Annotated in this window: 55 protein-coding genes and 1 tRNA gene (1 of these 56 running past the window's edge); 38 read left to right on the plus strand and 18 right to left on the minus strand. The window is 61.2% G+C overall.

Translation table 11 applies throughout. The features are described 5' to 3' along the window. On the minus strand, window positions 1-734 hold the 5' portion of the coding sequence (locus Q1A53_RS13510) for an amidase (protein WP_299967600.1). It extends 874 nt beyond the left edge of the window; the window shows 734 of its 1,608 coding nt (coding positions 1-734); it begins with the start codon at window positions 732-734; its stop codon lies beyond the left edge, outside the window. A gap of 350 nt (window positions 735-1,084) precedes the next feature. Here Q1A53_RS13510 and nthA point away from each other — a divergent pair, with 350 nt between their 5' ends. Genes nthA through Q1A53_RS13530 form a run of 4 tightly spaced genes read left to right on the plus strand, consistent with a single transcriptional unit; the run spans window position 1,085 to window position 2,771 of the window. Further along, window positions 1,085-1,693, plus strand: a complete 609-nt coding sequence (gene nthA / locus Q1A53_RS13515; protein ID WP_299967602.1) for a nitrile hydratase subunit alpha — start codon at window positions 1,085-1,087, stop codon at window positions 1,691-1,693. Between the two features lie 30 nt (window positions 1,694-1,723). Next, window positions 1,724-2,035: a nitrile hydratase accessory protein gene (locus Q1A53_RS13520; protein ID WP_299967605.1), complete on the plus strand. Its 312-nt coding sequence runs from the start codon at window positions 1,724-1,726 to the stop codon at window positions 2,033-2,035. Then, complete coding sequence (locus tag Q1A53_RS13525; protein ID WP_299967608.1) at window positions 2,035-2,388, plus strand: SH3-like domain-containing protein; 354 nt, start codon at window positions 2,035-2,037, stop codon at window positions 2,386-2,388. Before Q1A53_RS13520 ends, Q1A53_RS13525 begins: the two co-directional genes overlap by 1 nt. Beyond that, window positions 2,385-2,771, plus strand: coding sequence for a nitrile hydratase accessory protein (locus Q1A53_RS13530; protein WP_299967611.1), 387 nt, complete (start codon window positions 2,385-2,387; stop codon window positions 2,769-2,771). Before Q1A53_RS13525 ends, Q1A53_RS13530 begins: the two co-directional genes overlap by 4 nt. A gap of 85 nt (window positions 2,772-2,856) precedes the next feature. On the opposite strand, the gene Q1A53_RS13535 is transcribed toward Q1A53_RS13530, so the two are convergent. Next, window positions 2,857-3,174, minus strand: coding sequence for a MarR family transcriptional regulator (locus Q1A53_RS13535; RefSeq protein WP_299967615.1), 318 nt, complete (start codon window positions 3,172-3,174; stop codon window positions 2,857-2,859). Between the two features lie 59 nt (window positions 3,175-3,233). On the opposite strand from Q1A53_RS13535, the gene Q1A53_RS13540 reads away from it, so the two are divergent. Beyond that, window positions 3,234-4,514, plus strand: a complete 1,281-nt coding sequence (locus tag Q1A53_RS13540; RefSeq protein WP_299967617.1) for a substrate-binding domain-containing protein — start codon at window positions 3,234-3,236, stop codon at window positions 4,512-4,514. A gap of 206 nt (window positions 4,515-4,720) precedes the next feature. On the opposite strand, the gene Q1A53_RS13545 is transcribed toward Q1A53_RS13540, so the two are convergent. Beyond that, complete coding sequence (locus Q1A53_RS13545; RefSeq protein ID WP_299967619.1) at window positions 4,721-6,352, minus strand: GMC family oxidoreductase N-terminal domain-containing protein; 1,632 nt, start codon at window positions 6,350-6,352, stop codon at window positions 4,721-4,723. Window positions 6,353-6,602: 250 nt separating this feature from the next. Between Q1A53_RS13545 and Q1A53_RS13550 the strand changes: the two genes are divergently transcribed. The 4 genes from Q1A53_RS13550 (at window position 6,603) to ugpC (ending at window position 10,810) form a co-directional block, all read left to right on the plus strand. After that, window positions 6,603-7,856: an ABC transporter substrate-binding protein gene (locus Q1A53_RS13550; RefSeq protein ID WP_299967621.1), complete on the plus strand. Its 1,254-nt coding sequence runs from the start codon at window positions 6,603-6,605 to the stop codon at window positions 7,854-7,856. A 69-nt stretch (window positions 7,857-7,925) separates the two neighbouring features. Further along, window positions 7,926-8,822, plus strand: coding sequence for a sugar ABC transporter permease (locus Q1A53_RS13555; protein ID WP_299967623.1), 897 nt, complete (start codon window positions 7,926-7,928; stop codon window positions 8,820-8,822). Continuing rightward, window positions 8,819-9,700: a carbohydrate ABC transporter permease gene (locus Q1A53_RS13560; RefSeq protein WP_299967626.1), complete on the plus strand. Its 882-nt coding sequence runs from the start codon at window positions 8,819-8,821 to the stop codon at window positions 9,698-9,700. The genes Q1A53_RS13555 and Q1A53_RS13560 overlap by 4 nt, the downstream gene beginning before the upstream one ends. A gap of 3 nt (window positions 9,701-9,703) precedes the next feature. Further along, a complete protein-coding gene (ugpC, locus tag Q1A53_RS13565; RefSeq protein WP_299967629.1) occupies window positions 9,704-10,810 on the plus strand; it encodes a sn-glycerol-3-phosphate ABC transporter ATP-binding protein UgpC in 1,107 nt (368 codons plus the stop codon). A gap of 406 nt (window positions 10,811-11,216) precedes the next feature. Here ugpC and Q1A53_RS13570 read toward each other — a convergent pair whose 3' ends face one another. Beyond that, on the minus strand, window positions 11,217-12,020 hold the full coding sequence (locus Q1A53_RS13570; RefSeq protein ID WP_299967632.1) for a TetR/AcrR family transcriptional regulator: 804 nt from the start codon (window positions 12,018-12,020) through the stop codon (window positions 11,217-11,219). Window positions 12,021-12,115: 95 nt separating this feature from the next. On the opposite strand from Q1A53_RS13570, the gene Q1A53_RS13575 reads away from it, so the two are divergent. From Q1A53_RS13575 to Q1A53_RS13610, 8 genes are all read left to right on the plus strand, one after another. Continuing rightward, window positions 12,116-13,225, plus strand: coding sequence for a sugar ABC transporter substrate-binding protein (locus tag Q1A53_RS13575; protein ID WP_299967635.1), 1,110 nt, complete (start codon window positions 12,116-12,118; stop codon window positions 13,223-13,225). A gap of 148 nt (window positions 13,226-13,373) precedes the next feature. After that, window positions 13,374-14,336, plus strand: a complete 963-nt coding sequence (locus tag Q1A53_RS13580) for an ABC transporter permease (RefSeq protein ID WP_299967637.1) — start codon at window positions 13,374-13,376, stop codon at window positions 14,334-14,336. A 27-nt stretch (window positions 14,337-14,363) separates the two neighbouring features. Further along, complete coding sequence (locus Q1A53_RS13585; protein ID WP_299967640.1) at window positions 14,364-15,851, plus strand: sugar ABC transporter ATP-binding protein; 1,488 nt, start codon at window positions 14,364-14,366, stop codon at window positions 15,849-15,851. Window positions 15,852-15,861: 10 nt separating this feature from the next. Continuing rightward, entirely contained in the window at window positions 15,862-16,803 is a 942-nt protein-coding gene (locus Q1A53_RS13590) for an ABC transporter permease (RefSeq protein ID WP_299967645.1), read from the plus strand. Continuing rightward, window positions 16,803-17,825 carry an alcohol dehydrogenase catalytic domain-containing protein gene (locus Q1A53_RS13595; RefSeq protein WP_299967648.1) on the plus strand — a complete coding sequence of 341 codons (1,023 nt, stop codon included), beginning with the start codon at window positions 16,803-16,805 and terminating at the stop codon, window positions 17,823-17,825. The genes Q1A53_RS13590 and Q1A53_RS13595 overlap by 1 nt, the downstream gene beginning before the upstream one ends. A gap of 12 nt (window positions 17,826-17,837) precedes the next feature. Further along, complete coding sequence (locus tag Q1A53_RS13600; protein WP_299967651.1) at window positions 17,838-18,407, plus strand: hypothetical protein; 570 nt, start codon at window positions 17,838-17,840, stop codon at window positions 18,405-18,407. A gap of 94 nt (window positions 18,408-18,501) precedes the next feature. Beyond that, window positions 18,502-20,007 (plus strand): aldehyde dehydrogenase family protein, encoded by a 1,506-nt coding sequence (locus Q1A53_RS13605; RefSeq protein WP_299967654.1) that lies wholly within the window; start codon window positions 18,502-18,504, stop codon window positions 20,005-20,007. Further along, window positions 20,007-21,641: a GMC family oxidoreductase N-terminal domain-containing protein gene (locus Q1A53_RS13610; RefSeq protein ID WP_299967657.1), complete on the plus strand. Its 1,635-nt coding sequence runs from the start codon at window positions 20,007-20,009 to the stop codon at window positions 21,639-21,641. Before Q1A53_RS13605 ends, Q1A53_RS13610 begins: the two co-directional genes overlap by 1 nt. Window positions 21,642-21,702: 61 nt before the next feature. On the opposite strand, the gene Q1A53_RS13615 is transcribed toward Q1A53_RS13610, so the two are convergent. Beyond that, window positions 21,703-22,521, minus strand: coding sequence for an aldo/keto reductase (locus tag Q1A53_RS13615; RefSeq protein WP_299967660.1), 819 nt, complete (start codon window positions 22,519-22,521; stop codon window positions 21,703-21,705). Between the two features lie 159 nt (window positions 22,522-22,680). Between Q1A53_RS13615 and Q1A53_RS13620 the strand changes: the two genes are divergently transcribed. From Q1A53_RS13620 to Q1A53_RS13630, 3 genes are read left to right on the plus strand one after another with little or no spacing between them, the layout of a single operon-like run. Beyond that, a complete protein-coding gene (locus Q1A53_RS13620) occupies window positions 22,681-24,252 on the plus strand; it encodes an acyl CoA:acetate/3-ketoacid CoA transferase (protein WP_299967662.1) in 1,572 nt (523 codons plus the stop codon). After that, entirely contained in the window at window positions 24,249-25,001 is a 753-nt protein-coding gene (locus tag Q1A53_RS13625) for an enoyl-CoA hydratase/isomerase family protein (RefSeq protein ID WP_299967665.1), read from the plus strand. Before Q1A53_RS13620 ends, Q1A53_RS13625 begins: the two co-directional genes overlap by 4 nt. A gap of 10 nt (window positions 25,002-25,011) precedes the next feature. Further along, complete coding sequence (locus tag Q1A53_RS13630; RefSeq protein WP_299967667.1) at window positions 25,012-25,323, plus strand: Dabb family protein; 312 nt, start codon at window positions 25,012-25,014, stop codon at window positions 25,321-25,323. Window positions 25,324-25,332: 9 nt separating this feature from the next. On the opposite strand, the gene Q1A53_RS13635 is transcribed toward Q1A53_RS13630, so the two are convergent. Both Q1A53_RS13635 and Q1A53_RS13640 read right to left on the minus strand, forming a co-directional pair. Next, complete coding sequence (locus tag Q1A53_RS13635) at window positions 25,333-25,779, minus strand: MaoC/PaaZ C-terminal domain-containing protein (protein WP_299967670.1); 447 nt, start codon at window positions 25,777-25,779, stop codon at window positions 25,333-25,335. Next, a complete protein-coding gene (locus Q1A53_RS13640) occupies window positions 25,776-26,792 on the minus strand; it encodes an aldo/keto reductase (protein WP_299967672.1) in 1,017 nt (338 codons plus the stop codon). Before Q1A53_RS13640 ends, Q1A53_RS13635 begins: the two co-directional genes overlap by 4 nt. A 136-nt stretch (window positions 26,793-26,928) precedes the next feature. Here Q1A53_RS13640 and Q1A53_RS13645 point away from each other — a divergent pair, with 136 nt between their 5' ends. The 4 genes from Q1A53_RS13645 to Q1A53_RS13660 are packed head-to-tail and all read left to right on the plus strand — an operon-like array spanning window position 26,929 to window position 30,826. Then, window positions 26,929-28,074: an acyl-CoA dehydrogenase family protein gene (locus Q1A53_RS13645; RefSeq protein WP_299967675.1), complete on the plus strand. Its 1,146-nt coding sequence runs from the start codon at window positions 26,929-26,931 to the stop codon at window positions 28,072-28,074. Then, window positions 28,071-28,832, plus strand: a complete 762-nt coding sequence (locus Q1A53_RS13650) for a 3-ketoacyl-ACP reductase (RefSeq protein ID WP_299967677.1) — start codon at window positions 28,071-28,073, stop codon at window positions 28,830-28,832. The genes Q1A53_RS13645 and Q1A53_RS13650 overlap by 4 nt, the downstream gene beginning before the upstream one ends. Before the next feature lie 10 nt (window positions 28,833-28,842). Further along, window positions 28,843-29,994 carry a dihydrodipicolinate synthase family protein gene (locus tag Q1A53_RS13655; protein ID WP_299967680.1) on the plus strand — a complete coding sequence of 384 codons (1,152 nt, stop codon included), beginning with the start codon at window positions 28,843-28,845 and terminating at the stop codon, window positions 29,992-29,994. A 28-nt stretch (window positions 29,995-30,022) separates the two neighbouring features. Then, window positions 30,023-30,826 carry a sugar phosphate isomerase/epimerase family protein gene (locus tag Q1A53_RS13660; protein ID WP_299967683.1) on the plus strand — a complete coding sequence of 268 codons (804 nt, stop codon included), beginning with the start codon at window positions 30,023-30,025 and terminating at the stop codon, window positions 30,824-30,826. Between the two features lie 432 nt (window positions 30,827-31,258). Here the strand turns inward: Q1A53_RS13660 and Q1A53_RS13665 are convergent. Both Q1A53_RS13665 and Q1A53_RS13670 read right to left on the minus strand, forming a co-directional pair. Further along, window positions 31,259-31,334, minus strand: a tRNA-Ala gene (locus Q1A53_RS13665). Between the two features lie 76 nt (window positions 31,335-31,410). Next, window positions 31,411-31,743, minus strand: a complete 333-nt coding sequence (locus Q1A53_RS13670) for a TIGR02300 family protein (RefSeq protein WP_299967685.1) — start codon at window positions 31,741-31,743, stop codon at window positions 31,411-31,413. 102 nt (window positions 31,744-31,845) lie between these two features. Between Q1A53_RS13670 and Q1A53_RS13675 the strand changes: the two genes are divergently transcribed. From Q1A53_RS13675 to Q1A53_RS13685, 3 genes are all read left to right on the plus strand, one after another. Continuing rightward, window positions 31,846-32,544: a SprT family zinc-dependent metalloprotease gene (locus Q1A53_RS13675; RefSeq protein WP_299967688.1), complete on the plus strand. Its 699-nt coding sequence runs from the start codon at window positions 31,846-31,848 to the stop codon at window positions 32,542-32,544. A gap of 31 nt (window positions 32,545-32,575) precedes the next feature. Further along, complete coding sequence (locus tag Q1A53_RS13680) at window positions 32,576-33,226, plus strand: GntR family transcriptional regulator (protein WP_299967691.1); 651 nt, start codon at window positions 32,576-32,578, stop codon at window positions 33,224-33,226. Between the two features lie 206 nt (window positions 33,227-33,432). Then, window positions 33,433-33,915 carry a GNAT family N-acetyltransferase gene (locus Q1A53_RS13685; RefSeq protein ID WP_299967694.1) on the plus strand — a complete coding sequence of 161 codons (483 nt, stop codon included), beginning with the start codon at window positions 33,433-33,435 and terminating at the stop codon, window positions 33,913-33,915. Between the two features lie 10 nt (window positions 33,916-33,925). Here Q1A53_RS13685 and Q1A53_RS13690 read toward each other — a convergent pair whose 3' ends face one another. Beyond that, entirely contained in the window at window positions 33,926-34,888 is a 963-nt protein-coding gene (locus tag Q1A53_RS13690; protein WP_299967697.1) for an acetyl-CoA carboxylase carboxyltransferase subunit alpha, read from the minus strand. A 64-nt stretch (window positions 34,889-34,952) separates the two neighbouring features. Then, window positions 34,953-35,549 carry a LysE family translocator gene (locus Q1A53_RS13695; RefSeq protein WP_299967700.1) on the minus strand — a complete coding sequence of 199 codons (597 nt, stop codon included), beginning with the start codon at window positions 35,547-35,549 and terminating at the stop codon, window positions 34,953-34,955. A gap of 72 nt (window positions 35,550-35,621) precedes the next feature. Between Q1A53_RS13695 and Q1A53_RS13700 the strand changes: the two genes are divergently transcribed. After that, complete coding sequence (locus Q1A53_RS13700) at window positions 35,622-36,074, plus strand: Lrp/AsnC family transcriptional regulator (protein ID WP_299967703.1); 453 nt, start codon at window positions 35,622-35,624, stop codon at window positions 36,072-36,074. A gap of 139 nt (window positions 36,075-36,213) precedes the next feature. Here Q1A53_RS13700 and Q1A53_RS13705 read toward each other — a convergent pair whose 3' ends face one another. After that, window positions 36,214-36,684: a DUF302 domain-containing protein gene (locus Q1A53_RS13705; RefSeq protein WP_299967706.1), complete on the minus strand. Its 471-nt coding sequence runs from the start codon at window positions 36,682-36,684 to the stop codon at window positions 36,214-36,216. 67 nt (window positions 36,685-36,751) lie between these two features. Continuing rightward, window positions 36,752-37,708 (minus strand): L-malyl-CoA/beta-methylmalyl-CoA lyase, encoded by a 957-nt coding sequence (locus tag Q1A53_RS13710; protein WP_299967709.1) that lies wholly within the window; start codon window positions 37,706-37,708, stop codon window positions 36,752-36,754. Window positions 37,709-37,958: 250 nt separating this feature from the next. Here Q1A53_RS13710 and dgcN point away from each other — a divergent pair, with 250 nt between their 5' ends. The 3 genes from dgcN (at window position 37,959) to Q1A53_RS13725 (ending at window position 40,858) form a co-directional block, all read left to right on the plus strand. Beyond that, the gene (gene dgcN / locus Q1A53_RS13715; RefSeq protein WP_299967712.1) at window positions 37,959-38,960 is read left to right on the plus strand and encodes an N-acetyltransferase DgcN; all 1,002 of its coding nucleotides are present in this window, start codon (window positions 37,959-37,961) and stop codon (window positions 38,958-38,960) included. Between the two features lie 67 nt (window positions 38,961-39,027). Then, a complete protein-coding gene (gene dgcA, locus Q1A53_RS13720) occupies window positions 39,028-39,993 on the plus strand; it encodes an N-acetyl-D-Glu racemase DgcA (RefSeq protein WP_299967715.1) in 966 nt (321 codons plus the stop codon). 4 nt (window positions 39,994-39,997) lie between these two features. Further along, the gene (locus tag Q1A53_RS13725; RefSeq protein WP_299967721.1) at window positions 39,998-40,858 is read left to right on the plus strand and encodes a D-amino-acid transaminase; all 861 of its coding nucleotides are present in this window, start codon (window positions 39,998-40,000) and stop codon (window positions 40,856-40,858) included. Between the two features lie 66 nt (window positions 40,859-40,924). On the opposite strand, the gene Q1A53_RS13730 is transcribed toward Q1A53_RS13725, so the two are convergent. Beyond that, a complete protein-coding gene (locus Q1A53_RS13730; protein ID WP_299967724.1) occupies window positions 40,925-41,050 on the minus strand; it encodes a hypothetical protein in 126 nt (41 codons plus the stop codon). A 507-nt stretch (window positions 41,051-41,557) separates the two neighbouring features. Here Q1A53_RS13730 and Q1A53_RS13735 point away from each other — a divergent pair. Next, window positions 41,558-42,016, plus strand: coding sequence for a VPLPA-CTERM sorting domain-containing protein (locus Q1A53_RS13735; RefSeq protein WP_299967727.1), 459 nt, complete (start codon window positions 41,558-41,560; stop codon window positions 42,014-42,016). A gap of 141 nt (window positions 42,017-42,157) precedes the next feature. On the opposite strand, the gene Q1A53_RS13740 is transcribed toward Q1A53_RS13735, so the two are convergent. After that, window positions 42,158-43,546, minus strand: coding sequence for a 2-isopropylmalate synthase (locus tag Q1A53_RS13740; RefSeq protein ID WP_299967730.1), 1,389 nt, complete (start codon window positions 43,544-43,546; stop codon window positions 42,158-42,160). Between the two features lie 165 nt (window positions 43,547-43,711). On the opposite strand from Q1A53_RS13740, the gene Q1A53_RS13745 reads away from it, so the two are divergent. Beyond that, a complete protein-coding gene (locus Q1A53_RS13745) occupies window positions 43,712-45,376 on the plus strand; it encodes an NAD+ synthase (protein WP_299967733.1) in 1,665 nt (554 codons plus the stop codon). Window positions 45,377-46,045: 669 nt separating this feature from the next. On the opposite strand, the gene Q1A53_RS13750 is transcribed toward Q1A53_RS13745, so the two are convergent. Next, window positions 46,046-46,975 carry a LysR family transcriptional regulator gene (locus Q1A53_RS13750; protein WP_299967736.1) on the minus strand — a complete coding sequence of 310 codons (930 nt, stop codon included), beginning with the start codon at window positions 46,973-46,975 and terminating at the stop codon, window positions 46,046-46,048. A 104-nt stretch (window positions 46,976-47,079) separates the two neighbouring features. On the opposite strand from Q1A53_RS13750, the gene Q1A53_RS13755 reads away from it, so the two are divergent. After that, complete coding sequence (locus Q1A53_RS13755; RefSeq protein ID WP_299967739.1) at window positions 47,080-49,515, plus strand: FAD-dependent oxidoreductase; 2,436 nt, start codon at window positions 47,080-47,082, stop codon at window positions 49,513-49,515. Between the two features lie 110 nt (window positions 49,516-49,625). Here the strand turns inward: Q1A53_RS13755 and Q1A53_RS13760 are convergent, their stop codons facing one another. After that, window positions 49,626-51,782, minus strand: coding sequence for an esterase-like activity of phytase family protein (locus Q1A53_RS13760; RefSeq protein ID WP_299967741.1), 2,157 nt, complete (start codon window positions 51,780-51,782; stop codon window positions 49,626-49,628). A 174-nt stretch (window positions 51,783-51,956) separates the two neighbouring features. Between Q1A53_RS13760 and Q1A53_RS13765 the strand changes: the two genes are divergently transcribed. The 4 genes from Q1A53_RS13765 (at window position 51,957) to Q1A53_RS13780 (ending at window position 55,192) form a co-directional block, all read left to right on the plus strand. Continuing rightward, complete coding sequence (locus Q1A53_RS13765) at window positions 51,957-52,538, plus strand: glutathione S-transferase family protein (RefSeq protein WP_299967744.1); 582 nt, start codon at window positions 51,957-51,959, stop codon at window positions 52,536-52,538. A 142-nt stretch (window positions 52,539-52,680) separates the two neighbouring features. Next, complete coding sequence (locus Q1A53_RS13770) at window positions 52,681-53,241, plus strand: AAA family ATPase (protein WP_299967747.1); 561 nt, start codon at window positions 52,681-52,683, stop codon at window positions 53,239-53,241. Between the two features lie 118 nt (window positions 53,242-53,359). Next, on the plus strand, window positions 53,360-53,734 hold the full coding sequence (locus Q1A53_RS13775) for a c-type cytochrome (protein WP_299967750.1): 375 nt from the start codon (window positions 53,360-53,362) through the stop codon (window positions 53,732-53,734). A gap of 165 nt (window positions 53,735-53,899) precedes the next feature. Continuing rightward, window positions 53,900-55,192, plus strand: coding sequence for a PQQ-dependent sugar dehydrogenase (locus Q1A53_RS13780; RefSeq protein ID WP_299967753.1), 1,293 nt, complete (start codon window positions 53,900-53,902; stop codon window positions 55,190-55,192). Window positions 55,193-55,227: 35 nt separating this feature from the next. Here Q1A53_RS13780 and Q1A53_RS13785 read toward each other — a convergent pair whose 3' ends face one another. After that, window positions 55,228-55,608, minus strand: coding sequence for a hypothetical protein (locus Q1A53_RS13785; protein ID WP_299967756.1), 381 nt, complete (start codon window positions 55,606-55,608; stop codon window positions 55,228-55,230). Window positions 55,609-55,690 lie beyond the last annotated feature (82 nt).

Genomic DNA, 55,690 nt, shown 5'->3' on the forward strand with positions numbered 1-55,690 from the left:
TAGGGCACCAGGCCGTGGGTTGGTTTCATCCCGACGACGCCGCAAAAGGCAGCCGGGATCCGGATCGAGCCGCCCTGATCGCCACCGGTGGCCATGTCGACGATGCCGGCTGCGACCAGAACAGCAGAGCCAGAGGAAGAGCCGCCAGCATTATGGCCCGGGACAATGGGGTTTTCTACTGGGCCGCTCACCGAGGTATGGCTGCCGCCCGAGGCGCAGTAGTATTCGCAGACCGCTTTGCCGTGGATCTCCGCGCCCGCGTCCAAGAGCCGTGTGACAATGGTCGCGTCTGTTTCAGGAACATAGCCCTGCAGGATGGAAGCGCCGTTTTCCATCGTCACACCGGCGACGTTCACGTTGTCCTTGATCGCGACGGTCTTGCCAGCGAGCTTGCCGGTCGCTGCGCCCTTGATCTGGGTTTTGACCACCCAGGCGTTGAACGGGTTGCCCTCCGGGCTTGGTCTCACCCCCGGGGATCGCGCGTATTTCACCACCGGCAGGTGGTTGTCCATCTGATCCACGAGGTCGTAGGCCTCGAACAGACCGCCCATCAGGCCTAGAAAAGAGGCACTGGCCTCTGCATCCAGCGTCAATCCCAATTCGGCGGCTGCTGTACGCACTTCTGACGCGTCCGGACGGTTAATCATGTTGATGGCCCCCACCATTTCAGCGCCGTCCAGACGTGCGTCCTCGACGGCTCGATCCGTTTTTGACCGCGTCCAAATAACGAGCATGTGACGCGTAACGATCTGACTTAACTAATTAAAACAAGACCACTGCATCTTGGCGTGCGGCTTGGTCTCATCCACTCCCGGCATCCAACCACAACTATTATCCAAAGTTAGTTGAATTGGAAACTTAATTTTGGTTAACCTTTGAACTGCGCGATCGCAACGTATCCCGGGCGGGAATTTTGCGATTTTCAATTGCGCAGTGGAAAAGTGCCCGAGATTTAATCAGTTGCCCAGAGGTTCGGACGTGACTGGATCGCGGGCGCCCCGATAGGCCCAATGATCAGGCTGAGTGAGCGACACGGCAGCGCCAGATCCGCAGTGGGTCGCCTGCAGCACAGGAGGAGTAGACAATGCCCCATGACCACCCTCACCCCCACAACAAGCCGCTGTCGGATGTGGAACTGCGTGTGAAGGCGCTGGAATCGATCCTGACCGAAAAGAAGCTGATTGACCCCGACGCCATCGACCTGATCGTCGACACCTATGAAACCAAGATAGGGCCCCGCAACGGCGCGCGCGTCGTCGCAAAGGCGTGGAGCGATCCATCCTACAAGGACCGTCTGCTGAGCGATGCAACCGCAGCGATCGGCGAGCTGGGCTTCTCCGGCGTGCAGGGCGAGGACATGGTGGTGGTCGAGAACACGGATGACGTCCACAATATCGTCGTCTGCACGTTATGCTCCTGCTATCCTTGGCCCACGCTGGGCCTGCCGCCGGTGTGGTACAAAGCCGCCCCTTACCGCGCCAAGGTCGTGAAGGATCCGCGCGGGGTTCTCGAGGAGTTCGGGGTCAACCTGCCTGAAGAGACAGAGATCCGCGTGTGGGACAGCAATGCAGAACTGCGCTATCTCGTGCTGCCGAAACGCCCCCAAGGCACCGACGGCATGTCTGAGGCGGAGCTGGCCGAGATCGTCACCCGCGATGCGATGATCGGCACCGACGTGCTGGCGGCGCACTGACCGCCTGAAACTGTTAGAAGGGACAATCCTATGAATGGCATACATGATCTGGGTGGCATGGACGGTCTTGGCCCGGTCAACCCGGCCAAGCACGAACCCTGTTTCAAGGAAGAGTGGGAAAGGCGCATGTTTGGGCTTTTCGTCTCTTGTTTCGCGGGCGGGCATTACAATGTGGACGAGTTTCGCCACGCCATCGAACGCATGGATCCCGCTCACTACCTGGAGACCAGCTACTATGAGCATTGGCTTCAATCGCTGGAAACGCTGCTGACGGAAAAAGGCGTGGTGACGCAGGAAGAGCTTGACCAGCGCAAAAAACACATCGCGATGGAGGACGTCTGATGCCCACCTTGACCCCTGACATCGTGCCCGGCCTGATCGCCACTGGCGCCTCCGCGCGGCTGGATGAGGATGTGGCGCCAAAGTTCAGCGTTGGCGACGCGGTGGAGATGAAGAATATCAACCCGGTCACGCACACCCGCCTGCCTCGCTATGTCCGTGGTAAGACGGGGATCATAGAACGGGATCACGGCGTCTTTGCCTTTCCTGACACCGGGGCGCACGGTCAGGGGCACAAGGCGCAGCATGTCTATTCGGTGAAATTTTCGTTCCAGGAGCTTTGGGGCGAGGATCACGCGGAGAACATGTATCTCTATATCGACATGTTCGATGACTACATGAGGCCCGCGCCATGAACGATCAGATCAAGGGTTCCGACCTCAAACGCACCCCTCATCTGCCCCATGATGAGGGCGGGCCGGTGTTCAATGCGCCGTGGGAGGCGAAGGCCTTTGCCATGACGGTTGATCTGCACAAGCGCGGCATCTTTGCGTGGTCAGACTGGTGCGAAACCCTGGCGGAAGAGATCAAGCTGGCGCAGTCCGGGGGCGATCCCGATCTGGGCGACACTTATTACAAGCACTGGCTGAACGCGCTGGAAAAACTTGTCACGGCAAAGAAAGTCACCGATACGCAAGCGCTGTTGGCGGCAAAAGAAGATTGGCGCGCGGCAGACGAGCACCGCGGCTTTGGCGAGGCACCGGTTCTGGTGAAGGGTGCGGCTGGCGCGGGGCATTGAGCCTCCGGGCGGGCGGCACAAGGACCCGGCTGACGTGGTCTTTGTGGTAGCGTCGGGGCGCCCTCCGCCGATGGCGCTGCAAACCCTAAGCGAGCGTGTCCAGCGCCTCTCGCAAGATCTGCGCTTTTTCGGAGCCGATTTTTTCGATGATCCAGTCATTCTGCGCTTCGACGTGGAGCGCGATCTTGTCGGCAACCGTGACACCCAGGTCGGTCAGCGCCAGTTGAACGCGCCTCTGGTCCTCTGCAGAGAGTTGCCGCTGGACCAGCCCGTCTGCAACCATGCGATCCACCAGCTTGGTCAGGGTCGGCGGATTCATCAAAACAATTTCGGCCAACTCGCGCATTGTGATACCCTCAGACGCACGCAATGACTGCAGCACCCGCCAGGTTTCGACCTGCACATTCAGCGCTTTGAGGTGCTGGTTCAATTCGATGTGGAGCTTTCGATGAGCCGCCGCAAGTGCATAGGAAATATACGAATCTACTGTTTTTTGAGGCTCTGACATCCGACGACCGACAGTTCAGGGTAAAAAAAGTTGACGCTCTGGGAACCAAGTACCACCGTCGGTCGGCTAAAACTAGCAGAGAAAACGCACCGATGGTCTCGACGCACCTACATCTTTGGCGGCATGAGGATACGACATCGCTTTCGTACTCTGGCGCGAAGGCGCGGTCGGGTTCAATGGCCGATCAGCCCTACCGTGTGGCCTTGTTGATCGCGATGTGTGGGCCAGCGGGGATGTGGGCCCCGTCGTGCATCGCCAGTGCTGAGGTGGCGTTGAAGGAGCTCAACGCAAGTTCCGGGATCGGTGGCCGCCCGGTAGAGGTCGTGGTCATTGATGCGGCGCTGGAGGCGGAAGAGCCCGTCGAAGCTGTGGTCGACGAGCTGATTGTCCAAGGGCGAATAGATGCCATTGTGGGCATGCATATCAGCGCCGTCAGACAGCGGATCGTTGCGACCGTCCGGGGGAGGGTGCCCTTTGTCTACACCCCGCTTTACGAAGGCGGCGAGGCGTCGCCGGGCGTTTTCACGATTGGTGACATGCCGGCGCGTCAGCTTGGCCCGGCCATCGGATATCTCAGCCGTCGCTTTCGGTTGAAGAAATGGGCGCTGATCGGCAATGACTATATCTGGCCGCGTGTCTCGCATGCCTATGCCAAGATCGAGCTGCGTCGCCATCATCGGGCCTTGGTTTTTGAAACCTATCTGCCTTTCAACTCCAACAGGATAGAAAATACGGTCGAAGCGCTCGGAAAATCGGGCGCGGACGCGGTGCTTATCTCTCTGGTGGGGCAGGATGCGGTTGCGTTCAACCGCATCTTTGGCGGCATGAAATTGCACGCGGGTATTTTTCGTCTGTCTTGTGCCATTGAGGAAAACGGCCTTTTGGCCAGTGGTGAACAGAATCTGCAGCGGCTCTTCTCTTCCGCCTCCTACTTTGCCGGTCTGGATACCCCCGGCAATGCGGAGTTTCGTGAGAAATACCACAGTCTGCATCAGGCGCGCGCGCCTATGTTGAATGCCTTGGGTCAGTCGACCTACGAGGGGCTGCAGTTCCTGGCCAGTCTCATCAAACAACCGGAACAGGACTGGCGCGCCCGAAGGATGAAGTCGTCCCGCCCTATCTCATACAAAAGCGCGCGGCGCGGTCTCTACGTGACCAATGCCGATAACATCTGCCCCGTCTTCGTCGCGCGTGCGAATGGTCTGGTCTTTGATGATCTGCAACGGCTGCCTTGAGGGGGTGCAAGACCGGCGGAAGTTATCCTGTCCAAGCGGTCGTTGTAACGCTCCTATACCACAGGCAACGATCCAACCGGGGTCGTGAACTCTTCGGTAGGACCACTTTTGGTCTGGTAACAGCATCCGATCTCCATCATGCGGCGCGCGTTTCTTCCGAGCATTGCTAGTCGAAAACGGGTTGGTTTTTCCCGTACCAGAGTTCTTCAGCGGCCCGTTGGTGCCGCTATCGGGTCCACGGACGCGAGGGGTGTGCGGTCCAGGATCAGGTCCGCCCCTTTCTCGGCAATCATAATGGTGGGTGCGTTGGTGTTGGACGAGGTGATCTGTGGCATGATCGACGCGTCGCACACCCGCAGCCGGTCGATGCCATGCACCCGCAGGTCCCGATCGACGACAGCCATATCTCCTGCTCCCATTTTGCAGGTGCCCACGGGGTGGTGATCGGTCTTCGCCATTTTGCAGGCATAATCAAGGAGCGCTGCGCGGGAGGTCACGTCCGGGCCCGGTAGCACTTCCTTGCGCACATATCCCGACAAGGCGGGTTGTGAGAGGATGTCGCGCGCCATCTCAAGTCCGCGTAGCGCCATGGTCATGTCGTGCGGATCTGACCAGTAGTTCGGGTCAATCAGCGGGGGGCTCATCGGATCGCTGTCGGCCAGCCGTACCGTCCCGCGCGAACGTGGTCTGAGATACGCGCTGTTCAGGGTGATCCCCGCGCCGTTGATCTTTGCGATCCCTTTTTCGATGCCTGACCCTTGCCCCAGATGAAACTGGATGTCCGGGTGCGTCGCGGAAAGATCCGCATACCAAAAGCCGCCTGTTTCAAACAGCGACGCCGCTGCCGGGCCTGACTGAAACAGCAGGTATTGCAAACCGGCCCAGACGGTTTTGTGCGGTTTGTCCCACCCATCGTAGCTGTGAGGCCCGGTCAGTTCAGCGATGGTGCAGATATCCAGATGATCCTGCAGGTTCATTCCGACCCCTGGCAATTCCAGCTCGACGGGTATGCCAAGATCGTGCAGGTGGTCCGGCGGTCCAATTCCCGACAGCATCAGCAGCCGGGGTGAGCCGATGGACCCCGACGACACGATCACCTCGCGGGCCGCATGTACTCTTTCCTGGCGACCGCCGCGTAGAATATCCAGACCAACGGCGCATCCTTTTTCCACCACCAGGCGAAGAACGTGGGTGCCGGTCATGACGGTCAGATTGGGCCGTCCTTCGGCTGGTTTCAGATAGGCCACCGCCGCCGAAGACCGTCGCGCGTGACGTTGGGTGAGTTGGTAGTAGCCCACGCCCGCCTGTTCGTGCCCGTTGAAATCGGGGTTGTAGGGCATCCCGAACTGCTGTCCTGCCCGAATGAAGGCGTCGCAGATCGGCAGCGTTGCCCTCGGCACGGATACGCCGAGCGGGCCATCAATGCCGTGGAATTCATCGTTGAAGCGGTCATTGGCCTCCGCCCGTCTGAAGTAAGGCAACAGGTCGCGGTAGCCCCATCCGGTACAGCCATACCCATCCGCCCACTGATCGTAGTCCTGCGCATGGCCGCGTGTGTAAATCTGCGCGTTGATGGAGGAGCCGCCTCCGATTACCTTGGCTTGGGTGAACCAGATCCGCCGGTCCTTCATGTGCTTTTGCGGAACGGTGGACCAGCCCCAACTGCCGATCCCCTTGGTCATCTTGGCGAAACCCGCCGGCCAGTGGTACAAAAAACTTTTGTCGCGCCCGCCTGCCTCAACAAGCAACACGGAGACGTCCGGGTCTTCGCTGAGCCGGGCTGCCAAGACGCATCCGGCGGAACCGCCGCCTGCGATGATGTAGTCAAATTCGGTCATGGCGCCTGATAGTAACTATATGGTTACATTCACGGTGCGCCCACGACCGCTGTTTTGTCAAGACAAGGCCCAAAAGTGTACGGGATCGCGTATGGCGGCCATGTTGGGCTTCGGTCTGATTCAAGAGGTATCAGCGCTGGCGCTTGACCATCAGCAAAAGCCTCACCGAGTTTGACGAGCCGCTTGACTAACTTTGACAGGGACGTCTCTAATGGCGCGGGTAACCAAGTGGTTCATTAGGGAGGAAATAATGAACAAGATCGTCAAAAGAACGCTGATGGCGTCGACATGCGTATTTATCGCGGGGTCCGCCGTGGCCGAAAGCGAAGTGGAAGTGCTGCACTGGTGGACGTCGGGCGGTGAAGCGGCCGCGCTGAATGTTCTCAAGGAAGACCTGAGTGGGCAAGGTGTTGGCTGGACCGACATGCCGGTTGCGGGCGGCGGCGGCTCTGACGCGATGACGGTCCTGCGCGCACGGGTCACTGCGGGAGATCCGCCGACCGCCGTTCAAATGCTGGGCTTCGCCATCCAGGATTGGGCGGGCGAGGGGGCTCTGGCCGATCTGAACAAGCTGGCCGAAGACCAGAACTGGGACGAAGTTGTGCCGGCCGCTTTGCAAGGGTTCTCCAAGCATGACGGCAACTGGGTCGCGGCGCCCGTAAATGTCCACTCCACCAATTGGGTCTGGGCGAACACCGCCATCATGGCCGAGCTGGGTCTTGAGCAACCCGCTGATTGGGATGGCTTTGTGGCGGCGATGCAGACGGCGCAGGATGCAGGCTATGTCGGCCTGGCCCACGGCGGGCAAGCCTGGCAGGACGCGACGATTTTCGACTCGATTGCGATGGGTGTGGGTGGGCCTAAGTTCTATCAGGCAGCCTTCATTGATCTTGATCCCGACGCCCTGGGTGGTGACCAGATGATCGAAGCGTTCAAGAGAATGGAAACCCTGCGCGGATTTGTCGATGACAACTTCTCCGGCCGCGATTGGAACCTGGCCTCGGCCATGGTTGCCAACGAGGAAGCGCTGTTTCAGATCATGGGCGACTGGGCCAAGGGCGAGTTCATCAATGCCGGTCAGACCGCGGGTGAAGAGTTCCAGTGTTTCCGGGTTCCCGGATCTGAGGGCACCGTGACGTTCAATTCGGATCAGTTCGCCATGTTCAGCGTGACGGATACGACCGCGCAAGACGCGCAAATGACCATGGCATCTTCCGTGATGAGCCCGGAGTTCCAGGTGGCCTTCAACACGGTCAAAGGGTCGGTTCCCGCGCGGACGGATATCTCCGACGCGGAATTTGATGCCTGCGGTCAGCTTGGCATGGCGCAACTGGCCGAAGCGGCGGCAAACGGCGGTTTGTTCGGCTCCATGGCGCATGGCCACGCCAATAATCCGTCGGTTCAGAACGCGATGTATGACGTGATCACGGCTCATTTCAACGGCGAGTACGACGCCGAAACTGCCGCCTCCGAAATGGTGACCGCCGTCGAATTGGCGCAGTAAGCGACCCTGGGCTGGTCCGGGTTCCCGGGCCAGCCCATCGCGGGTACGTCAAAATCGTAAGGGTTTTCCATGGCGGTTGATACTTCGGTCGACTTGCGCACCAGATTGCAAAACTGGCTGCCCAAGATCGTGCTTGCGCCATCCTTTGCGTTGGTCTTGATCTTTGTCTACGGCTTCATTCTTTTTACAGTCTACCTCAGCTTCACTGACAGCCGCATGCTGCCCAGCTATGGTCTGGTGGGCTGGGAAAACTATTCAAAGCTCTTCCGCATCCGCGAATGGGATGTCGCGATCAAAAACCTCGCGATCTTTGCGTCACTCTACATTGTGATCTGCACGTTGATCGGGCTGTTTTTGGCAATTTTTCTGGACCAGAAAATCCGCGGAGAAGGCGTCTTGCGCCCCATCTTTCTCTATCCCATGGCGCTGTCATTCATCGTCACCGGTACCGCGTGGAAATGGTTCTTGGATCCCGGGATCGGGATCGAGAACACCATGCATTTGTGGGGCTGGGAGAGTTTCGAGTTCGGCTGGATCAAGGACCGCAATATGGCGATCTATACGATTGTCATTGCGGCCGTCTGGCAGACCAGCGGGTTTGTCATGGCCATGTTTCTGGCCGGATTGCGCGGCATCGACACCGAAATCCTCAAGGCAGCCCAGATGGATGGGGCCAGCAACTGGCAGATGTATCGCCGGATCATCATTCCTCAGCTGCGCCCTGCGTTTCTCAGCGCCTTCGTGATCCTTTGCCACCTGGCGATCAAGTCATACGATCTTGTGATCGCACTCACCGGTGGCGGGCCGGGCAATGCCACAGCGGTGCCCGCAACATTCATGTATTCCTATACGTTCACGCGCAACCAGATGGGCATCGGCGCGTCCTCAGCGGTGATCATGCTGATGACCATCGCCGCCATCATGGTGCCCTACCTCTATGCCGAGTTAAGGGAGAAGAAGGGATGAGCGTTGCAAGCCAGGACAACGCGATGAAAACCGGCCGCGCGGCACGGGTGTTTATCTATGTCTTCCTGCTGGTGTTCGCGCTTTTTTACCTGCTGCCGTTCTTCATCATGCTGGTCAATTCGGTCAAACCGCTGAGCGAGATCACGGGCGGCAACATGATCGCCCTGCCGCAGGTCTGGACACTTGAGCCGTGGCTTGGGGCTTGGAGCACGGCCCAGATCGGGGTCGAACCGACGGGCTTGCGACCTTACTTCTGGAACTCGATCAAGATGGTGGTGCCTGCCGTGGTCATCTGCACGGCGATTGGCGCGCTCAATGGCTATATCCTGACCAAGTGGCGGTTCCGGGGGGATACGCTGATCTTTGGGCTGATGCTGTTTTCGTGTTTCATCCCGTTTCAGATTGTGCTGATCCCCATGGCGCGGATCTTGGGCATTTTGGAGATCTCGGGCACGACGACGGGCCTGGTGCTGGTGCATGTGGTCTATGGGATCGGATTTTCGACGCTCTATTTCCGCAATTACTATGCCGCCTTCCCGACCGAGTTGGTCCGCGCGGCACAGATCGACGGCGCGGGGTTTTTCCAGATTTTCTACCGTATCCTGATGCCATCGTCGGGGCCGATTACCGTGGTCTGTGTGATCTGGCTGTTCACGAACATCTGGAATGATTTCCTGTTCGGGGCCTCTTTCGCCAGCGGTGGCGCGGCACCCATGACAGTGGCGCTGAACAATCTGGTCAACTCGTCAACGGGTGTGCGGGAATACAACGTGCACTTTGCGGGGGCCATTATGGCGGCCTTGCCGACCTTGCTCGTCTACATTGTGGCGGGGCGATATTTTGTGCGCGGGCTGATGGCTGGCAGCGTGAAGGGATAAGACATGGGATTTCTGGACATCAAGCAGGCGACCAAGTCCTACGGATCTGTCGAGGTGTTGCACGGCGTGGATATTGCCGTGGAAGAGGGTGAGTTTCTGGTGCTGGTCGGTCCTTCGGGTTGCGGAAAGTCCACTCTTTTGAACATGATCGCCGGTCTTGAGGACATCACCACCGGCGAGATCGCCATCAAGGGCCAACGCATGAACGGCGTACACCCGTCCAAACGCAATATCGCGATGGTGTTCCAGTCCTACGCTTTGTACCCCAACATGACAGTGGGCCAGAACATCACCTTTGGGTTGGAGATGCACGGCACGCCCAAGGCCGATCGCGACAAGGCGATGGGCGAGGTGGCGGAGCTGTTGCAGATCACGCCGCTTCTGGGGCGCAAGCCGGGGCAATTGTCTGGTGGGCAGCGTCAGAGGGTGGCGATGGGGCGCGCGCTGGTGCGCAACCCTGACGTATTCCTGTTTGATGAACCGTTGTCGAACCTGGATGCCAAGCTGCGCGTCGACATGCGCACGGAGATCAAGAAACTGCACCAGCGCTTGGGAACCACGATTGTCTATGTCACCCATGACCAGATCGAGGCGATGACGCTGTCGACCCGGATTGCCGTGATGAACGGCGGCTACGTTCAGCAGCTCGGGACGCCCAAGGAAATCTACGACAACCCCGCCAATGTCTTTGTCGCCTCCTTTATGGGGTCGCCGTCCATGAACCTCATGGAAGGGGTCGTGCGGATGCAGGGCGCGGAGGCTGCGGTCGAGATTGCAGGCAGTTCAGGTGTGCCTGTGCTCTTGCCGGTCAACGTCGCCGCGCAAAGGCTGGACGGACAGACCGTGCTGTTGGGCATTCGGCCCGAGGCATTGACAGACCCGGATGGTGCCGACAAGAACGCGCGGCGGATCGTTACCTTGAGTAATGTTGTGGACGTCACCGAACCTGCCGGATCCGATACGTTTTTTACCACCACGCTCGCAGGTAAAGATACGATTGGCCGGATGCGCGCTGATGCGGTTGCGGTACCCGGGCAGGTGGCGCAGATGGCCATCAACATGGATAAGGCCGTGCTGTTCGACCCCACAAGCGGAGACCGCATTCGCTAGGCCCGTGTCGCCGTGTTGGGACGGCAATGAGTCTCCGCGTCCTCGGGTCTCTTTGCCGATAAAGCAGGCGGATACTTCCGCGTTGTGGGCCTTGCGACGGTTGGGCATCCGGTGACCACGTGTGTATCGCGTGCAGTTGAGGTCGCGGCAAGGGCCTGTGCGATCCGTGGCGCAGATGACCTGGATCCGTCGCTGTCCTTTGTATGGTCAAAGGCGGGGTGACGATTGCCGGTGCGACGCGCCCGTCAGTTTGCCGCTAGCCCTCGGGCGAACCTGCCCGAATTAGATCCGGGGAGGTGGCATTGTCGTGATTCTCCACGGCGATGGTACCGCGAGCCGCGCCATGTCAGAGGGGCCGCGAACGCCTCTGCCAAAGCCACGATTACAAGCCGCGTTTCATAGCCCGCTAAGCGGCCACCAGTCTCTTGATCGTCTCGACGTTGAACTCGATGCGGGCCGCAAGGGCTTCAGGAGCGGTCAGGTCCCGGTCAAAAACAATGGATCCGGTAAAGCGGTTGGTCAGATAATAATAGCCGATAGCGGCAATCGTGATGTTGACCTGTGTCGGATCAAGACCGAGGCGAAAGGTGCCCTCGCGCACGCCGCGGTCAAGCAATTCGTCCATCATGCCAACGAATTTTGCGCTGATCTCGGGGATCAGTTTGGATTTCTTGAGATGCCGGGCCCGGTGCAGGTTTTCGCTATTCACGAGGGTAATGAACTCGGGGTTCTTGAGATAGTAAGCCCAGGTAAATCGCACCAATTTTTCCAGTGCGTCCATGGCTGGCATGTTGTCGAGGTCGAGCTTTTGTTCGGCGGTGCGGATGTCCAGATAGGCTTCTTCCAAAACCACTTGGAACAGGTCCTCTTTCGAGCCGAAGTAGTGATAAATCATCCGCTTGTTGGCCTTGGCGCGCTCGGCGATTTCATCAACCCGCGCCCCGGCAAGACCATGTTTAGCGAATTCCTTTTTGGCGGCAGCCAGAATGCGCGCCTTGGTTTTTCCGGCGTCGCGCGTCTTGGTCTTGTCGGAGGTCGCCATCGGGTCGGATCCTGAACAAATGCCTATGCGCCGTGTGTTACCGCAAACGCAACCAGCGGTCAAAGCACCGCATGAAAACAGCGGCGCTGCCGTAGCATAGCACTTGACTCTACAATTCTGAAAGAAGTAACTAGTTAGTGCATTATTGGCGTTGGTGAGATTGATCACGCGTCATAGAGGGGGGCTGACAGGTCAGCAGACGTGGATGCTGCGTCAGGGCTTTTGCGCCCGCTGCGGCGCAGGATGAAAATAGGGAGGACACCATGTCATTCATCAAGGAATACATCGAAAAGGAAACCATCAACCGCCGCAACCTGTTGATCGCCAGCGCCTATGGTCTGGGTGGCGTTGCGGCCACCGGCCTTTTGGGCACTGGCATGGCGCGCGCCGCAATTGCGGACCCCACAGTAGCCTGGTCGTATCGCAACCGCACTAACCCCTACTGGAATGAGATTGTCAGCGGTGGCGAGGCGTTCATGGAGGGTATCGGCAAATCCAAGGGCGAACTCGTGCACCTGATCAACGAAGGGTCGTCGGAAAAGTCTTTGGCGGATGTTAAGGCGACGCTGGCGCGCACCAATGGCGAACTTGCACTGGCGATTGACACCAACGATGCGCCAAACGCGCGCCCTGTCGTCGAAGCCTGCGTCGACGCGGGCGCCTTTGTGTCGACCCTTTGGAACAAGACAGATGATCTGCACCCTTGGGACTTTGGCGACAACTATGTCAGCCATATGAGCTGGTCCGACGAAGGTCCCGCCGAGCAAACCGCACGCATCCTTCTGGACGCAATCGGCGGTACGGGTGGTATCGTGCATCTGGGTGGTATCGCATCCAACAACCCGGCGATTGAGCGCCTGAACGGTCTCAAAAATGCGCTCAAGGACTATCCCGATGTGGAACTGTTGGCAGCAGAGCCCGCCGATTGGGATACCCAGAAAGCCAACCAGGTCATGTCCGCCTTCCTGACCCGCTTCGGGGATGAGATCAAAGGGGTTCACTGTGCCAACGATACCATCGCCTACGGCGTGCTCGAAGCGCTGCGCGCCGAAGGGATCGACGACATGCCGATGGTATCCTACGACGGCAACCCGCAGGCTGTTCAGCTTGTGGCAGAGCGCAAGATCCTCGCCACCGTGTTCACCAACCCGCATTGGGGCGGTGGCATCACGGCATCGCTGGCGTATCACGCCGCGACCGGGCATTTCAAACCGTCCGAAGAGCCCAAGGAGCACCGCGAGTTCAATGGCCCGACGATTTTCGTCACGCCCGAGGACGCGGTCGCATTCAAGGCCAGTTATCTGGACGACGTGCCAACCTACGACTGGACAGATTTCTGGGGTCCGTCGAACGGTCCGATTGTCTACAAGTAAGGGCTGAACGGCGGCGATCCGGCAGGCCGGACCGCCGCGGTCTTTTTCAAAGACAGAAACACCGCGGTGGGTGCGACGGCGTCTGCACCGACCGAGAGGGGGAGGGGACGTCATGGCAATAGCCGGGACATCTGATGCGAGGCGGAGTTTGGGGTTTCTCAGCCGCGATACATTGGTCAAATGGGCGCCGTTGCTCGTCCTGCTGGTTCTGATCGCGTTCTTTGCTGTGATGGAGCCGCGTTTTCTTTCCATCCGCAATTTCGCCCGCATTCTGATTGCGGCCACACCGGCGTTGATGATCGCCGTGGGCGTGACGTTTATCATCATCATGGGGTCGATTGACCTGAGCATGGAGGGGACGGTGTCTGTCTGCGCCGTTATTTTTGCCTTCTGTTTCATCTGGCTTGGCGGCACGCTGGCGTCCTGGGCGTGGTTGGCCCTGCCCTTTGCCCTGTTGGTCGGGGCGGTGCTGGGGTTTGTGAACGGGCTGATCCACGTCAAACTGAAAATCCCGTCCTTCATGGCGTCACTCGCCATGGGATTTGTGGGCACGGGTCTGGCGATGGTCATGACCGGCGGTGACCGCATCCGCATCGAAGACGAGGCGTTTCGGGCCCTGCTGACCGTGCGATGGTTCAACTTTCCGATCATGGTTTATGTGGCGGGCCTGTTTCTCTTGATCGCGTGGTTCATTCAGACCCGCACGACGCTGGGACGCAATTTCTATGCTGTGGGCGGTGGTGAGGCGCTGGCGCATGGTTCGGGGCTCAATGTGGATCGCGTGCGCATCATGGGTTTTACGCTGGCCGGCGTGTTCTTTGCTGTGGGTGCGCTGCTGGCGGTGGGTCGCATCGGGATTGCGGAAACCGCGACCGGCAACAACTTCATGTTCCTCTCCATCACAGCAGTGGTGGTGGGCGGCACCGCGCTGTGGGGAGGTATTGGAGGGGTTTGGAACACGCTTGTCGGCGTGCTGATCGTCTTTGTCATCGGCAACGGGATGGTCGTGATCGGGCTGCCCGGCTACATCCAGGACGGGGTCTTGGGCCTTTTGGTCATCCTTGCCGTGATCCTGTCGACCGACCGCAAATCCATCAGCTTTGTGAAGTAGGGGCGGGCAATGTACCAGTTGAACAAAGTGGATAAGAGATTTCCGGGAGTGCACGCCCTCAAGGCCGTTGATTTCACCATAGGCCGCGGCGAGATCGTCGGGCTGGTCGGTGAGAACGGCGCGGGCAAATCCACGTTGATGAAAGTGATCTACGGCGCCTACCAGCCCGATGGTGGCACGGTCACGATTGATGGTACGGCGGTGCGGTTCCAGAATCCCCGTCAGGCGATGGACCATGGGATCGGGATGGTGTTTCAGGAACAATCCCTGATCACCAACCTGACGGTGATGGAAAACATCTTTCTAGGGTTTGAGCAGCAGTTTGTCCGCTTTGGGATCATCAACTGGAAAGAAATGGCGGCTGCGGCGCGCCACCAGTTGAAGAAGGTCAGGCTGGACATCGATCCGTCCACCATCACGGCCAAGCTGTCTTTTGCGCAGCGGCAGCTGGTTGAGCTGGCCAAGGTGCTAACCCTGGAAGAGCGGATCGACGGCGATCTGGTGATCCTGCTCGACGAACCGACATCCGTTCTGGCTAAGGAAGAGGTTGAGCTGTTGTTCGGCCTGGTGCGTGAATTGACCAGCCGGGCGTCCTTTATCTTTGTCAGTCATCGCATGGACGAGGTTCTGGACCTCAGCGACCGCGTCTATGTGATGAAGGATGGCGAGGTTGTTGACGTTGTCACCAAGGCGGATGCTCAGGTGGATGCGATCCAGCGCAAGATGGTGGGCCGTGACGTCGACAAGGAATACTACCGCGAGCAGAAACAAAAACCGTATGATCCGGCCAAGACGCTCGTCAGCTTTGCCTCCGTGTCTCTCCCGGGCGCCTATGCGGACATCTCCTTTGACCTGCACGCGGGCGAGGTGTTGTGCCTCGTTGGAACGGAAGGATCGGGCCGCGAGGCGATACTGCGCACAGTCTTCGGCTTGGAAAAGCCCAGCCATGGCACCGTCGCTGTCAAGGGGGCGCCCTACGCGAGGCGCAACGCCCAGGAGGCGGTGGCACGCGGTGTCGGATATGTCCCGCGCGAGCGTAAGATCGAAGGCATCGTCAATGGCATGAACGTCTATGAGAACATGACGCTCAGCCAGATGGGCAACTACGCGTCGAACGGCGTGCTGCGCATTGCCGAAGAGAAGGCGCTTGCCCGGACATGGATCGACCGCCTCGCCATCAAGACACCAGATGTCTACAAGGATTGCGGTGGTCTGTCGGGCGGCAACCAGCAAAAGGTGGTTCTGGCCAAATGGCGCTCCGCCGGCTCGGATGTCATCCTGCTTGATCACCCGACGCGCGGCCTCGATATCGGGGCCAAGGAAGACGTCTACGACATGGTCCGCGAGATGTGTGACGACGGCGCGGGGATTATTCTTGTGGCCGACACGCTTGAGGAGGCGATTGGCCTCAGCCACACGATTATCGTTCTGAAAGACGGTGAGTTTCAGAAACGCTTTGACGGATCAGCGGGCGGAAAACCGTCGCTGTTTGATCTTGTCCATCACATGATTTGAGGGGGTGAGCATGTCAGTTGAAACGTTCAAACCGTATTTCCCCTGGATCACGCTGGTTGCCCTCGTTCTGATTGTTGGCGCGATCAATCCGGCCTTTTTCAATCTCGGCTCGATGGTCACACTGGTGGCTGACATTGTGCCGCTGTTCATCATGGCGCTTGGCATGACCTTTGCCATCTACATCGGCGGGATCGACCTCAGTGTGCAGCAGGTGGCGAACCTCGTGACCGTGGTGGCGACGGTGTATCTGGCGCAGTTCGGCATTTTCGTCGCGGTCATCTGTGTTCTATGTGGTTTCGTGGTCGGGGCCGTGTCGGGCTGGATTACCACCAAGCAGTTTGTGCCCTCTTTTGTGTCCACATTGGCGACGGGGTTCATCGCCCTGTCCGGCGCGCGCTACCTGTCGGGCGAGCGGGCCTTGTCGATGAGTGCCGAGGCGCGGGATGCGTCTTTTGGGTGGATGTTTGGCAACACTGCGGGTGTGCCGCATGAGCTGGTGATTGCCGGCGTGCTATTGGCGATTGCCTGGTTTTTGCAGACCCGGACGACCTTTGGCCGCGCGCTCAAGGCGGTTGGGGCAGGAGAGCTTGCAGCGGTGTCGTCCGGCCTGAATGTGGACCGCATCAAGATCCTGGCCTTTGCCCTGTCGGGGCTTTTTGCCGCCATTGCCGGGCTGATGTTTTCGGTCAAGCTGTCAGGGGGCGATGCAAACCTTGCAAACGGGTTTCTGATCCTCGCCATTGTCGCGGTCCTGGTCGGGGGCACGCCGCTGACCGGTGGCGTCGGCGGTGTGATGAACACGCTGGTCGGCACGCTGATCGTGGTCGTGATCCGGACCGCGATGGTGTATCTGCAGGTCGATGCCACCATGCAGCAGATGGTATTTGGCGTGATCCTGATCGTGGCCATCGCGCTGACGATCGACCGCAGCAAGATGGGCACCGTCAAGTGATGCAGGCGGCGGTTCTCGCGGCTCCCGGCAGGTTCGAGATCGAGCACCGACCGATCCCGATACCGGGACGTGGCGAGGCGCTGATCCGCGTGGAGCGGGTCGGCATTTGCGGCACAGATATGCACATTTTCAATGGGCATTACGCAGCGGACAATCTGCCGATGATCCCGGGCCACGAATTCACCGGAACGATTGATGCGGTGGGCGCGGAGGTATCGCTGCCCTTGGGCGCCAGGGTCGTGGTCGACATGAACATCGGGTGCGGTTCGTGCTATTGGTGCCGCCGCAACGAGATCCTCAACTGCCCCGACATGCAGCAGATGGGCATCTCGATGGATGGGGCGTTTGCAGACTACATCGTGGTGCCCGCGCGGCTCGTGATCCAGGCGCCTGACCACGTGCCGTTTGAGGTCCTGGCCTTGACGGAGCCTTTGGCCTGCGTGGTGCGCGCCGCGCGCAAGGCAGATGTGACTTTCGGGCAGTCGGCGGTTGTGCTGGGGGCGGGGCCCATTGGCCATTTGCATGTTCAGCTTTTGCGCGCCATCGGGGCTGCGCCAATCATCGTGTCGGATCTGTCGCCCGAGCGCGTACAGCTCGCACTGGATCATGGCGCGGATGTGGGTGTTTGCGCGGGTGATACGCGCGCCGCTGTTCTGGAGGCAACCCAAGGACGTGGCGCGGATCTGGTGATTGAAAGCGTCGGTCTACCGCAGCTTTACGAGCAGGCATTGAGGCTCATCCGCAAGGGCGGGCACGTTGCAGCTTTTGGGCTGACAGCACCCGATGCGTCACTGCCGCTGAATATCCTGAGCATGATCTTGCAGGAAAACTCGATCAAGGGCTCGGTTGCGGGGACGGGGCAGGACATGCACGACGCGCTGACGCTGCTGACGCATGGCCGGATTAACCCACAGCCGTTTCTGGGCGCGCAGTATCCTTTGGCAGATATTCAGGTGGCCTTTGACACCTTCGCGGATCGTCCCGGCGATCTCAAAACTCAAATCGTTATGACGCAGTCTTAGGGAGGAACCGATATGTCGATCACCACCGAAAGCTATGCCTCTGTCCCAAGCGGCATGATCCCCAACAGCCGCTTTCCTCTGCTGGTACACCGGGCTGCCGTGCCGGGTGGCGGGGCAAAGGCCATCAAGGAGCGGTTCCGCTCTAACGGATGGTCCAACAACTGGGACTATCCCGGTGTCTACGAATACGCCCACTTCCATTCCACGACCCACGAATGCCTTGGCTGTGCGCAGGGCTGGATGGAATTCAACCTGTCCGTGGGCGAAGGCGGCTGGACCAAGGTGCGCATTGAAGCAGGCGATGTCATTGTCATGCCCGCCGGTGTGAGCCACGAGATGATCGGACAATCTAACGATATTCATATGTGTGGCGGCTATCCCGACGGGCGTGATTGGGACGACATTCAGGAACAGTTTCTGACAGATGAGGACTACAAGCGCGCCTGCAAGCGGATCATGATGTTACCGATCCCGGGCGCCGATCCGGCCACCGGCAAGGCGATGTCTGAATGGCACTCGGCGCCTTCGTCGGTGGATGGTGGCTGGAATGACTGGCGGCATGCACTTGATACCCGGCAGTGAGCCCTATTGAACGCGGAGTGCGTTCGCAGTACGGTATAACCAAATAGTTACTTATGGGGTGCCTCAAGGCTCCTCTGCTCTGGAGGACAGGCCTATGGATACGCAGACTTCGACCCGCACGCCCCCGCCCGAACCCCGCACATTCGGTTTTTACGTCGGCGGGCAACCCGTGGCCGCCGGAGAGCGGGAGGTGTTTGAGCGCGCGTCGCCGGGCCATGGTGTGCCGGTGACGCGCATCCCGACGTGTTCTGCCCAGGATGTGGACATGGCCGTGGCCGTCGCGCGTGAAGCGTTTGAAGACCGCCGTTGGTCGGGCCTTTCGGGTGCGGACCGTGCGGCTGTGCTGCTGAAAACTGCGGATATCATGCGCGCCCGTCTGGACGAGATCGCCTATTGGGAGAGCCTTGAGAACGGCAAGCCCATCGCGCAGGCGCGGGGCGAAGCGACGGGTTGCATCGGGATGTTCGAATACGCCGCCGGTCTGGCGCGCGCGCTGCACGGAGACAGCTTCAACAATCTGGGCGACAGCATGTTTGGGCTGGTGACACGGGAACCCGTGGGGGTTGTGGGGCTGATCACGCCGTGGAATTTCCCGTTCCTGATCCTGTGCGAACGGGTGCCCTATATTCTGGCGTCGGGCTGCACGATGGTGACCAAACCATCCGAGATGACATCCGCGACCACGCTCATGCTGGCCGAGATCCTGACCGAAGCCGGACTGCCCGATGGCGTGATGAATGTGGTGACCGGACCGGGCAGCACTGTGGGCACTGCGATGACGGAGCATATGGACATCGACATGTTGTCCTTTACCGGATCAACTGCGGTGGGTCGCTTGTGTGTCGAGGCTTCCGCACGGTCGAATTTCAAGAAGCTGGGGCTGGAGCTGGGGGGCAAGAACCCGCAGATCGTCTTTGCCGATGCGGACCTTGAGGATGCAGCGGATGGGGTTGCCTTTGGCATTGCCTTCAACACCGGTCAATGCTGTGTATCGGGATCGCGCCTGATCGTTGAGCGGTCCGTGGCGGATGAGTTTGCCAGGCTTGTTGCCGACAAGATGTCGAAAATCCGCATTGGCGATCCACTGGACGAGAACACGCAGGCCGGGGCAATCACAACCGATGCCCAGAACCGGGTGATCATGTCCTATATCGCGAAAGGACAGGAAGAAGGCGCGACCCTTGCTTACGGTGGCGAGCAATTGGACCTGGGGATGGGCCAATACGTGAGCCCGGCCCTGTTCACGGGTGTCACCGGCGACATGGCGATTGCCAGGGACGAGATCTTTGGCCCCGTCCTGACGGTACAGGAGTTCGACACGGTGGACGACGCGATCGCGATCGCGAATGATACGGTCTACGGCCTCGCCGCGAGTGTCTGGACCAAGAACATCGACAAGGCGCTGACCGTCACCCGGCGTGTCAAGGCGGGTCGGTTCTGGGTCAATACAACGCTCTCGGGCGGACCCGAATTGCCGCTAGGGGGGTTCAAGCAATCCGGCTGGGGTCGCGAGGCAGGCATGATGGGCGTAGAAGAATACACACAGGTTAAATCCACCCATATCGAGATCGGCAAGCGCAGCCCGTGGGTCGACGGCTGATGGCAAGCGGGTTCGATTACATCATTGTCGGCGGCGGATCGGCGGGCTGTGTTCTGGCAAACCGGCTGACCGAGAACCCCGATTGCTCGGTGTTGCTGCTGGAAGCGGGCGGCACGGATCGCCATCCGCTGATCCACATGCCGGTGGGCTTTGCCAAGATGACGACCGGGCCGCATACGTGGGGCTTCACCACTGTGCCACAAAAACACGCCAACAATCGCGAGATTCCCTACGCGCAGGCGCGGGTGATTGGTGGTGGATCGTCGATCAACGCCGAGGTGTTCACCCGGGGCATACCGGCTGACTACGATCGGTGGGCGCAGGAGGAAGGTTGTGACGGCTGGGCATTCGAGGATGTGCAAAAGTATTTCTTGCGGTCCGAGGGGAACACCTTTCTGTCGGGTGACTGGCACGGCACGGACGGCCCGCTTGGGGTGTCCAGCCTGGCGCCGCAACCCATGACAAGCGCCTTCGTTCAAAGCTGTCAGGAACTGGGCATCCCCTATAACCCCGATTTCAACGGCGCGGTGCAGGCCGGTGCGGGGGCCTATCAGACGACCACCAGAAACGGACGGCGATGTTCGGCGGCGGTAGGCTATCTGAACCCGGTCAAGAAACGCGCCAATCTGACCGTCCGGACCGACGCCTTTGTTCGCCGGGTACTGATAGAAAACAACCGCGCCATCGGGGTCGAAGCCTGGTCCGACAGGACAGGAACCGAGACCTTGCGCGCCGAAAGTGAAGTGCTGCTCACAACGGGGGCCATCGGGACGCCCAAGCTGATGCTACTGTCAGGGATAGGACCGGCTGCGCATCTCGCCGAACATCACATTGATGTTGTGCAGGACCTGCCGGGTGTCGGCGAAAACCTGACCGATCATTTCGGGATCGATATTGTGGCTGAGCTGACCGGACACCAAAGCCTGGACAAATACAACAAACCGCATTGGGCGATGTGGGCCGGGCTGCAATATCTGTTGAATCGAACCGGGCCCGTTGCGTCCAACGTGGTTGAGGGTGGTGCGTTCTGGTATGCGGACCACGAGGCACCGACGCCCGATTTGCAGTTTCACTTTCTGGCCGGTGCCGGGGCCGAAGCAGGCGTGCCAAGCGTCTCTCCGGGCTCATCCGGTGTCACGCTCAACAGCTATACTCTGCGGCCCAAGTCGCGCGGTACGGTTCGGTTGCGTTCGTCTGATCCAAAAGATTTACCGCTGGTGGACCCCAATTTCCTGGGGCACCCAGGTGATCTCGGGACCTCCGTCGAAGGGGTGAAAATCAGCAAGGAGATATTCAGTCAACCATCGTTGCAAAAGCACATTCGCAAGATCCGGTTCCCGGATGACAGCGTGAAGACCCAAGGGGATTTTGAGGCCTATGCGCGTCAGTACGGGCGCACATCCTATCATCCGACCTGCACCTGCAAGATGGGCGCTGACAGTGACCCGATGGCGGTCGTGGACCCCCAATTGCGGGTGCGCGGTGTGGATGGGTTGCGGATTTGCGACAGTTCGGTGATGCCGTCGCTGATCGGGTCGAATACCAACGCGCCCACAATCATGATTGGCGAAAAGGCGTCTGACCTCATTCGCGGAAACCGGTCGATGACGCTGCCGGAAGGACAGGCGCTTTGACGACGCGCGCCGGTGACGTTACCGGCGCCCGCACCCCTTTTCGAAAGGGTGCCAGGTCGGCCTAGTCGAAATCAGGCGCCCATGGCACGAGGTCCTTGCTCACGATCCGGTAGTTCGTGTGGGTCAGCGCGTCGATTTTGTCCATATCGATCGAGGACAGCGTAAAGTCCATGATGTCGAAATTGGCGGTCAGGTTTTCGCGTTTGGTGGACATGGTGTTGATGCTGACACCCTTTTGCAGGATCCAGCGCAACACCACCTGCGCGGCCGTCTTGCCATATCCAGCACCGATCTCCGCAAACTCCGGATGTTTGAAGACTTCGCCCCGGGCGACGGATGAGTAGGACGACAGCGGAATGCCGGTTTCGGATGCTGCGGCCAGCAGGATGTCCTGATTGAGCAGCGGATGAAACTCCACCTGGTTTGTGACGATCGGTGCCTCTACTATCTTTACGGCGTCGCGCATCATCTGAGCGGTGTAGTTTGACACACCGATATTGCGGGTCAGACCGTGGGCGTGCGCTTGCTCCAACAGTTTCAGCGGGCTTTCGATCTGGAAATCCGCCGGAGGCCAGTGCAGCAGCAGCACGTCAACGTAGTCAACCTGAAGATCTTTGAGGCTTGCCTCGACCGAAGCGAGGAATTTGCTTTCCTCGAAATTGTCGTTTTCAACTTTGGTTGTGATGCATAGCGCGTCGCGCGAGATCCCGGTTTCCTTCAGGGCGGCACCGGTTTCGGCCTGATTGCGGTACATCTGCGCGGTGTCAAAGCTGCGATACCCGACCTCGGCGGCGGTGAGAATTGCGTCACGGCACTCGTCCCCCGTGAGCGGATAGGTACCAAAGGACCGCTGGTGGGTTTTTTGAAAATAGATATTCATGGAAGCCTCCTCTTCGGTATTCCTTAAGTAACTTAATGGTTACTTAAACGCCAGTGGTAATCGCTCTTGCCTGAGCCGTAATTTCGCGCCATATTCAATTAACTGTATGGTTACTTACGCGCGCCTGCTATGAGGTAGGGAGGAACAATGCCGAAAATCATGTCTGCACGGGAAGCCGCTGACCTCATCCCGGATGGGGCTGTTGTGGCCGTGAACTCGTCCAGCGGGTTGTGTTGCCCCGACGCGGTGATGGCCGGAATTGGTGCCCGGTTTGACGAAACGGGCGCGCCGCGTAACTTGACCACGATCCATCCGATTGCCGCCGGGGACTTCTTTGGGACGAAGGGGATCGACCATATCGCTAAAAAGGGGTGTCTGGCGCGGGTGATTGGCGGATCCTATCCAAGTGGACCAACAAAGGCAGAGCCACCGCTGATCTGGCAGATGATTGTCGCCAACGAGGTTGCGGCCTACAATGTGCCTTCGGGTATCGTGTTCGACATGCTGCGCGAGGGCGCTGCGAAACGACCTGGTGTGCTGACCAAAGTGGGCATGGACACGTTCGTAGACCCGCGCCTGGAGGGCTGTGCCATGAATGACCTGGCCCGCGAGACGTCTATCGTGGAGGTGCGGGAATTTGACGGAGAGGAATGGCTATACTTCAAGGCGCTGAAACCAGAGATCTCCATCATCCGGGCGACCACGGCGGATGAGCGGGGCAATCTGAGCTTCGAACATGAAGGAGCCTATCTAGGCGCAATGGAAATGGCGCTGGCGGCGCGGAACACGGGCGGTACGGTGATTGCGCAGGTCAAACGTGTGGCGAAGGCCGGGTCGATCCGGGCGCATGATGTGACCGTTCCGGGTATTCTGGTGGATGTGATCGTCGAGGCACCCGACCAGCTTCAAACCACTGCTACCCAATATGATCCTGCGATTTCGGGCGAGTTGATCCGGCCCGTCGACAGCTTTCAGAACGCAGAGTTCAATATCGGCAAGGTGATCGCCCGCCGTGTCGCCACCGAGATGCAACCTGGCTGGGCCGTGAATATCGGTTTCGGTATTTCCGCCAATGTGCCGCGCATCTTTGTCGAAGAGGGATGCCATGGCGATGTCACCTGGATGATCGAACAGGGTGCGGTCGGTGGCGTACCTCTTTTGGATTTCAAGTTCGGATGCTCCGCCAATGCCGAAGCCTTTGTCGCCTCGCCGCACCAGTTCTGCTATTTTCAGGCGGGTGGTTTCGATTGTTCGCTACTGTCGTTCCTGGAGGTCGGAGCGGACGGCTCTGTCAACGTGTCCCGCCTGTCGGCAACACCCCACCGCACCGCCGGGGCGGGTGGATTTGTCGACATCACATCACGCGCCAAAAAGATTGTCTTCTCAGGCATGTTCAACGCCGGTGCCAAGATGCGGCTTGAGGACGGCGCGCTTGTCATCGACCGCGAGGGCAAGATCGCGAAATTCGTGGAGACCGTTGATCAGGTTTCCTTTTCCGGCAAGCGGGCGGTCGAACAAGGTCAGGATATCACCTATGTAACGGAACGCTGTGTGATGAAGCTTGAAGACCGCGGGTTGGTTGTGACAGAGATTGCGCCCGGGATCGAACTGGAGCGTGATATTCTGGATCAGGCAGGCACCGGTCTGCATGCGGCCAATGATCTCAAGAAAATGGATGCGGCATTGTTTCGCGAGCCCCCGATCGGGTTGGCCGGGCGCCTGTCCGCATGATTGATCTGAGAGTTGCCGGGCATGTGGCGCGGCTGGTGCTGGACCGGCCCGAAAAGCTGAATGCGTTGACGGCCCCGATGTGCGACGACCTGATTGCCCGCTGCCGCCAGATTGAACGCAGCGATGCGCGCGTGGTTATCCTTTCCGGCGGCGGCAAAGCGTTTTGCGCCGGGGGCGACATTGAGGCGTGGTCCGGTGAATCTGCCGAAGCCTTCGGGGATCATTGGGTGCGCGATGGACATCTGGCCTTTGACGCGCTCGCGCGATTGACGGTGCCGGTGATCGCGGTGCTGGATGGCCATGCGCTTGGCGGTGGACTGGAGCTTGCCGCCTGCGCGGACATCCGCATTGCAGAGGATCACATCAAGATCGGTCAACCCGAGACTGGGCTCGGGATCATCCCGGGCTGGTCCGGCACGCAGCGCGCGGTCCGTCGGTTCGGCGCACAGGCGGTGCGCCGTATGGCGGTGATGGGCGAGGTATTCACGGCAATGGAAGCACAGGCGCTTGGCATCGTGGACAGGGTCGTCCCCAGAGGGCAGGGCGCGGCAGAGGCGGATGCGATCGCGAAAAAGGTCTGCACCCGCGGACCGCAGGCCACCAAGCTGACCAAGATGCTGGTAAATGCCGCCGATGGCGAAGATCCCGAACGCGTGCTCGAGGCGCTGGCCGGGCGCATCGCGGCGGGGACGGAAGAGTTGCAAGAGGGATTGGCCGCGTTCCTCGCCAAGCGCCCGCCAAAATTTTAGGGAGATTTCGATGATCCGTCACTTTGTTCATCTGCGGTTTCGCAGCGATGTGAGCAATCCGCAGAAACAGGCGCTTTATGATGCTCTTGCGGGCCTGTCAGGGCATATCGACGGCATACTCGATTTTCAACATCGCGAGAATGTGTCGGTTGAGACGCCACTGGTCCGCGGCTTCCTCGACATGTTCTGGTTTGATTTTAGGGATGTGGCCGTCCGCGATGCCTATCTGGTGGATGCCACGCATCAGGCCATTGGCGGGCGCATTGTTGAGCACCTCGAGGGTGGCGCGGGTGGTGTGTTTGTCTGTGACGTAGAGGTTTGAGCCAGTCGCCTAGAGATCAAAGATGAGGCGATTCTGGCCTGATTGAACCACGTCTCCCGATTGGTTGGTGACAGAGACATCCAGGATCACAATGCCTCGCTTGCCTGAGGAGGTGGTGCGTTTTTCGGCAACCTGAAATGTGGCAGTAATCATGTCGCCGACATGGACCGGCGCAGTGAAATCCCACGTCCAGCCCAGGGAGGCCAGCGCGTCAATGCGGGCAGGGGCGGTATTCTTCAACCCGTCAATCAAGGACAGGATCAGCAACCCGTGGGCAACGCGCGCAGCAAAGCCCCGCGCCTGTGCTGCGGCATCGTCCATATGGATGGCGTAGCGGTCGCCGCTGAGCTCGGCAAAGTCGTCGATCATCGCGGCGGTAATCGGTCTGCCGGTGGTCCTGATCCGGTCACCGGGAGAGAGATGGGCGAACCCGTATAGGCCCGGTTTCAGGGTCACGCGGGCACGGGCGCATCGTCGCGCAGCAGGCCCTTATGCTTCAGCTCGCCCCAGAAATCAGCCGGGATCTCATGGCTGAACCATTTGAGGTTCTGCCGCAGCTGATCGACGTTTCGGGTGCCAGCGATGAAGGATGGAATAGCAGGGTGCGCTACGACAAATTGCAGCGCGGCAGCGGGCAGCGGCACGTGGTGATCGGCGCAGACCTCTTCGATCCTGGTGACCTTTTCCATGATCTCGGGCGGCGCGGAGGTATAGTTGTACTTTGCACCCTCCCTGGCGCCGGTCGCGAGAATGCCCGAATTGAAACCGCCGCCCACAAGCACGGCTGCGCCACGTTCCTCGCACAGGGGCAGGAAGGTATCTTGCGCGTCCTGTTCCAAAAGCGTGTAACGGCCCGCCAGCAGAAACGCATCGAAGTCGCGCTGTTCCAGTGCGGTCTGGCACACCTGCCATTCGTTCACGCCGACACCGATTGCCTTGACCACGCCTTCGTCACGCAGCTTTTCCAGCGCCTTGTAGGCTCCGTCCATCGCCTGTTTGAAAACCTCGGGCTGCTCGTCGCCACGGGTGAAGACATCGATGTCGTGGATGAAGACGATGTCCATACGCTCCAGCGCCAGCCTTTGCAGGCTGTCCTCGAATGCGCGCATGGTGCCGTCATAGGTGTAGTCAAACTCCATCACATTGGGGGCAGCATTGACCCAAGGGGTAAAGTCGATCTGGTTGCGCGGGGCCGGCACGAGGCGGCGCCCGACCTTGGAGGCAAGCACGAAATCATCGCGGTTTTTCCAGCGCAGCGCCTCGCCCGTGCGCAGCTCCGACAGGCCGTGACCATACATCGGGGCGGTGTCATAGATCCGCACGCCAGCGGTCCACGCGGTATCGAACATCGCAGTAGAGGTTTCGTTATCGATTTCGCGCAGGAAGTTGCCAACCGGGGCGGTGCCAAAGCCAAAAGCGGTGACCTCAAGGTCCACGTGGCCAAATCTGTTCTTATGCGATGGATCCATATCGCACCCTCCCGTAAGTAACCAATTGGTTAACTGTGTCGCAGCTTTGGATCAAGATCAAGTATTGAATCGCTTGACGCGGTTCTGTGGCCTTCCTAAAAGTAACTGAATGGTTACAAATGCCAAAGGGAGCCTCATGTATTTCAGCGCACTACACGAGCAGGTCCGCGACATGGCGCGTGGTTTTGCCGATGATGTGATCCGCCCGGTTGCAGAGGCACTGGATCATGAGGAACGGTTTCCGGCCGAGATTTACGATCAGATGGCCGAGCTTGGCCTGTTTGGTATCTGCGTGCCCGAAGACATGGGCGGCCCGGGTTTTGACACGGTGGCCTATGCCGTGGTGATGGAAGAGTTATCGCGCGGCTATGCGTCGATTGCCGATCAATGCGGGCTGGTAGAGTTGATTTCCACGTTGCTGGTGGCCCATGGCACGCCAGCGCAATGCGATCACTGGCTGCCGCAGATTCTGGCCGCGAAAAAGAAGGTCGCCTATTGCATCACAGAGCCCGAGGCCGGGACGGATGTATCGGGCATTCGCACCACCGCGTCGCGGGACGGGGACGGGTGGGTGCTGAACGGGGGCAAGATCTGGATTCACAACGCGCCCGTGGCAGATGTCGGTTTTGTTCTGGCCCGCACGGACGTGGACGCGGGGCATCGCGGCATGTCGATCTTTATCGTGGATTTTCACGCAGACGGCGTGACCCGTGGACCCAAGGAGCATAAAATGGGTCAGCGCGCGTCACAGGTGGGACCCTTGAACTTTGACGATGTGAAACTTCCGCCAGAAGCATTGCTCGGCGTCGAGGGACGCGGTTTTCACATGATGATGTCTGTGTTGGACAAGGGCCGCGTCGGGATCGGTGCGCTCGCGGTCGGGATCGGCCAGGCGGGGCTGGAGGCCGCGGTGGAGTACGCGGCACAACGCAGGCAGTTCCAAAAGCCCATCGCTGATTTTCAGGGGGTTCAGTGGTTGTTGGCCGACATCGCCAAAGATGTCGAGGCCGCGCGACTGCTGGTCCATTCGGCGGCTCATAAACTCGATATGGGGGCAGACGCCACCAAGGCCTGTTCGATGGCGAAGTGTTTTGCTGGGGACATGGCGGTGACGCGCTCTGCCGATGCGGTGCAGGTCTTTGGCGGCTCCGGCTATATCCGCGGGTTCGAGGTTGAGCGACTTTACCGCGATGCCAAGATCACGCAGATTTACGAAGGCACAAACCAGATCCAGCGGATGATCATCGCCCGCGAATTGATGTCCAAAGGAGCCGCCCCATGACCCTTGCTGCGCTTGTGACCGGTTCATCGCGGGGGATCGGATTGGCGACAGCAGAGGCATTGGCCCGCGAAGGCGTGGCCATTGCCCTGAACGCTCCTGAGGATGACGCGGAGCTGCGCGCGGCTGTGGACAGGATCGAGGCGATTGGCGTGCCTTGCGTCGCGGCGCCGTTTGATGTGACTGATCTCGCAGCCCATGACGCCGCTCTCGCAACGGTAGAGGATGCCATCGGCCCGCTGACCACACTGGTCAACAATGCAGGGGTCGGGGTGATGCAGCGCGGCGATATGCTGAACGTGAGTGAAGAGAGCTATGACCGCTGCATGGCGGTGAACAGCAAGGGAATGTTTTTCCTCAGCCAGGCCTTTGCCAGGCGGCTTTTGTCGCGCGACAGGTCAGGCTTCTGTTCTATCGTCAACGTCACCTCGTCCAACGCGGTCGCGGTCGCCGCACCCCGATCTGAATACTGTGTGTCCAAAGCTGCTGCAGCGATGATTTCGAAAACTCTCGCCGTCCGTTTGGGTCCCGAAAATATTGCCGTTTACGATGTGCAGCCTGGTTTGATCGCCACCGACATGACAGCGCCCGTGATCGCGCAGTATGAGCAGCGCGCCCGGGATGGGTTGACCCTATTCCCGCGGATCGGCCAACCCGAGGACATGGGCAATATCATCGCCGCGCTGGCCACGGGCAAACTCCCCTATACGACCGGTCAGACGATTTCGGCGGATGCCGGAATGCTTGTCCCGCGTTTCTGAAGGTGACCCCATGAAGATATCTTTGCCCGACACCAACGGTGCTTTGACCGAATACCGGTTGACCGGTACCCCGATTGCCGAGGCCACGCTGACACCTGCATCGGCGCGGGTGGTTTTTTCGGCGGCTCACGTGGTTGCTGATCCGTTTGCAGCTGCCGACCCTTACGGCGCTGCATCGGTGGACTGGGAAAGCACAATGGCGTTCCGCCGCCATCTCGACGGGTTGGGGCTGGGTATCGCCGAAGCGATGGATACCGCACAGCGCGGCATGGGGCTGGATTGGAAGGGCGCGCTGGAGCTGATAACCCGTACCAAGGCGGAACTGCCCGATGCGCTGGTGTTCAATGGCTGCGGTACCGATCAGCTACACCCCGATGATGCGGGCTCGCTGGATCACGTGACAGCGGCCTATCTCGAACAAGTCGAGGCCATTCAGACAGTTGGCGGTCGGATCATCCTGATGGCCTCGCGGGCGCTGGCGCGGGTTGCACGGTCGCCCGACGACTACCTCGAGGTCTATGCCAAGGTGCTGGACGCCTGCGATGCCCCGGTTGTGCTGCATTGGCTTGGGCCGATGTTTGACCCCGCGCTGGAGGGGTATTGGGGCGGAGAGGCGTTCGAGGACTGTATGGAAACCTGTCTTGCAATGATCGAGGCGAATGTTGCCAAGGTGGACGGGATCAAAATCTCATTGCTCGACAAGGACAAGGAAATCACCATGCGGCGGGGTCTGCCAGCAGGGGTAAAGATGTATACCGGTGATGACTTCAACTACCCGGAACTGATCGAGGGCGACGACGAAGGTTTTTCGCATGCGCTGTTGGGAATTTTTGATCCCTTGGCGGTGGCGGCCGCGTATGCTGTGTCGAAACTGTCGGAGGGGGACAGAGACACCTTTCGCGCCACACTTGATCCGACCGTGCCCATGGCGCGCCAGATTTTCCGCGCACCGACCCAGCACTACAAGACCGGTGTGGTGTTTCTGGCGTGGTTGAACGGCTTTCAGGAGCATTTTATCATGCTCAACGGGGCGCAAGCGGCGCGACCGTTGCCGGATTTTGTGACGATCTTCAAACAGGCGGAGTCCTGCGGGCTGCTCCGTGATCCCGATTTGGCCATCGCCCGGATGAAACGCCTGCTGGGGCTTTACGGCATTGCGTGATTTCTCAAATGACCACAGCGCGTTGGCGTTGAACACTGCCACTTTGGGTCACAATATGAAGGGCTGCGGCGCGGGGTGGTCGCCGGAACAGGTGATTGATGCCTGCGCTGCGCGTGGTTTTGGCGGCGTCGTGTTTTGGCGACGCGAAATTGGGGGTCGCGCCCAGCAGATCGGCGACCGTGTACGGGCGTCGGATATGCAGGTTGTCGGTCTGTGCAGGACGCCATATCTCACGGGGCGGGACGCGGGATCAGACGATGAGGTCAAGGCCAGCATCGACATGGCTGCTGCTCTGGGGGCCCCTGTCCTGACCATCGTGACCGGCGGGACAGAGCCGGGCACCACGGGCGTGCTCGAAAGCCAGAAGCGACTGGCCGAGCGTCTGTCGATCTTGGCACCTTACGCCGGGCAGCGGGGGGTCAAGCTGGCACTGGAACCCCTGAACCCCATGTTTGGCGGCAACCGGACGTGCATTTTTACCGTGGCTGACGCCTTGGCGGTGTGCGACATGGTCGGTCTGGACCATCTGGGCGTTGCCGTCGATGTGTATCATGTCTGGTGGGACCGTTTGCTGAGCGAAAGTCTGCGTCGCGCCGAGGGGCGGATTTTAGGCTTTCATCTGTGTGACTGGCTGGAAGACACAACTGACATGCTGCTGGATCGCGGGATGATGGGCCATGGCGTGGCTGATCTGAAGACCCTGCGCGGCCTGGTCGAGGGGGCCGGATACGAGGGATTTTGCGAAGTCGAGATATTCAGCGAGAAATGGTGGAGTACGGAGCCTGAAGAGGTGCTGGACCTGATCGTGGAGCGTTTCAGGAAGGTCTGTTGAAGAGACGCGGGCCGGTATCGGTTCGATGACGAGTGAGACGAGCCGCGATCCGATAAACGTTCCAGCGCCGATGCCAAGGCAACCTTTGAAGGCCAAACCAACCGGCGTGCATCCAAAACCGCATTGATCCCGGTGAAGTTAGCTGGTTGGCCGCAGGGCTTGGGTTTCGGTGCTACGTTGCGTCGATACGGTCTATGACCTCTACGATACTGTTGCGGCCAGATCGGCGGGCGGCCTTCGGCTCAGCGAAATTTATATTTCATTTTGACCTTGGTCATCTTCACCATGGAAAAGCGAAGGTGTACTTCCGGGCCCGAAAGACAGCCAATCAATGCGCCTTTCCATCGCCATCCACATATGACGAGATAAATGGTTTTGCGTCGCAGACAACACCCCCGCGTCCGAGTGCATTACATGCCAGGATTTCGGGAATGGTGGAGCCTAGCGGGATCGAACCGCTGACCTCCTGCATGCCATGCAGGCGCTCTCCCAGCTGAGCTAAGGCCCCATCATGCGCCGCTGAATAGGCGCTACGCAGGTCAGGATCAAGCGCAAAAGCACCCTGATCCGCGCGTTTTTTCCGGTCAGCTGTCGTCGTCCTCGGCTGCCACATCCGCGATTTCTTCGAGCGGTACGTTGTCGTCGTCGTCCTCATCGTCGTCCAGCAGATCATCGCCCAGATCGACATCCACATCATCGGCGTCATCTTCGAGCACCGCGTCTTCGTCGTCTTTCTTGGCTTTTGCTTTGGCGGAAGCCGCGTCTTCTGCATCGGCCGCGATCATACGCGACTTGCTCAGATCAACCTCGACCACTTCACCCGTGTAGGGGCTGACGATCGGGTTCTTGTTGAGGTCATAGAAACGTTTGCCGGATGTGGGGCAGAGGCGCTTCGTTCCCCATTCTTCGTTGGGCATGAAAACCCCCTTTGCAATTACGGTTTTGATGGTGATGATCCAGGCCAAGTGCCATATGAGACGAGGGCTGTAAAGGCCCCGCCCCCGCCGTGGAGAACCAATATGTCCCAGAATATCCTCGCGGGTGATCCACCGATCCCGCTGGTGCTGCGCCGCTCGGCCCGGGCACGCCGGATCTCCCTGCGGATTTCGCAACTGGACGGGCGCGTGACGCTGACCTTGCCACCACGGGTGCCCGAGCGCGAGGCGCTGAGTTTCGCGCGCGAAAAAGAAAGCTGGATCCGCAAGCACCTTGCCGAACGCGGCGCCGATGTGGTGATGGGGATCGGCGCGCAGGTGCCGATCAGCGGACGATTGCACGACGTCGTGACGGGCACACAGAGGCGCATTCGGATAACCGATGGCATAGTGGAGGTGCCGGGTCCTGCAAACACTGTAGGACCCAGGCTGGCGGCACATTTGCGGGGGCTGGCGCGAACGCGCCTCGCGGCGGCGTCGGATCGCTATTCTGCAAAGCTGGGAAAGCCCTATACGGCCATCACCCTGCGGGATACGCGCTCTCGCTGGGGGTCATGCACCGGGACGGGGCGGCTGATGTATTCCTGGCGGCTGATCCTTGCCCCGCCGGAGGTACTTGACTACGTTGCCGCCCATGAGGTCGCGCATCTTAGGGAGATGAACCATTCGCCGGCGTTCTGGGATCAGGTGACCCGGTTATACGGCGCATACGCAGAACCGCGGAAATGGCTGAGAACGAACGGTGGGGATTTGCACCGCTACCGTTTTGCGCCGCCCGCTTGACCATCCGGCGCCTTGTGATCACACTCGCCCCATGATCCTGAACCCCCGTCCCGTCGATGCCGCGACAGCGGCCCACGATCGTGTCTACCGCGCGCTGCGCAGTCGTATCATGCAGGGGGATCTGCCCCCCGGTGCTGGCTTGACCCTGCGCGGGATCGGCCGGGAGTTCAACGTATCCATGACGCCCGCGCGCGAGGCGGTGCGGCGGCTGGTGGCGGAGGGCGCGCTCACCATGTCGTCTTCCGGTCGCGTCTCCACACCGGAGCTCAGCAACGAGCGCATCGAAGAGCTGGCGGCACTGCGTGCTCTGCTCGAGGTTGAATTGGCCAGCCGCGCCTTGCCCCGGGCACATATGGCCCTGATCGAGCGCATGCAGATGATCAATACCACCATCGCGGAGGCGGTCGCGCACCGCGATGCTGCCAGCTACATCCGGACCAATCTGGAGTTTCACCGCACGCTCTACCTGCGGGCCCAGGCCCCCGCGATGCTGGCCATGGCTGAAACTGTCTGGCTACAGATGGGGCCGACCATGCGGGCACTCTATGGTCGATTGCGCAAGACAGAACCGCCGCAGTTTCATCGCCTGATCCTCGCGGCGCTGCGCGCGGGCGATGAACCGGGGCTACGGCTGGCTGTTCGCTCCGACGTCACCCAAGGGTTACGGATGCTTGCAAGCTAGCAGAACCCGCGTGGCGTCGACTGCTTCATGGGTCAGAGGTATTCCGAGGCGTTGCTGCGGCTGGCATACCCGCCCGACTGGTCCGATCCGTCACGGGCGAGACGCGTCAAATTTGAACAAGATCCTGCCGCGAAGATGCCACATTTTCACGTTTTAATAGAATTGTACGCACCACGGGGGGGGCGCTAAATGAGTAATTTGTTACAATGGCACGGAAAAAGAAACGATTTAAAGGACGGATCAGGCCCGCCTGGACCTATGATCTGGACCTGTTGGTCGGGCTCATCTCTGAGCTCGCGGCCTCGGATGGTGAAGTGGCGACAGTCAGCCGTGACGAGCTCGCACGTGATATTCTGGGGCCATGGCCATGGATGCGGGTACTGATCGCGGAGACGGACAAAAAAGTGGTTGGGTATGCCGCGCTTTGCCCCGTGGCGGAACTGCAGTTTGGCAAGCGAGGTCTTGAGGTCCAGCACCTTTTCGTGGTGACCAAGGCACGCCGGACCGGCGTCGCGACGGCGCTGATCCGTGCCGGTCAGGATCTGGCGCTCGACGAAGGCTGCACCTATCTGTCTGTTGGCGCGCATCCGGAGAATGAGGTGGCGCGCGGCATCTACTTACGTATGGGATTTGCACCGCAGGCCGATCCGTGGCCGCGCTTTCACATTGCGCTCACACGGCAGGGCTGAAGCCCGCAGCTCAGGCAGCGAGCCCGTTGCTGCCCAGATCCAGGAACTTGGTCCGTCGCTCGGTCACGAGCGTGGCTGCGTCCTTACCGTCCAGATCGCCCAACATTGCCTCGATCGCGCGGCCGACGGCCGCGATGGCCGCAGTGGGGTCTCTGTGAGCACCCCCCAGCGGCTCTGCGATGATGCGCTCGATCACGCCAAGCTGTTTGAGATCCTCCGCCGTGAGCCGGAGCGCCTCCGCCGCCTCGCGCATTTTTTCCGCGTCTTTCCACAGGATCGAGGCGCAGCCTTCCGGGCTGATCACCGAATAGACCGAATGCTCCAACATCGCGACACGGTTCGCCGTGGCAAAGGCCACTGCCCCGCCGGAGCCCCCTTCGCCGATGATGACAGAGATTACCGGTACCCCGATCTGCAGGCACTTTTCCGTGGCGCGTGCTATGGCTTCGGACTGGCCGCGTTCTTCGGCACCCTTGCCCGGGTAGGCGCCCGGGGTGTCCACCAGCGTGATCACAGGGAGTTTGAACCGGTGCGCCAGATCCATCAGCCGGATCGCCTTGCGGTACCCCTCGGGGCGGGCCATGCCGAAATTCCGTTCGATCCTGGATTTCGTATCGTGGCCCTTTTCGTGGCCAATCACCATGACCGGGCGGTCGCCCAGCCGCGCCAGCCCGCCCATGACGGCCTGATCGTCGGCGAAATTCCTGTCACCCGCAAGCGCCGTGTAGTCGGTGAAAAGCGCGTCGATATAGTCACGGCAATGGGGGCGTTCTGCATGGCGGGCGACCTGACACTTGCGCCACGGAGAGAGCGATTTGTAGAGATCGGCCAGCATCGCCCGTCCCTTGGCGTCGAGCGCTGCGGCCTCTTCGGTCACATCCATTTCGTCGTTGGCGCGCGCGAGGGCGCGCAGCTCTTCTGCCTTGCCTTCGATTTCGGCGAGGGGTTTTTCGAAATCCATGTATTGGGTCACGGGTCGGCCTTCTTTTGCTCTTGTCGTTATATGGCGGGCATTGCCGCGCAATGCAACGCGGGCGTCAGCTGGGAAAGAGCACCGGGTAGAGCGACGCAATCAGCAAAAGTGCCATGCCCCGGTTGAACAGTGTCAGGCGGCGTGGGTCGGTCAGCAGCCGTGCCATTTGCTGGCCGAGCACCGTCCAGAGCGTGATGGCGGGCAGGTTGACGGTCGCAAACGTGAGCGCCACGGCCACAAAGGCGCCGAGTGTCTGGCTCTGCGCGTAGACGGACAGTGCCGTCAGCGCCATGGCCCAGGCCTTGGGATTGACCCACTGGAAGGCGGCGGCCTGCAGGAAGGTCATGGGCCGCCCCGTATTGGCATCCCGGTCCAGCGGTGCCGCGGTCGCGATCCGCCAGGCCAGATACCCAAGGTAGAGCACGGAGAGGACCTGGAGGAGCGTGTAGCTGGCGGGGTGACGCGCGAAGACCTCCGCGAGACCCGCGCCGACGAGCACGATCATCACGCCGAAGCCGATGGAAATGCCCAGCATATGCGGGATGGATCTCATGAAGCCGTAATTCGCGCCCGAGGCCATGAGCATCAGGTTGTTGGGCCCGGGCGTTGCGGAGGTGACGAAGGCAAAGAGCACGAGGGCGGTGAGGAGTTCGGTTGTCATGGCGCAATCATCACCGTGCTGGACCGATTTGAAATTGCGTTCTTGTGAGGGAATTGCCTATTTGTGCAATATATGACCATGATTGATCAGAAATCCGAAGAGATATTGCATATCCTCAAACGAGACGGGCGCATCAGCAACCTTGCCTTGGCGGAGCGGGTCGGATTGTCGCCCTCTGCCTGCTTGCGCCGGGTGCAGGAGATGGAGCGCGCCGGTGTCATCCGCGGCTACCGGGTGGTGTTGGATGCGCAGGCGGTTGGTATCGGGTTCGTCGCCTATATCGGGGTGGGCCTCAACGATCACTCCAAGACATCCCAGGAGGCGTTCGAGCGGGCGATCTCTCTCACGCCGGAGGTGGTTGAATGCCACAATATCACCGGTACAATCGAATACTTGCTGCGTGTAGAATGTGCGGATCTACCCAGCTACAAGCGGTTTCATACGGACAAGCTCGGCGCGTTGCCGCAGGTCAATGCGATCACCTCCTATGTGGTCATGGGCTCGCCCAAGGACGAGCGGGCGTGACAGAGTTTTCTTGCCTCCGGCGGGAGTTTATCTGGCAAGATGAGCGAGCTATGGCGTCTGACGCAATGCCTGAAACCTGACGCTTTTACATCGCTGATGTCAGGCGGCCGTGCGCGATCTAAGTTTTTGGCAGGGCGCCTTAGTGCGCGGCTTGATCGGCAATCTCGGCAAAGCGGTCGTCCAGTTGCCGTGCGAGGTTCGCGAGATCGGGACCGCCTTCCGGGGTGTAGGGAGCGAAGACGAAGCCAGGTGTCTTGTAGGACAGGGTGGCGGTGCCGTTCGATTCCTCGGTGACATAGAAGCGGATGGGTGCTTCGATCATCGCCGCGGTCGAGAGCGCCAGGATTCTGACGGCGAAATCATTGTTGAAGACACCGACGACGCGGTTTTGCGGGATGGTGATGCCACGGGCCTTGGCAGCACCCGTGGGTCCGGCCTGGGTGACGACACCCATGCCGTGCGCTTTGACGGCGGCTTTCAGATCGTCCAGCAGCGTGGCATGAGGTTTCTGGGTCGTGATCACGACCCAGCCCTCGCGCGGGGCGATGGATTGGGCATGGGCCACGGTTGCCGTCAGAAGGCACAGGCAAATGGCGAGAAAGGATCTCATGGCGGGCTCCTTGCTTGGACCAGCCCATAAGGTCAGCCAGGCCCCGCTTTGCCAAGTCACGCTTGCGCTAGCCGGCGATCATCTCCGATTGCCGCACGATGACCTCAGCCTGTTTGATCGAGGCGATATCGACGAGGCGGCCCTTGTAGACAGTGGCCCCTTCGCCATTGGCCTTGGCGGTTTCCATGGCGGTGAGGATCTCGCGTGCTTCGGCGACCGCTTCTTCGGATGGGGTGAAGACCTCGTTGGCAATGGCCACCTGTTTGGGATGGATGGCCCATTTGCCCACCATCCCGAGCGTGGCGGAGCGGCGGGCCTGGGCGCGGAAACCCTCGTCATCCGTGAAATCGCCGAAAGGACCATCGACCGGCAGCACGCCATGGGTACGGCAGGCGGCGACGATGGCGGCCTGTGCCCAGTGCCAGGGGTCGGACCAGTGTTTTTGCCCCTCGCGGATCATATAGTAGTTTTCCTGCGTGCCGCCGATCCCCGTGGTGGCCATGCCCATGGAGGCGGCGAAATCGGCGGCTCCGAGGCTCATCGCAGCGAGGCGTGGGGAACTCGCGGCGATCTCTTCGACATGGGCGATGCCTGCAGCGGATTCGATGATGACCTCGAAGGTAATGGGCTTGTCGCGGCCCTTGGCGGCCTCGATCGCGGTGACCAGCGCGTCAACCGCGTAGATGTCCGCCGCGCAGCCCACCTTGGGGATCATGATCTGGTCAAGGCGGGGGTCGGCCTGCTCCATCAAATCGACCACATCGCGGTACCAGTAGGGTGTGTCGAGGCCGTTGATCCGTACCGAGAGCGTCTTGTTGCCCCAGTCAATATCCGTGATTGCCGCGATGATATTGGCGCGGGCGCTGTCCTTGTCGGTCGGGGCCACGCTGTCCTCCAGATCGAGATTGATCACGTCCGCAGCAGAGGCGGCCATTTTTTCGAAGATCGCGGGCCGGGAGCCGGGGCCGAAGAGTTGGCAGCGGTTGGGTCGCGCGAGCGGTGCGGGCTGGAGGCGGAAGCTCATCGGCGTATCCTTGAGTAATAAAGTTGCGAAGATATTGGTTTGGTTGGTATGAAATTGCGCATGATGCTGCAAGTGCATTTTGCAGTTGCAGCAAGAGACTCGCTTGAGTGATGTCTGAACGCTCAGATATTCGCGGTTATGCGGGCTTCTTCGAAGAATAGTGCAGTTTGTGCCGCAGTATGGCGTATTTTAAGATGTGTTTGCGCTCGGATCGCGGCAGATTGCGGCAAATCTTAAGGAGTCCCTGACCATGATCCAGACACCCTATCTCTTGTTTCTCGGTGATGCACCGGATCAGTTGGCGGCCAAGGTCGCACAGGGCATCAAGGACTGGCGGCCCGAGAATGCCGTGGGTCAGATCCGGTTGCCGGGCTGCGGTGCGGATATGGGTTTGACAGACATGAGCCTGGAAGACGGGCTGGCTGCGGGGGCGAAGACGCTTGTCATCGGGGTTGCGAACCGTGGGGGGGTGATTTCAGAGGCGTGGCAGGCGGTTTTGGTCAAGGCGTTGCAGCTGGGCTATGATGTGGCGGCGGGCTTGCATAATCTGCTGCGCAACGAGGATGCGCTGCAGGCCGCCGCAAAGGTCAACGGCCGCACGCTGCACGATGTGCGGGTACCATCCGTTGCCTATCCGATTGCCAATGGCGTGAAGCGGACGGGTAAACGCGCGCTGGCCATCGGGACCGATTGTTCCTGCGGAAAGATGTATACGGCCATGTCGATGGACGCAGAGATGGTCAAGCGTGGGTTGAAGTCGGACTTTCGCGCGACCGGTCAGACCGGCATCCTGATCACCGGGAAAGGCGTGCCGCTGGATGCGGTGATTGCGGATTTCATGGCCGGGGCGGTGGAGTATCTGACGCCCGACAACGATGCCGACCACTGGGATCACATTGAAGGACAGGGGAGCTTGTTTCACGTGTCCTATTCCGGCGTCACCATGGCGCTCATTCATGGTGGTCAGCCCGATGCGCTGATCCTGTGTCATGAGCCAACGCGAACGCATATGCGCGGTCTGCCGGATTATACGCTGCCCAGCCTGGAGCAGTTGCGCGATACGGCGTTGCCGATTGCGCGGGTGGCCAATCCGGCTTGTCAGATTACGGGCGTTTCCGTGAACACCAAGGCGCTGGATGAGGCGGCGGCGCGGGCCTGCCTTCAGGAGATCGAGGACAGGATGAATTTGCCTGCATCGGATCCGTTCCGCTTTGGGGCGGGCAAGCTGGTGGATCCGTTGTTGGCACTGTGATGGCTGCCGCTGTGCCGGTTCAGGGCTGTGGATTGAGTTTATTTGGCAAGATGATGAAGAGCAGACGATGCGCATAGAGGTCACCCGCGATGTTTTCCAGCTGGCGCAGGTCTTCACGATTTCGCGTGGGTCGCGGACGCAGGCCGAGGTCGTGACGGTTCAGGTGCGGGATGGCTCCGCGCGCGGCTGGGGGGAATGTGTGCCCTATGCGCGCTACGGCGAGACGTTGGAGAGTGTGACGGCGCAGATTGAGGGGTTGCCCGATGATCTGACGCGGTCACGCCTTCAGGCCTTGTTGCCTGCCGGGGCTGCGCGGAACGCGGTGGATTGCGCGCTGTGGGATCTCGAAGCGAAGCGGGCGGGGTGTCGGGCCTGGGCGTTGGCGGGACTTCCTGCGCCGGGGCCTGAGGTGACTGCTTATACGCTGTCGCTCGATACGCCGGAGAAGATGCGCGCTCAGGCGGCGGCGCATGCGGCGCGGCCCTTGCTCAAGATCAAGCTGGGAACACCCGATGACATGCCGCGGCTGGAGGCGGTGCGCGCGGGTGCGCCAGAGGCCGCGATCATTGTCGATGCGAATGAAGGGTGGAGTGCGGAGGTCTACGCGGATTTGGTGCCGCACTTGCTCCGCTTGGGCGTTCGGATGGTGGAGCAGCCCTTGCCCGCGGGGGCGGATGAGGCGCTGATCGGGATGGAGAGGCCCGTGCCTGTTTGTGCGGATGAGAGCTGTCATGATCGTGCGAGCCTGCCGGAATTGCGGGGGAAATACGATGTGGTCAACATCAAGCTCGACAAGACGGGCGGCTTGACCGAGGCGCTGGCCTTGCGGGAGGCGGCGCTGGCGGACGGGTACCAGATCATGGTGGGCTGCATGGTGGGGTCGAGCCTGGCGATGGCGCCTGCGACGCTGGTGGCACAGGGTGCGCTGATCACGGACCTTGACGGGCCGCTGCTTCTGGCCGAAGACCGGGGTGAGCCGTTGATCTACGATGCGGCCGGGGTGCATCCGCCTTCGGCCGAGCTATGGGGGTAAGAACATGCGCACTGTCTACGTGAATGGCGAGTACATGCCGGAGAATGAGGCCTCTGTGTCGATCTTTGACCGGGGCTTTCTGATGGCGGACGGGGTCTATGAGGTGACCTCCGTGCTGGGCGGCAAGCTGATTGATTTCGAGGGGCACGCAGTGCGGCTGCAGCGGTCTCTGGATGCGCTGGACATGCGCAGCCCCATCGACCGCGAAGACCTTTTGGAGGTGCACCGCGAATTGGTGCGGCGCAACGGGATCGACGAGGGGATGATCTATCTGCAGGTCACCCGCGGCTCTGCCGGGGACCGGGATTTCGTCTTTCCCGACCCGGAGACAACAGCGCCCACAGTGGTGCTGTTTACCCAGGCAAAGCCCGGGCTGGCCCATAGCCCCGCGGCGAAAAAAGGCATGAAAGTCATCAGCATAGAGGACATCCGCTGGGGTCGCCGCGATATCAAGACGGTGCAGTTGCTGTATCCGTCCATGGGCAAGATGATGGCCAAGAAGGCGGGTGCTGACGATGCCTGGATGATCGAGGACGGCTATGTCACCGAAGGCACGTCCAACAACGCCTATATCGTCAAGGACGGCAAGATCATCACCCGCGAGCTGAGCAATGACATCCTGCATGGCATCACCCGGGCGGCCGTCTTGCGCTTTGCCGAAGAGGCGCAGATGCAGGTGGAGGAGCGCAACTTCACCATCGAGGAAGCACAGGCGGCTGAGGAGGCTTTTATCACCTCCGCGAGTACTTTTGTGATGCCGGTGGTGGAGATCGACGGCGTGGCGCTGGGCGATGGGACGCCCGGGCCGGTGGCCACGCGGCTGCGGGAAATCTACCTTGAAGAAAGTCTGAAGGCGGCGGTCTGACACCCCGATCCTCGGTGTACCGACAGCGAAACGGCCCCCTCGGTGGGGCCGTTTTTGCATCTGGAGCTAACCTTCTGAAATCACGAGAAAACCCATGTCGGTATCACGTCGGTATTCTGTCGGTATTGCGTCGGTGCGCGCGTCGGTTTTTCGGCGGGTGAGCGTGGTTTGCGCGGCGAGCGGTGTGTTCATGCTAACGGATGCTTTTGGTCGCGCACGGTGCCCTCTGTCCGGTGCATCGTGACGGGTGGGCGATGTTTCAACGCCAGCGCGCGCCAAAACCTTACTGTCGCTTTTTCCAAAAGCCGAAGGTGTAGCAGCGGCATGACATGATGGGCAAGGTGCTGAGTGTTCGGGGGTTTTACGCGGCCCGGTCGAGGCAAAAAAAAGACCCGACCCTTCCCATTTGGGAACTGCGCCACAACGGGGCGCTGTCGTACACCTAATCTCGTACTTTAAATGGTATGCGCTTGGGGTAAGTCTGGACCGCTTGCGGGTGAGCGAACATTTCAAAACCACAGCAGCAGGTATCGGGCGCGACCTCGGCTACCCGACACCTGCTGCTGCTTCCGGAGAGCGGGATACATGAAACTCAAATATCTTTTTGGCGCGACGGCGCTGGTTGTGGCGTCTGCGACGTCGAGCATGGCTGCGACGTATAACATCCTTGGCGGCTTTTCGGGCGGTCAGCTGGGCACGGTGGCGTTCGATATCAACATCACCGCTGACTTTGCGGATCCGGACACCATCGGTCTGGTCACCAGTGATGGCCTGACCATCAATGCCATGACATCCTCAGAGGTCCCCGGCGATCCGTTTCAGTTGACCGGACCCGAAGCGGGGCCGTTGCAATATGCATATTTCACCGACTCGTTGTGGATTTTCGGGGGCCTTTTTTCTGCGGATGCCGGATCAACAGATTTCCAGTTTGTGATTTATGGATTTCCCAATTCCGATCCAGACAATGTCACTGTTGTTGATACTCTCGCATCCGTCGACGGTTTCAGCCCTCGCCTGAACGGCACCGCTTTTATCAAGAAGATCCCCGATCCGCAGGTATCTGCTGTGCCGCTGCCCGCGGGGGCGCTGCTGATTTTGTCGGGTCTGGCGGGACTGGGCGCGGTGCGTCGGCGGCAACGGGTCACAGCACAAATCTAACTCACCCCCGCACGAGGCCCTTCAGCTTGTGCGATAGGGGGGCGTTGGTTTGTTCCAATGCGACGACGGGTCCTGGTGCAACGGTCAATTGTTTTGCAAAACAATCGGGCGCCGGTTGCGGCGTTCCGGCGAGACGTCTGGCTAGCCGCCGTTGGTGAGCGCGCCGTTCTCCCAGGTGCCCGTGGCTTCTTCACCCGTCGCGTAGCGCATGGTGCCGGTGCCCTGCCGTTTGCCCGCCTCGAACGTGCCCTCGTAGACGTCGCCGTTGGCATAGGTGGCGATGCCCTTGCCGTCGATCTCGCCTTCGGACCAGGCGCCGTCGTAGACAAACCCGTTGGGCAGGGTGATCTTGCCCTGACCGTCGCGTTTGCCCGCGTCGAAGCTGCCGGTGTAGATCGTGCCATCGGGGTAGGTCGCGACGCCCTGACCCTGACGCTGGCCGTCAATCCACTCGCCTTCGTAGCGGTAGCCGTTGGCGTAGGTCATGATCCCCGTGCCATGGTTGCGGGCGTTCTTGAACTGGCCTTCGTAGGTGACGCCGTTGGGATAGGTGGCCTTGCCCTGGCCTTCGATCACGCCTGCCTTCCACTCGCCCTCGTAGGTGGCGCCATCGGGGTAGGTGATCAGCCCGCGGCCGTCGGCCTGACCTGCGGCGAAGCTGCCTTCGTAGATCGAGCCGTCGGGGTAGGTGACCCGGCCTTCGCCCGCGATCTCGCCCGCGACCCAGTCGCCCGAGTAGGTATAGCCGTCCTGCGCCGTGAACGTGCCCCGGCCGTCGCGCAGGTCATTGGCAAAGCTGCCTTCGTAGACATCGCCGTTGGCGTAGGTGACCTTGCCCTGACCTTCGCGGCGGCCCGCGACAAGCTCGCCTTCGTAGACGTCACCGTTGGCCTGGGTGAGCGTCCCGGTGCCATCGATCTGCCCGTCACGCCAGAGCCCCACGTAAATGAGCCCGTCCGGTGTGGTCAGCGTGCCTTCGCCTGCGCGCATGCCGCCCGAGATGCCGCCTTCGTAGACCGCGCCATCGGGGTAGGTGATGGTGCCCGTGCCTTCCTTGACGCCGTCGACCCAGTCGCCCTTGTATTCATAGCCGCCCGGGCTTTGCATGGTGCCGGTGCCGTGGTGTTTGGCGTTGCGGAACTGGCCCTCGTAGCGGACCCCGTTGGCATAAAGGGCGATGCCGCTGCCCATGATGGCGCCGCTGTCCCATTCGCCCTCGTAGGTGCCGCCGTCGGCGAAGGTGATCTTGCCGAACCCGTCGGGTTTGCCCTTGGCAAAGAGACCCTCATAGACCGATCCGTTGGGGAAGCGCGCGATGCCCTCGCCCTTGATCTCGCCATCGACCCACTGGCCGGCGTATTCATAGCCGTTGGGCAGCTTGTAGGTGCCCGTGCCGTGCTGGACCCCGCCGCGAAAGGTGCCCTCGTAGACGCCGCCGTCATCGTATTGCTTGGTCAGCACCTGGCCTTGCTGGGCCATCAGCGGAGCGGGCAGCAAGGCGAGGCAGAGGATCAGGGGACGCAGGGGCATGGGGCTCCTTGGGGTATCGTGTGAGGGGCGCGATCTTTGGCCAAAACTTATGCAAAGCCCGGCCCGGGGGCAATCGTCTTTTACCGGGGTGGGCGGGTCTTGGGCTTTTCTGCCGGGCGCAATCTGCTACATCACCTCTCACCTGAAGGCAAAAGGGCCAAGCGCATGTCGGATCGGTTTAGGATGATGCTGGGACAGTTGAACCCGACGGTGGGGGATCTGGCGGGCAATGCGCAGCAGGCGCGCGCTGCCTGGGAGGCCGGGCGCGATGCGGGCGCGGATCTGGTGGCGCTGCCGGAGATGTTCATCACCGGCTACAACGCGCAGGATCTGTGGCTGCGCAAGGCCTTTCAGCTGGATGTGGCGCGGCATGTGGAGGAACTGGCCCTGGCCTGTGCGGAGGGACCCGCCCTTGCCATCGGGTCGCCCTGGGTTGAGGGGGCGCAGCTTTACAACGCCTATCTCATTCTCAAGGGCGGGCGCATTGCGTCCCAGGTTCTCAAGCATCACCTGCCCAATGAGACCGTTTTCGACGAAGTGCGGATTTTCGATGCGGGGCCTCTGGGCGGGCCCTATTCGGTCGGTAACTCCCGGGTGGGCAGCCCCATCTGCGAGGATGCCTGGCACGAGGATGTGACCGAGACGCTGGCCGAGACGGGCGCGGAGTTTCTGCTGGTGCCCAATGGCTCTCCTTACGACCGGGGCAAGTTCGACGTGCGGATGAGCCATATGGTGTCGCGGGTGGTGGAGACGGGGCTGCCGCTGGTTTATCTCAACATGGTGGGGGGGCAGGATGATCAGGTGTTTGACGGTGGTAGCTTTGCGCTGAACCCCGGGGGCGCGCTGGCGGTGCAATTGCCGGTGTTCGACGCTCAGCTGGCGCAGGTGGATCTGGAGCGCGGGCCGGAGGGCTGGCGTGTGGTTGAGGGCGAGAAAGCGACCCGCCCCAGTGCCTGGGAGCAGGATTACCGCGTGATGGTCACGGGACTGCGCGACTATTGCCGCAAGACGGGTTTCGGCAAGGTGTTGCTGGGCCTGTCGGGCGGGGTGGACAGTGCGATCGTGGCGGCGATTGCCGTGGATGCTCTGGGTGCGGAGAACGTGCGCTGTGTGATGCTGCCGTCGGAGTACACGTCGGAGCATTCGCTGGAGGATGCCGAAGCGGTGGCGACGGCGCTGGGTTGCCGGTATGACTATGTGCCCATTTCGGGGCCGCGGGCTGCGGTGACCGAGACGCTGGCGCCGCATTTCGAAGGGCTGGAGGCGGGGCTGGCGGAGGAGAACATCCAGTCGCGGCTGCGCGGTCTTCTGCTGATGGCGATGAGCAATAAATTCGGGGAGATGCTGCTGACCACGGGTAATAAATCCGAAGTGGCCGTGGGCTATGCGACCATATATGGCGACATGGCGGGCGGCTACAATCCGATCAAGGATCTGTATAAAACCCGGGTGTTCGAGACCTGTCGCTGGCGCAACGCCAATCACCGCGACTGGATGCAGGGGCCCGAGGGCGAGGTGATGCCCGTGCGGGTGATCGACAAGCCACCCTCCGCCGAGTTGCGCGCGGATCAGAAAGACAGCGACAGCCTGCCCGACTATCCGGATCTGGACGCAATGCTGGAGATCCTCGTTGACCGGGCGGGCTCTATCGAGGATTGCGTGGCGGCGGGCTTTGACCGCGAGGTGGCCAGCCGGGTGGAGCATCTGATCTATATCTCCGAGTACAAGCGCTTCCAGTCAGCACCCGGCGCGCGGCTGACGACGGGGGCCTTCTGGCTCGACCGGCGCTACCCGATTGTGAACCGCTGGCGGGACGGGAAAGCAGGCTAGGGAAGGTGGTTGGCCGCACGGCGGATGACCGGCAGTGGCAGGCTGGTGGCGCGTGCGGCTTTTCGGCATGTGACGCGCCGCTGAAACCCCAGCCGGTGGGATGGGACCGGGGGAAGCTCTCTCGCCGCCATCGAGGCGGGTCGAGAGCTGTCCGGCCCGAGGCCGGACGCCGCCGCCCGGAGGTTCGGTGTCTGACCACAGCCGTCGCCCGAGGTATCAGGTGTGGTGTGGGTGATCTGACAGCCGGGGCGACCCGTTGAACCGAACGGGAGGTCAGTGTGTGGACCTTGCCGCGCCTTGAAAGTACGCCAGACCTTGCTTGTGGCGCGACCGGAAATGGGCTGCGCGCCGCGCCGGATCATCGTCTTTACCCGCGGAGGTCGCGGCGTGCGCCTTGTCTAATATCGGGCATCATCTGCTTCGACTATGAGGCGTCTGTCGCGTGCCGCAGGTCGATTGGTCGCTGGAATGCCTGGTTGTCCGAGAGCTGCCCGCCGGGGGTGCGGTTGTCTTACGGGGGTCGCTTGGCGACGGGTTTTTGGTCGGGCACAGGAAAACTGCCCGTATCCTTGTCTGACAAACCTGCGCAGGGCCCCTGACCTGTCATTGAGCGGTGTCAGGCGTTGGCGAGAGTGGACAGAGGGCCTGAAGCCCAGCGGAGAGGTGGCTTTAGCGGGGGCCGCGTGCAATCAGCTCTGCCCCCCGGGGCCCGCTGAAGTAGGCGCTGCACCTGTCGATGAACATCTGCAGCAGCCGGCGTTTCGGGCCGGGGGCAAAGCCCAGGGACAGGGTGATGCCGCTCTCACACTCTGCGAGCGGGACGCAGTGTACCGGGGATCCTGCGTAGCTCGGGACATGGCGCGGGCGCATGTTGAGCAGCGACAGCCCGAGCCCCGAGGCCACCAGCGACCGCACCATTTCGGTTCCGTTGGCGGTCGCAACGATGCGCGGCTCCTCCCCGCTTTGCGCCAGCAGATCGAGGTAGTAGCTGCGGGCGGCAGGCCGGTCGAGCAGGATCAGCGGCTCCTGCACGATCCGTTCGACCGATACGCTGCTCTGAGATGCGATGGCATGATCGGCGGGGCACAGACAATAGGTGGGGGCGAAGATGAGGGCCTGCGTCTCTATCTGAGGGTTGGGCAGTTCCTCCACGAAGAGGATCGCATCGAACTGACCGTCCAGCAGCCCTTTTTGAACGGAGGTGTTGTCGCCTTCGGTGAAGGACAAAGAGACCTCCGGGTGGGCGGCCAGCAGCGCCGCTGAGAGCTCCGGCAGAAAGGCGGGCGCGACGGGCGCGTTGTAGCCGATGGTCAACAGCCCTGAGAGACCTGACTGCAGGTTTGCCACATCGCTGAGCATGGCGTTGTACCGCTCCAGCAGGTCGTCGATGCGGCGCTGCACGTCGCGTCCGGCGGCCGTGAGAAAGATGCCCTTGGACCGCGCCCGGGTCACCAGCGCCATGCCAAAGGCGGTCTCGGCCTGATCCAGCGCCGTTGCAATGGCGGAGGGCGCTACATTCATGGTGTCAGCCGCCGCGGCGATGCTGCCCTGGCGCAAGGCCTCCTGAACGTAGCGCAACGCGCGGATGGAGAGGGTCACGGCTCATTCCTCGGGTATTTGAGCTTTGTATATCGTATAAATCTGTTTTCCAAAGAATAGTCCATCTGCCAGTCTGCGCCCTGTCGCAAGCGAGGGGGTATGACATGAAATCCAGAGCCAGGGCCGTCGTGATCGGCGGCGGGATCGCGGGCTGCTCGACCCTCTATCACCTGACGCAGGAGGGCTGGAGCGATGTGGTGCTGGTCGAACGGGATGAGCTGACATCGGGCACCACCTGGCATTCCGCGGCGCAGGTCACGAATTTCGGCATGACGCAGACCATGGTGGGCCTCAAGTCGCATTCTATCGCGCTCTACAAGAAGCTGCGCGACGATCCCGACTATCCCGTGGGCTATCACCACGGGGATGGGGGCATCCGGCTGGCCAATACGCCCGAGCAGATGCAGGGGTACCGTCATTTCGCCTCCATGGCGCGGTGCATGGGTGTGAACTACGAGGTCATTGATGCGGCGGAATGCGCCCGGCGCCACCCGCTGATCGCGACCGAGAACCTGCTCGGGGGGCTGTGGGACGGGGAGGACGGTGACATAGACCCCGCGCAGCTGTGTCAGGCACTGGCGTTTCATGCGCGCAAGGCGGGGGCGGAGGTCTATCGCAATACGCCGGTGACGGGGCTGACCCAGCGGCGTGACGACACCTGGACCGTTCACACAGCACAGGGTGATATTGATTGCGATGTGGTCGTCAACGCCGGTGGCTACCGCGTGAACGAGGTGGGTGCGATGATGGGGGTGCATCATCCCGTGGCGTCGATGGAGCATCAGTACTTCATCACCGAGGATATTCCGGCGATTGCCCGGGCCGGGCACCGGATGCCGTTGCTGCGGTGCCCGATCTCTGACTATTACGCGCGCCAGGAGAAGGGCGGGCTGCTGGTCGGGTTTTACGAACAGGACTGCAGGACCTGGGGCATGGACGGGATCAGCCCGGGTTTTTCCAACGATCTGTGCCCCGATGATCTGGACCGGGTGATGGATGTGCTGGAAGGCGCGTTCGCGCGCATGCCCGCCCTGATGGACGTGGGCATCAAGCGCGTCGTGAACGGGCCGATCACCTACACGATTGACGGTGCGCCGTTGGTGGGGCCTGTACCGGGCAAGCGCAACGCCTATTGCATCATCGGGTTGCGCGCAGGGCTGGGCGAAGGCGGCGGCCACGGCTTGTTGCTCGCCCAGCAGATCGTGCAGGGCGAGGCGTGCTATGACACCTGGTGCATCGATCCGCGCCGGTTCACGGGACACGCCAATGTGGAGCTGACCGCGCTGAAGGCCATCGAGGATTACCAGAACGAGTTTCGCTTTCATTTCCCGCATGAACATCGCCCGGCTGGGCGCCCGGCCAAGACGACGCCGCTGACCCCGGTGCTGGCGGCCGCGGGGGCAGAGTTTACCACCGTCAATGGCTGGGAGCGGGTGGATTACATCAAACCGGCGCCCGATTTTCACCCCCGCCTGAGTTTCGAGTTTGATGAGACCTTCGATGTGGTCGCGGGCGAAGTGCGCATGGTGGCCGAGCGTGTGGGTCTGGCGGAGGTCAACGGATTCAACCGGATCGAGATCACCGGCGCGGACCGCCACGCCTTTCTGGACCGGATGATCTGCGGGACGGTCACACGGCGCGAGGGCCGTGTGGGCCTCGGCTATCTTCTGAACCATCAGGGCTGCATCAAATGCGAGGCGACAATCGCCAACCTGCCTGCCTCGGACCGTGGTCCGGCGCGGGTCTGGTACGGGTCTGCCGCAGCCTCCGAGAGCCACGACATGGATTGGCTGAGCGCGCATGTGCGACCGGAGGAGGATGTGCAGCTGCGCAGCCTGACCAACGATCACACGATCCTCGTGCTGGCCGGACCCAAGGCGCGGGCGGTTCTGTCGGCCTGTGCGCGGGGGGACTGGTCCGCGGCGGCCTTCCCGTGGTTGTCGGTGCGCGCGTGCTTTATCGGCTTTGCCCCGGCCATCGTCATGGGCGTCAGCTTTTCCGGAGAGCTGGCCTACGAGATCCACGTGCCCAACGCATCGCTCTATGCGGCCTATCTGGCGCTGCGGGAGGCGGGTGCGGCACATGGGCTCGGTCTTTTCGGGGCGCGGGCCGTCGAGTCCATGCGGATGGAAAAGGGCTTTCTGCACTGGAAGGCGGATCTGATCACGGAGTTTGATCCCTTCGAGACGGGGCTGTCGCGGTTTGTGAAGATGGACAAGGGGGATTTCATCGGCAGGGAGGCCTTGCGCGCCCGGCGGGCCAAGGGCTCGCAGAAGCTGCTGGTGACGCTGAAGGTGGACGCGCCCCACGCACCGGCGCATCCCGGCGCGTCGCTGATGCAGGAGGGCAGGGTGGTTGGCACGGTCACGTCCGGTGCCTATGGCCACCGCGTCCGTGCGAACCTCGCCTATGCCTTTGTTGCGCCCGAGGTGAGCGAGCCCGGCTGTGCGCTGCACATCGACATCTGCGGCACGCTTTGCCCCGCGGAGGTCATTGCGCCGTCCCCCTATGATCCGGCGTTTGAGCGGATGCGCAGCTAGAGCGGGTAGACAGACTGCGCGATGGCGGGGCCACATGGTTCGGTGCTGCGAACCTTTGACCGTTGTAACGGAACGTGGCGCCGGTGGTCCTCCCCGGCGCCAGTTGCGGGTCAAAATCTGCCGGGTGACCAGAAGTATGTCTCGCCCGAGCTGTCATCTACACCGTCGTTGTCGGTGCTGATCCAGGCGGTGCCATCCTCGAAGATCGCCAGACCTTCGATCTTGTCGACCACATAGCCGTTCAGGGAGAGCAGATCGGGGATCAGATCGCGGACCTCTTCCTTGCTGACCACGGGCAGCGCGCCACCCAGGGGGGCCGGAACCATCTCGGCAGCGGGGATGCGGTAGATCTTTTTGGTGACCGCGGCGCCGCCGATCTGGTTGTCGCGTTCGATGACGTAGACATGATCCCCATGCGCCACGATCTCGGACAGACCCACCCAGCCGGTCGCGGGCGCGGCCTTGGGATAGTGGACGGCGCCCCATTCTTCGGTCTCGAAGTTATAGGCCACCAGCTTGACGTGGTCTGCGGGATCATCCTGCCACTCGCGCTGGACGGCCATCCACAGCACGTTGCCGATCCGGGTGATGCCCTCAAAGCCGAAGCGACGCTCGACCGCCATCAGTTCGGGCGGCAGACCGATCTCGCCCGCGCGGAACCGGATCTCTCCCGAGCCGTCCACATGGTAGATGGCGTGGGGAATGAGCCTTTCGGTGCGGCCTTCGGAGGCGATGAAGAACCCGCCCTCGCCGTCGAGCGTGATGCCCTCCATATCCAGCTGCTGGGCCGCATCGCCGTTCCGGCGCGTCACGGGGATGCTGTCCACGATGGTTGCGGGGGTGGTCCTGGTGTCGATCTTGAAGATCGTCGGCTGAAACCCGTAAAAGCTGTCGTTCACGGCCCAGATGATGCCATCCTCATCCGCGACCATGCCCGAGAGCGCACCCCAGCCGATCAGCCTCTCCGCACCGGCGGAGGTCAGCTGCGGGTAGGCGGGGGCGGCGTCCTGCAGCGCGTAGATCATCACGTGGCTGCGCGCCCCGCCGTCCTCGATCAGGTCGGTTTCGTTTGCGGTGACAAAGAGGTTCCGCGATGGGATGGCCACGGCGCCCTCGGGCCCGATGCCGCTGGGCAAAAGCTGCGTGAGCACGGGGGCTGCCGGGTCAGTCAGATCGTAGACACCGACAATCGAAGACCGCTCGGCCAGAATAAAGGCCATGGGCGTGCCGTCAAAGACGCCGAATTCCATGCCCTCGGGTTCGACCCCCTTGCTGTCGGAGCGCTTGTCCGGATAGTGCCCGGCCTCGATGATCGCGTGCTCAAAGGCGGTGCCGCTCTCGTAGACCAACTCCCCGTCCTGGCTGAAGATCGACCAGCCGCGGGAGCCGCCATCCATGTCACCTTCGTTGGCGATGGCGAAATGCGTGTCGTCGATCCACTGGACGGCGTCGGGTTCGCGCAGACGGCCCGGCTGGCTTTCGGTGAAGACCAGCGCGCCGCGTTCGTCGGTGGCGTCGATCCCGTCAAGATCTACGGATCCTGCGGAGAAGTCGTGGATCACGCCGTCCTTGGTGGCCACCACGATGTGGTTGTTTTCCTGAAGGGTCACGACGATCTCGCCCTCGGCGTTGATGTCGACGAACTCCGGTTCGGGATCGTCGGGGGCGACCGCCGCCAGCCCGCTGACGTCGATCACGGCGAGGGTCCCGCAATCGAGCGTGCCGTCCGCCACATCCACGGTCACCAGAAAGCCGCCGGGCATCTGGCCCACGCGCCCGTCGCCGAGGTCTTCGTCGCGCTCGTTCTCGATCGCGATTGCGATGAATGTGCCGTCTGGGGCGGTGGCGGTGGAATCCGGTTGGCCGCCGAGATCGCAGGCCGCGGTTTCTTCCATGTTGGTGAGGTCAAACGCCTTCACCATGCCGGAGGGGGCGGTGAAGCTTTGCGAGGTGTTCACGCCGACAAAGGCCGTGTTGCCGATGATCGAGACGGCCGTGGGCTCGCCCCCGACGGCGATGTTGCCTTTGGGTTTGGGGTTTGCCGGATCGGTGATGTCGATCAGGCCGATACCCTCCAGCGGGCTGTCGGAATAGACCAGGGTCATGCCGTCAGCGCTGACGCTGATGATTTCAGCGGAGCTTTCCGCACTGGCATCCCCGTTGTTCAGAAAGGTCGGAAAACTTGAGATACGGTTGAACGCATCCGAGCTGGCCATCCCAGCCGAGAGCGCCAGGGCAGATGCCGTGGCAACGAGATTGCGGATCATGTGAGCTTTTCCCCTGTGTTGACCCCGCCGCCAAACACCCCGATTGCAACAGTCAGGCGACAATTGCGCGATAGTTTTGTAAAACAGTACGGGATCGCAGGGTCCCTGCTGCCGGAAACTGACAGAGCAATGGCCGACAAGCGGGGATGGAACCAATCGCGAAGGCCCCCCCGCATGCTGACGCTTTATCACGCGCCAAAGTCCCGTTCGACGTCCATCCTCGTTCTGATCGAGGAGATGGGCATCGCCGAGCAGATCGACGTCGTTGAGGTCAGCATTTCGCGACAGGACGGCAGCGGGGGGCCGGATCCGCGCAACCCCCACCCGGAGAAAAAGGTGCCCTACCTGATCCACGGGGATGATCATCTGCGCGAACGCGGGGCGATCATCGCCTATCTGACCGATATGTTCCCCGAGGCCGGGTTGGGTCGGCCCGTTGGGCACCGGCAGCGTGGTGCGTTTCTCAGCTGGCTGTTCTACTATCAGGGGGTGATGGAGCCCGTTCTGGTCCACAGTTGGGCGCAGATCACGCATCCTGCCGCGCGCGCGACCTTTGGCGATACGAAGGCCATGTTTGACGGGCTGTCGGAGGCGCTGAGCGGTCAGCCCTATCTGCTGGGGGACGCCTATTCGGCGGTTGATCTGCTGCTGTCGAGCCCGTTCCACTGGCTTCCCGAAGCGGTACCGGAGGATCCGGTGATCCGGTCCTGGATCGCGCGTTGTGCTGAGAGGCCCGCCCTGAAAGCACACGCGTAACGAGAGCGGTCCCTTTCGTAGAAGGGGTGGAGGGGTCGGTTGCGCTGGGTGCCCGGTGGTGGGGTGACAGGGTGAAGACCGGCGGGGTACGGTGAGCCGGCGCAGGTTGCAAAATCGGGGCGCTTCCGGCTCCACTGCCGCGATGATCGAGACGAGGAAGATCCTGATTTCCGGGTGCTCGGGTGGTGGCAAATCGACGTTGCTGACGGCTCTCGCGCGGCGGGGCTATGCGACTGTTCCCGAGCCCGGCCGCCGCATTGTTGCCGAAGAGTTGCGGGCGGATGGCGCTGCATTGCCCTGGATCAATCCGCACGCTTTTTCGCTCCGCGCGCTGCACGTGGCGCGGTCCGATCTTGACGCAGCCGAAAGCACCAAGGGTGTTGTTTTCTTTGACAGGGGGATGGTCGATGCGGCGGTGGCCTGTGAGCATGCCGGAGGGAGGGCGTATCTGTCGCTGCTTGCGGGCAGCCGCCACTACGACAGGCGGGTTTTTCTGGCGCCGCCCTGGCCTGAGATCTTTGTGACGGATGCCGAGCGGAGGGGCAGTCTGGAGGACGCAAAAGCGGAGTACGCGCGTCTGGTGGCCGCATTTTCCGAGCTGGGGTACGTGGCATCTGTCCTGCCGAAGACGTCCGTGGCCGACCGGGTCGATTTCGTCTTGAGCGGGTTGGGTATTGGGGAGGCGCGCCATGCGGGTCGCTGATAGGGGAGCGCTCTCGCCGGGGAGTAGCGCGTTTGAGCCCGCGCGGGGAGTGCCATTGGATTTGTCCCGCAGACCGTTTAGAAAGCTGGGAGCCAAATTAGCCATGGAGTCTGTGTCGATGCTGAAAACCCACGTTCTAGCCGCGGTGATGCTTGTGTTCGGGGGGGCATCATGGGCAGGAAGCCACGCGACAGACACCACAGCGGCCGCTGATACGGACGCTTCCGCACCGGCGGAAACGGTGGATTTGGAGGCGGCGGAGCGCATCTTTCGCAAGTCATGCCGGGCGTGCCACGGCAACAAGGCACAAGGGGCCGCGAGCTATCCCGAGCTTGCCGACAAGACGCCGGAGTACATTGCCGAAAAGCTCGAAATCTACCGCTCCGGAGAGAAGATCGGCCCGAATTCCATCCTGATGATCAGCCACGCCAAAAAGCTCTCTGACGAGGACATTGCCAACATCTCCGTATACGTGGCGACGGCCTTCGATTGACCGGTGGCGTCAAGGGCAGCGTTGCCAAGGATTTCTAGTCAAACGAGAAATTCGTTGACCGGTCGATGAACCGGGAACTATGGTCAACCTCCGGTCGGGGGACTGAAACGACGCGCCGCAAGGCCTGTGCCGCCGACTTTCGAAGCGACTTTTTGGGAGGAAATCATGCTTCATGCCACGTCTTTTTCTGCGCTGTCACTCAGCGCGGCGCTGCTTGCGGGGACGGCTTTTTTGTCCGTACCGGCCTTTGCACAGAACGGACTGAACACCACCAGCCTGCAACATGAAATTGTGCTCGACGGTTTGGACAACCCCTGGGATATGGCGTTTCTGGAAGACGGCACCATGCTGTTCACCGAAAAATGCCTCGGCCTGTCCGTGCGCATGCCGGACGGGAGTGTGAACGCGCTCTATGGTGTCGGAGAGACCGAAGGCTATGCGTCGAACGGCGCGGATCTCTTCTGCGAAGGTCAGGCGGGCATGATGGGTGTCGCGTTTGATCCCGATTTCGGGGAGAACCGCCGCATCTACGTCTATTCGACGTCCAATATGTCGGATCCCCATACCAACCGGCTGATGCGGTTCACGCTGAGCGAGGATTTCACTTCGGTTTCCGACCGGACCGATATTGTCGATGATGTGCCCTACAAGATGGCCGCATCGGACCATCCCTTTGGCGGTCCCGGTGCCCACAACGGCGGGCGCGTACGGTTTGATGCCAACGGGCATCTCTTTCTGACCACCGGCGACACCCACAACGGCGAGGTGCCGCAAAGCCCCACGATGATGGGATCGAAGGTCCTGCGCATCGATACGGACGGCACTGCCATAGCGGACAACAGCCCGCCCGACGGGTTCGACCCGCGGACCTACACCTACGGCCACCGGAACATTCAGGGGATCGCGTTCCACCCTGAAACGGGCGCTGCGATCACGGCAGAGCACGGCCCCTGGCATTCCGATGAGATCACGATCCTGCAAAACGGAGGCAATGCGGGCTGGGATCCAAGGCCGAATATGGCGGGGCGGGGGGACTGTCCGGATAACTACTGCGGCTACAGCCCCAATCAGGAAGGGGGCATGAACCGCTACGAACGGGCGGCCTTCATGCCAATGACGGATTTCGACACCTATCCCGATGCGATGCCGCCGATCTGGAACAACAACGGCTGGTCGCAGGGCACCTCATCCGCCGCCTTTCTGGACGGTGACGCCTGGGGTGACTGGAATGGTGCGATGGTCGTCGGGATCATGGGCATCGGCTTTGGCGGAACGCCCATCGGTCAGCGGATCGACGTGATCCAGTTCAACGACGACAATACGGATGTGGAAGACGTGACCGAGATGACGCTTCCGATGGACACCGGACGCTTCCGCTCGGTTGTGATGGGTCCTGATGGCAGCCTGTATACGTCGATTGACGAGGGCACGATCTACAAGCTGACGCCCGGCGGCTGACGGGTTACCGGGCCGCGCGATGCCTGTCGCGCGGCCTAATCTGCGGCGACCAGCGCCTGGGGGATCTCAAAGCGCTGGTCATCCACCCTGACGTAATAGATGCCCTCGGACAGCCGCCAGTCTACATCGGTGCCCACACCGGACATGGTCGCATTGCCACGCAGGAACGCGTGATCGGAGAACGTCAGGGTCCGAGCGAAGCCATTTGCAAAAGTTACCACGACCGCCGCGGATTGGCCCGCGCGCGCGACTTCAGCGCCGCAGGCGTCCAGCGATTGGCCGACCTCCTGAGCGCAGCGGACCTCGGCGGTTGCATCGAAGCTGCCTGATCTGGCGCGATCCTGTGCCGCGGCCGTGTCCGCGGCCAGCGTGCCTGGCAGCAGGGCTATCAGCAAAAGTGGTTGTGCCAGTCGCATCGCCATACTCCCCGGTTTGGCCTGCAGTATCGCCACCGATACAGTCTGCCGCAAGGTCAGGATTTGGCGCGCCGGAGCGTAC

This window comes from uncultured Roseobacter sp. (assembly GCF_947496515.1).
Lineage (GTDB): Bacteria > Pseudomonadota > Alphaproteobacteria > Rhodobacterales > Rhodobacteraceae > Roseobacter.

Coding starts and splice junctions, on each gene's coding strand:
- nthA (WP_299967602.1), top strand. CDS start 1,085: ATGCCCCATGACCACCCTCACCCCCACAACAAGCCGCTGTCGGATGTG.
- Q1A53_RS13520 (WP_299967605.1), top strand. CDS start 1,724: ATGAATGGCATACATGATCTGGGTGGCATGGACGGTCTTGGCCCGGTC.
- Q1A53_RS13525 (WP_299967608.1), top strand. CDS start 2,035: ATGCCCACCTTGACCCCTGACATCGTGCCCGGCCTGATCGCCACTGGC.
- Q1A53_RS13530 (WP_299967611.1), top strand. CDS start 2,385: ATGAACGATCAGATCAAGGGTTCCGACCTCAAACGCACCCCTCATCTG.
- Q1A53_RS13545 (WP_299967619.1), bottom strand. CDS start 6,352: ATGACCGAATTTGACTACATCATCGCAGGCGGCGGTTCCGCCGGATGC.
- Q1A53_RS13550 (WP_299967621.1), top strand. CDS start 6,603: ATGAACAAGATCGTCAAAAGAACGCTGATGGCGTCGACATGCGTATTT.
- Q1A53_RS13555 (WP_299967623.1), top strand. CDS start 7,926: ATGGCGGTTGATACTTCGGTCGACTTGCGCACCAGATTGCAAAACTGG.
- Q1A53_RS13560 (WP_299967626.1), top strand. CDS start 8,819: ATGAGCGTTGCAAGCCAGGACAACGCGATGAAAACCGGCCGCGCGGCA.
- ugpC (WP_299967629.1), top strand. CDS start 9,704: ATGGGATTTCTGGACATCAAGCAGGCGACCAAGTCCTACGGATCTGTC.
- Q1A53_RS13575 (WP_299967635.1), top strand. CDS start 12,116: ATGTCATTCATCAAGGAATACATCGAAAAGGAAACCATCAACCGCCGC.
- Q1A53_RS13590 (WP_299967645.1), top strand. CDS start 15,862: ATGTCAGTTGAAACGTTCAAACCGTATTTCCCCTGGATCACGCTGGTT.
- Q1A53_RS13595 (WP_299967648.1), top strand. CDS start 16,803: ATGCAGGCGGCGGTTCTCGCGGCTCCCGGCAGGTTCGAGATCGAGCAC.
- Q1A53_RS13600 (WP_299967651.1), top strand. CDS start 17,838: ATGTCGATCACCACCGAAAGCTATGCCTCTGTCCCAAGCGGCATGATC.
- Q1A53_RS13605 (WP_299967654.1), top strand. CDS start 18,502: ATGGATACGCAGACTTCGACCCGCACGCCCCCGCCCGAACCCCGCACA.
- Q1A53_RS13610 (WP_299967657.1), top strand. CDS start 20,007: ATGGCAAGCGGGTTCGATTACATCATTGTCGGCGGCGGATCGGCGGGC.
- Q1A53_RS13615 (WP_299967660.1), bottom strand. CDS start 22,521: ATGAATATCTATTTTCAAAAAACCCACCAGCGGTCCTTTGGTACCTAT.
- Q1A53_RS13620 (WP_299967662.1), top strand. CDS start 22,681: ATGTCTGCACGGGAAGCCGCTGACCTCATCCCGGATGGGGCTGTTGTG.
- Q1A53_RS13625 (WP_299967665.1), top strand. CDS start 24,249: ATGATTGATCTGAGAGTTGCCGGGCATGTGGCGCGGCTGGTGCTGGAC.
- Q1A53_RS13630 (WP_299967667.1), top strand. CDS start 25,012: ATGATCCGTCACTTTGTTCATCTGCGGTTTCGCAGCGATGTGAGCAAT.
- Q1A53_RS13640 (WP_299967672.1), bottom strand. CDS start 26,792: ATGGATCCATCGCATAAGAACAGATTTGGCCACGTGGACCTTGAGGTC.
- Q1A53_RS13645 (WP_299967675.1), top strand. CDS start 26,929: ATGTATTTCAGCGCACTACACGAGCAGGTCCGCGACATGGCGCGTGGT.
- Q1A53_RS13650 (WP_299967677.1), top strand. CDS start 28,071: ATGACCCTTGCTGCGCTTGTGACCGGTTCATCGCGGGGGATCGGATTG.
- Q1A53_RS13655 (WP_299967680.1), top strand. CDS start 28,843: ATGAAGATATCTTTGCCCGACACCAACGGTGCTTTGACCGAATACCGG.
- Q1A53_RS13670 (WP_299967685.1), bottom strand. CDS start 31,743: ATGCCCAACGAAGAATGGGGAACGAAGCGCCTCTGCCCCACATCCGGC.
- Q1A53_RS13675 (WP_299967688.1), top strand. CDS start 31,846: ATGTCCCAGAATATCCTCGCGGGTGATCCACCGATCCCGCTGGTGCTG.
- Q1A53_RS13680 (WP_299967691.1), top strand. CDS start 32,576: ATGATCCTGAACCCCCGTCCCGTCGATGCCGCGACAGCGGCCCACGAT.
- Q1A53_RS13685 (WP_299967694.1), top strand. CDS start 33,433: ATGGCACGGAAAAAGAAACGATTTAAAGGACGGATCAGGCCCGCCTGG.
- Q1A53_RS13695 (WP_299967700.1), bottom strand. CDS start 35,549: ATGACAACCGAACTCCTCACCGCCCTCGTGCTCTTTGCCTTCGTCACC.
- Q1A53_RS13700 (WP_299967703.1), top strand. CDS start 35,622: ATGACCATGATTGATCAGAAATCCGAAGAGATATTGCATATCCTCAAA.
- Q1A53_RS13705 (WP_299967706.1), bottom strand. CDS start 36,684: ATGAGATCCTTTCTCGCCATTTGCCTGTGCCTTCTGACGGCAACCGTG.
- Q1A53_RS13710 (WP_299967709.1), bottom strand. CDS start 37,708: ATGAGCTTCCGCCTCCAGCCCGCACCGCTCGCGCGACCCAACCGCTGC.
- dgcN (WP_299967712.1), top strand. CDS start 37,959: ATGATCCAGACACCCTATCTCTTGTTTCTCGGTGATGCACCGGATCAG.
- dgcA (WP_299967715.1), top strand. CDS start 39,028: ATGCGCATAGAGGTCACCCGCGATGTTTTCCAGCTGGCGCAGGTCTTC.
- Q1A53_RS13725 (WP_299967721.1), top strand. CDS start 39,998: ATGCGCACTGTCTACGTGAATGGCGAGTACATGCCGGAGAATGAGGCC.
- Q1A53_RS13730 (WP_299967724.1), bottom strand. CDS start 41,050: ATGAACACACCGCTCGCCGCGCAAACCACGCTCACCCGCCGAAAAACC.
- Q1A53_RS13740 (WP_299967730.1), bottom strand. CDS start 43,546: ATGCCCCTGCGTCCCCTGATCCTCTGCCTCGCCTTGCTGCCCGCTCCG.
- Q1A53_RS13745 (WP_299967733.1), top strand. CDS start 43,712: ATGTCGGATCGGTTTAGGATGATGCTGGGACAGTTGAACCCGACGGTG.
- Q1A53_RS13755 (WP_299967739.1), top strand. CDS start 47,080: ATGAAATCCAGAGCCAGGGCCGTCGTGATCGGCGGCGGGATCGCGGGC.
- Q1A53_RS13760 (WP_299967741.1), bottom strand. CDS start 51,782: ATGATCCGCAATCTCGTTGCCACGGCATCTGCCCTGGCGCTCTCGGCT.
- Q1A53_RS13765 (WP_299967744.1), top strand. CDS start 51,957: ATGCTGACGCTTTATCACGCGCCAAAGTCCCGTTCGACGTCCATCCTC.
- Q1A53_RS13770 (WP_299967747.1), top strand. CDS start 52,681: ATGATCGAGACGAGGAAGATCCTGATTTCCGGGTGCTCGGGTGGTGGC.
- Q1A53_RS13775 (WP_299967750.1), top strand. CDS start 53,360: ATGCTGAAAACCCACGTTCTAGCCGCGGTGATGCTTGTGTTCGGGGGG.
- Q1A53_RS13780 (WP_299967753.1), top strand. CDS start 53,900: ATGCTTCATGCCACGTCTTTTTCTGCGCTGTCACTCAGCGCGGCGCTG.
- Q1A53_RS13785 (WP_299967756.1), bottom strand. CDS start 55,608: ATGCGACTGGCACAACCACTTTTGCTGATAGCCCTGCTGCCAGGCACG.